The sequence below is a fragment of the Halopseudomonas xiamenensis genome (assembly GCF_014219065.1).
GTDB classification, from domain to species: Bacteria; Pseudomonadota; Gammaproteobacteria; order Pseudomonadales; family Pseudomonadaceae; genus Halopseudomonas; species Halopseudomonas xiamenensis.
Window position 1 is genome coordinate 1 of record NZ_JACLGO010000028.1, and the last position, 57,671, is coordinate 57,671.

The 57,671-nt window shown below is 62.3% G+C and carries 47 protein-coding genes and 1 tRNA gene (1 of these 48 running past the window's edge); 20 read left to right on the forward strand and 28 right to left on the reverse strand.

From position 1 onward, the window contains the following. Positions 1-230: 230 nt before the first annotated feature. Complete coding sequence (gene dacB / locus H6X51_RS16150; protein ID WP_185268500.1) at positions 231-1,700, forward strand: D-alanyl-D-alanine carboxypeptidase/D-alanyl-D-alanine endopeptidase; 1,470 nt, start codon at positions 231-233, stop codon at positions 1,698-1,700. A gap of 165 nt (positions 1,701-1,865) precedes the next feature. Here dacB and rlmKL read toward each other — a convergent pair whose 3' ends face one another. Next, a complete protein-coding gene (gene rlmKL, locus H6X51_RS16155; RefSeq protein WP_185268501.1) occupies positions 1,866-4,061 on the reverse strand; it encodes a bifunctional 23S rRNA (guanine(2069)-N(7))-methyltransferase RlmK/23S rRNA (guanine(2445)-N(2))-methyltransferase RlmL in 2,196 nt (731 codons plus the stop codon). Between the two features lie 243 nt (positions 4,062-4,304). Here rlmKL and rmf point away from each other — a divergent pair, with 243 nt between their 5' ends. Next, complete coding sequence (gene rmf, locus H6X51_RS16160; RefSeq protein ID WP_105645496.1) at positions 4,305-4,520, forward strand: ribosome modulation factor; 216 nt, start codon at positions 4,305-4,307, stop codon at positions 4,518-4,520. An 89-nt stretch (positions 4,521-4,609) separates the two neighbouring features. Here the strand turns inward: rmf and H6X51_RS16165 are convergent, their stop codons facing one another. From H6X51_RS16165 to H6X51_RS16190, 6 genes are all read right to left on the reverse strand, one after another. Further along, on the reverse strand, positions 4,610-5,641 hold the full coding sequence (locus H6X51_RS16165; RefSeq protein ID WP_185268502.1) for a quinone-dependent dihydroorotate dehydrogenase: 1,032 nt from the start codon (positions 5,639-5,641) through the stop codon (positions 4,610-4,612). Positions 5,642-5,745: 104 nt separating this feature from the next. After that, entirely contained in the window at positions 5,746-6,084 is a 339-nt protein-coding gene (locus H6X51_RS16170) for a two pore domain potassium channel family protein (protein ID WP_185268503.1), read from the reverse strand. Positions 6,085-6,099: 15 nt separating this feature from the next. Beyond that, a complete protein-coding gene (locus H6X51_RS16175; protein ID WP_185268504.1) occupies positions 6,100-8,292 on the reverse strand; it encodes an OsmC domain/YcaO domain-containing protein in 2,193 nt (730 codons plus the stop codon). Between the two features lie 141 nt (positions 8,293-8,433). Further along, a complete protein-coding gene (locus H6X51_RS16180; protein WP_185268505.1) occupies positions 8,434-8,835 on the reverse strand; it encodes a GFA family protein in 402 nt (133 codons plus the stop codon). Positions 8,836-9,085: 250 nt separating this feature from the next. Next, positions 9,086-9,307: a DUF2835 domain-containing protein gene (locus H6X51_RS16185; protein WP_185268506.1), complete on the reverse strand. Its 222-nt coding sequence runs from the start codon at positions 9,305-9,307 to the stop codon at positions 9,086-9,088. Next, entirely contained in the window at positions 9,295-14,157 is a 4,863-nt protein-coding gene (locus H6X51_RS16190; protein ID WP_185268507.1) for an NAD-glutamate dehydrogenase, read from the reverse strand. Before H6X51_RS16190 ends, H6X51_RS16185 begins: the two co-directional genes overlap by 13 nt. A gap of 158 nt (positions 14,158-14,315) precedes the next feature. On the opposite strand from H6X51_RS16190, the gene H6X51_RS16195 reads away from it, so the two are divergent. From H6X51_RS16195 to H6X51_RS16220, 6 genes are read left to right on the forward strand one after another with little or no spacing between them, the layout of a single operon-like run. Further along, complete coding sequence (locus H6X51_RS16195) at positions 14,316-15,275, forward strand: AAA family ATPase (protein ID WP_185268508.1); 960 nt, start codon at positions 14,316-14,318, stop codon at positions 15,273-15,275. Between the two features lie 2 nt (positions 15,276-15,277). Then, positions 15,278-16,210 carry a DUF58 domain-containing protein gene (locus H6X51_RS16200; protein WP_185268509.1) on the forward strand — a complete coding sequence of 311 codons (933 nt, stop codon included), beginning with the start codon at positions 15,278-15,280 and terminating at the stop codon, positions 16,208-16,210. Beyond that, positions 16,210-16,677 (forward strand): DUF4381 domain-containing protein, encoded by a 468-nt coding sequence (locus tag H6X51_RS16205; protein WP_185268510.1) that lies wholly within the window; start codon positions 16,210-16,212, stop codon positions 16,675-16,677. The genes H6X51_RS16200 and H6X51_RS16205 overlap by 1 nt, the downstream gene beginning before the upstream one ends. Continuing rightward, positions 16,664-17,665, forward strand: a complete 1,002-nt coding sequence (locus H6X51_RS16210) for a vWA domain-containing protein (protein ID WP_235991378.1) — start codon at positions 16,664-16,666, stop codon at positions 17,663-17,665. The genes H6X51_RS16205 and H6X51_RS16210 overlap by 14 nt, the downstream gene beginning before the upstream one ends. Beyond that, positions 17,658-19,424: a VWA domain-containing protein gene (locus H6X51_RS16215; RefSeq protein ID WP_185268511.1), complete on the forward strand. Its 1,767-nt coding sequence runs from the start codon at positions 17,658-17,660 to the stop codon at positions 19,422-19,424. The genes H6X51_RS16210 and H6X51_RS16215 overlap by 8 nt, the downstream gene beginning before the upstream one ends. Continuing rightward, positions 19,421-21,079, forward strand: a complete 1,659-nt coding sequence (locus H6X51_RS16220; RefSeq protein ID WP_185268512.1) for a BatD family protein — start codon at positions 19,421-19,423, stop codon at positions 21,077-21,079. Before H6X51_RS16215 ends, H6X51_RS16220 begins: the two co-directional genes overlap by 4 nt. Before the next feature lie 111 nt (positions 21,080-21,190). On the opposite strand, the gene H6X51_RS16225 is transcribed toward H6X51_RS16220, so the two are convergent. The 3 genes from H6X51_RS16225 to H6X51_RS16235 form a co-directional block, all read right to left on the reverse strand. After that, positions 21,191-23,542: an efflux RND transporter permease subunit gene (locus H6X51_RS16225; protein ID WP_185268513.1), complete on the reverse strand. Its 2,352-nt coding sequence runs from the start codon at positions 23,540-23,542 to the stop codon at positions 21,191-21,193. 54 nt (positions 23,543-23,596) lie between these two features. Then, positions 23,597-24,763 carry a YCF48-related protein gene (locus tag H6X51_RS16230; RefSeq protein WP_185268514.1) on the reverse strand — a complete coding sequence of 389 codons (1,167 nt, stop codon included), beginning with the start codon at positions 24,761-24,763 and terminating at the stop codon, positions 23,597-23,599. A 183-nt stretch (positions 24,764-24,946) separates the two neighbouring features. Then, positions 24,947-27,325, reverse strand: coding sequence for an efflux RND transporter permease subunit (locus H6X51_RS16235; RefSeq protein WP_185268515.1), 2,379 nt, complete (start codon positions 27,323-27,325; stop codon positions 24,947-24,949). Positions 27,326-27,476: 151 nt separating this feature from the next. Between H6X51_RS16235 and H6X51_RS16240 the strand changes: the two genes are divergently transcribed. Beyond that, a complete protein-coding gene (locus tag H6X51_RS16240; protein ID WP_185268516.1) occupies positions 27,477-27,662 on the forward strand; it encodes a hypothetical protein in 186 nt (61 codons plus the stop codon). Positions 27,663-27,967: 305 nt separating this feature from the next. Here H6X51_RS16240 and pepN read toward each other — a convergent pair whose 3' ends face one another. The 8 genes from pepN to H6X51_RS16280 all read right to left on the reverse strand — a co-directional run bounded on the left by pepN (position 27,968) and on the right by H6X51_RS16280 (position 37,655). Further along, positions 27,968-30,622, reverse strand: coding sequence for an aminopeptidase N (pepN, locus tag H6X51_RS16245; protein WP_185268517.1), 2,655 nt, complete (start codon positions 30,620-30,622; stop codon positions 27,968-27,970). A 10-nt stretch (positions 30,623-30,632) separates the two neighbouring features. Beyond that, complete coding sequence (locus H6X51_RS16250; protein ID WP_185268518.1) at positions 30,633-31,466, reverse strand: DUF2797 domain-containing protein; 834 nt, start codon at positions 31,464-31,466, stop codon at positions 30,633-30,635. Then, positions 31,466-31,738, reverse strand: coding sequence for a YeaC family protein (locus H6X51_RS16255; protein WP_185268519.1), 273 nt, complete (start codon positions 31,736-31,738; stop codon positions 31,466-31,468). The genes H6X51_RS16250 and H6X51_RS16255 overlap by 1 nt, the downstream gene beginning before the upstream one ends. A gap of 47 nt (positions 31,739-31,785) precedes the next feature. Beyond that, a complete protein-coding gene (locus tag H6X51_RS16260) occupies positions 31,786-32,625 on the reverse strand; it encodes a rhomboid family intramembrane serine protease (protein WP_185268520.1) in 840 nt (279 codons plus the stop codon). Next, positions 32,622-33,578, reverse strand: a complete 957-nt coding sequence (locus tag H6X51_RS16265) for a metallophosphoesterase (protein WP_185268521.1) — start codon at positions 33,576-33,578, stop codon at positions 32,622-32,624. Before H6X51_RS16265 ends, H6X51_RS16260 begins: the two co-directional genes overlap by 4 nt. A gap of 5 nt (positions 33,579-33,583) precedes the next feature. Next, positions 33,584-34,465: an NAD(+) kinase gene (locus tag H6X51_RS16270; RefSeq protein ID WP_185268522.1), complete on the reverse strand. Its 882-nt coding sequence runs from the start codon at positions 34,463-34,465 to the stop codon at positions 33,584-33,586. 185 nt (positions 34,466-34,650) lie between these two features. Further along, a complete protein-coding gene (locus H6X51_RS16275) occupies positions 34,651-35,451 on the reverse strand; it encodes a hypothetical protein (RefSeq protein ID WP_185268523.1) in 801 nt (266 codons plus the stop codon). 173 nt (positions 35,452-35,624) lie between these two features. Further along, positions 35,625-37,655, reverse strand: coding sequence for an NADPH-dependent 2,4-dienoyl-CoA reductase (locus tag H6X51_RS16280; RefSeq protein ID WP_185268524.1), 2,031 nt, complete (start codon positions 37,653-37,655; stop codon positions 35,625-35,627). A 151-nt stretch (positions 37,656-37,806) separates the two neighbouring features. Between H6X51_RS16280 and H6X51_RS16285 the strand changes: the two genes are divergently transcribed. After that, positions 37,807-38,907: an AraC family transcriptional regulator gene (locus tag H6X51_RS16285; protein WP_185268525.1), complete on the forward strand. Its 1,101-nt coding sequence runs from the start codon at positions 37,807-37,809 to the stop codon at positions 38,905-38,907. Positions 38,908-39,324: 417 nt separating this feature from the next. Here H6X51_RS16285 and H6X51_RS16290 read toward each other — a convergent pair whose 3' ends face one another. The 5 genes from H6X51_RS16290 to H6X51_RS16310 form a co-directional block, all read right to left on the reverse strand. Then, positions 39,325-40,050, reverse strand: a complete 726-nt coding sequence (locus H6X51_RS16290; RefSeq protein WP_185268526.1) for an adenosylcobinamide-GDP ribazoletransferase — start codon at positions 40,048-40,050, stop codon at positions 39,325-39,327. Next, on the reverse strand, positions 40,038-40,610 hold the full coding sequence (locus H6X51_RS16295) for a histidine phosphatase family protein (protein WP_185268527.1): 573 nt from the start codon (positions 40,608-40,610) through the stop codon (positions 40,038-40,040). The genes H6X51_RS16290 and H6X51_RS16295 overlap by 13 nt, the downstream gene beginning before the upstream one ends. Further along, positions 40,604-41,665, reverse strand: coding sequence for a nicotinate-nucleotide--dimethylbenzimidazole phosphoribosyltransferase (gene cobT, locus H6X51_RS16300; protein ID WP_185268528.1), 1,062 nt, complete (start codon positions 41,663-41,665; stop codon positions 40,604-40,606). Before cobT ends, H6X51_RS16295 begins: the two co-directional genes overlap by 7 nt. Before the next feature lie 17 nt (positions 41,666-41,682). Next, positions 41,683-42,201, reverse strand: a complete 519-nt coding sequence (gene cobU, locus H6X51_RS16305; RefSeq protein WP_185268529.1) for a bifunctional adenosylcobinamide kinase/adenosylcobinamide-phosphate guanylyltransferase — start codon at positions 42,199-42,201, stop codon at positions 41,683-41,685. Between the two features lie 389 nt (positions 42,202-42,590). Further along, positions 42,591-44,969 (reverse strand): membrane-bound PQQ-dependent dehydrogenase, glucose/quinate/shikimate family, encoded by a 2,379-nt coding sequence (locus tag H6X51_RS16310; protein WP_185268543.1) that lies wholly within the window; start codon positions 44,967-44,969, stop codon positions 42,591-42,593. A 134-nt stretch (positions 44,970-45,103) separates the two neighbouring features. On the opposite strand from H6X51_RS16310, the gene H6X51_RS16315 reads away from it, so the two are divergent. From H6X51_RS16315 to hemH, 5 genes are all read left to right on the forward strand, one after another. Continuing rightward, positions 45,104-45,352: a heavy-metal-associated domain-containing protein gene (locus H6X51_RS16315; protein ID WP_185268530.1), complete on the forward strand. Its 249-nt coding sequence runs from the start codon at positions 45,104-45,106 to the stop codon at positions 45,350-45,352. A gap of 19 nt (positions 45,353-45,371) precedes the next feature. Then, a complete protein-coding gene (locus H6X51_RS16320; protein WP_185268531.1) occupies positions 45,372-45,818 on the forward strand; it encodes a DUF411 domain-containing protein in 447 nt (148 codons plus the stop codon). A gap of 192 nt (positions 45,819-46,010) precedes the next feature. Continuing rightward, positions 46,011-46,967, forward strand: coding sequence for a YbgA family protein (locus tag H6X51_RS16325; RefSeq protein WP_185268532.1), 957 nt, complete (start codon positions 46,011-46,013; stop codon positions 46,965-46,967). A 253-nt stretch (positions 46,968-47,220) separates the two neighbouring features. Beyond that, positions 47,221-48,660 (forward strand): deoxyribodipyrimidine photo-lyase, encoded by a 1,440-nt coding sequence (gene phrB / locus H6X51_RS16330; RefSeq protein ID WP_185268533.1) that lies wholly within the window; start codon positions 47,221-47,223, stop codon positions 48,658-48,660. 311 nt (positions 48,661-48,971) lie between these two features. Beyond that, positions 48,972-50,030: a ferrochelatase gene (gene hemH / locus H6X51_RS16335; RefSeq protein ID WP_185268534.1), complete on the forward strand. Its 1,059-nt coding sequence runs from the start codon at positions 48,972-48,974 to the stop codon at positions 50,028-50,030. Here the strand turns inward: hemH and H6X51_RS16340 are convergent. Next, positions 50,007-50,972: a MerR family transcriptional regulator gene (locus H6X51_RS16340; protein ID WP_185268544.1), complete on the reverse strand. Its 966-nt coding sequence runs from the start codon at positions 50,970-50,972 to the stop codon at positions 50,007-50,009. The genes hemH and H6X51_RS16340 overlap by 24 nt on opposite strands. 137 nt (positions 50,973-51,109) lie before the next feature. Between H6X51_RS16340 and H6X51_RS16345 the strand changes: the two genes are divergently transcribed. Continuing rightward, entirely contained in the window at positions 51,110-51,562 is a 453-nt protein-coding gene (locus H6X51_RS16345) for a PAS domain-containing protein (RefSeq protein WP_185268535.1), read from the forward strand. Positions 51,563-51,787: 225 nt separating this feature from the next. Here the strand turns inward: H6X51_RS16345 and H6X51_RS16350 are convergent. The 3 genes from H6X51_RS16350 to H6X51_RS16360 all read right to left on the reverse strand — a co-directional run bounded on the left by H6X51_RS16350 (position 51,788) and on the right by H6X51_RS16360 (position 53,584). Then, positions 51,788-51,864 (reverse strand) — tRNA-Asp (locus H6X51_RS16350). Positions 51,865-51,929: 65 nt separating this feature from the next. After that, positions 51,930-53,231 (reverse strand): type II toxin-antitoxin system HipA family toxin, encoded by a 1,302-nt coding sequence (locus H6X51_RS16355; RefSeq protein WP_185268536.1) that lies wholly within the window; start codon positions 53,229-53,231, stop codon positions 51,930-51,932. Continuing rightward, entirely contained in the window at positions 53,228-53,584 is a 357-nt protein-coding gene (locus H6X51_RS16360) for a helix-turn-helix domain-containing protein (RefSeq protein WP_185268537.1), read from the reverse strand. The genes H6X51_RS16355 and H6X51_RS16360 overlap by 4 nt, the downstream gene beginning before the upstream one ends. A 238-nt stretch (positions 53,585-53,822) precedes the next feature. On the opposite strand from H6X51_RS16360, the gene H6X51_RS16365 reads away from it, so the two are divergent. The 3 genes from H6X51_RS16365 (at position 53,823) to chrA (ending at position 55,875) form a co-directional block, all read left to right on the forward strand. Continuing rightward, positions 53,823-53,996, forward strand: coding sequence for a DUF2897 family protein (locus H6X51_RS16365; protein WP_185268538.1), 174 nt, complete (start codon positions 53,823-53,825; stop codon positions 53,994-53,996). Positions 53,997-54,102: 106 nt separating this feature from the next. Beyond that, a complete protein-coding gene (locus H6X51_RS16370; protein WP_185268539.1) occupies positions 54,103-54,633 on the forward strand; it encodes a DUF2058 domain-containing protein in 531 nt (176 codons plus the stop codon). Between the two features lie 27 nt (positions 54,634-54,660). After that, positions 54,661-55,875, forward strand: coding sequence for a chromate efflux transporter (chrA, locus tag H6X51_RS16375; RefSeq protein WP_185268540.1), 1,215 nt, complete (start codon positions 54,661-54,663; stop codon positions 55,873-55,875). Positions 55,876-55,884: 9 nt separating this feature from the next. Here the strand turns inward: chrA and rloA3 are convergent, their stop codons facing one another. Then, positions 55,885-56,577 carry a retropepsin-like aspartic peptidase RloA3 gene (rloA3, locus tag H6X51_RS16380; protein WP_235991381.1) on the reverse strand — a complete coding sequence of 231 codons (693 nt, stop codon included), beginning with the start codon at positions 56,575-56,577 and terminating at the stop codon, positions 55,885-55,887. A gap of 276 nt (positions 56,578-56,853) precedes the next feature. On the opposite strand from rloA3, the gene H6X51_RS16385 reads away from it, so the two are divergent. Further along, positions 56,854-57,671, forward strand: partial view of a methyl-accepting chemotaxis protein gene (locus H6X51_RS16385; RefSeq protein WP_185268541.1) — the 5' portion only. 829 nt of this gene lie beyond the right edge of the window; 818 of the gene's 1,647 nt are visible here — the first part of the coding sequence; it begins with the start codon at positions 56,854-56,856; the stop codon falls past the right edge of the window.

Sequence of the window (57,671 nt, forward strand, 5' to 3'; positions counted from 1 at the left end):
CACTGCTTCGCCCGCTTGAGCGCCCTGAGCTCTGCGAAGGGCCGGGGCGCGGAGCGGGGGCCGGGGGAGAGGGGGCAGCGAACTCTCCCCACTCCAAAAAACACCCCAACCACCACCCCACCGGTAGTTTTCCAGCCCGCGCTTGCGCTATCCTGTCCAACAACCGGCTGTCACTCTGGGAACGGACTCTCTACACAGCCCCACCCGTTTTTCCCTGGGAGTCGCACTCGATGCTGCGTCTGAAAAAACTGTCCCTGTGCTGCTTCCTTTCCCTTGGCCTGCTCGCCAGTGGCGCGACCTTCGCTGAGAGCGATCGTGGCACCCTGCCCGCCAAGGTCAGTTCCGCCCTGGCAGCCGCCAAGATACCCGCCGACGCCATGGCCCTGGCGGTCATTCCCCTGGAGGGCCAGGGGCTGGCGCAGTATGTGAATGCCGATCAGCCGGTCAACCCGGCCTCGACCATGAAGCTGGTGACCACCTACGCCGCCCTGGAGCTACTCGGCCCGAACTACCAATGGCGCACCGACCTGTATGGCACCGGCCCGATCAGCGGCGGTGAGCTGCAGGGTGACCTGGTGTTTCGCAGCAGTGGTGATCCCAAGCTGACCATGGAACGCGTCTGGCTGCTGCTGCGCGACCTGCGCGCCGCCGGGGTGCGGGAAGTGCGTGGTGATCTGGTGTTGCAACCGGCGGATATCCGCCTGCCGCAGGACCTGGTGCCCTTCCAGGATGACGGCAACGATCCGAGCAAACCCTTCCTGGTCGAACCCGACCCGCTGCTGACCAACCTCAAGCTGCTGTCCCTCAAGAGCTACGGCGAGGCCGGCGGCGTGCGCACGCACCTGGAGCCGGCTTTGCCGGAGGTCAGCATCGACAACCAGTTGACCCTGCTGCCGGCGGCCAACAGCTGCCCTTGGCCGAACGTGGCCTATGGCATCAAGGATGACGGCAAGCGCGCCACCATCACCCTGACAGGCTCCCTGCACCAGGGCTGCAGCGCCGAGCGCTATCTGTCCCTGCTCGACGCGCCGGTATACACCGCCAGCCTGATCCGTACCCTGTGGCACGAGATGGGTGGCCGTATCCATGGCGGTAACCGCATAGGCCCGTCGCCGACCAATGCCCGGCTGCTGGCACGCAGTACCTCGCCGGACCTGGTCGATGTGGTGCGCGACATCAACAAGTACAGCAACAACACCATGGCTCGGCAGCTGTTCCTGACCATCGGCCGCGAACAGCGCAGCGCAGCGGATACCGATGATCACAAGGCCGCCACCCGCATCATCAACCAGTGGCTGGCGGACAAGGAGATCCAGCCCAACGGGCTGGTACTGGACAATGGTTCGGGATTGTCACGCCTGGAGCGCATGACCGCCCGTGACATGGCGCAGCTGCTGAGCCATGCCTGGCACAGCCCCTACGCCGCCGAGTTCATCGCCTCCATGCCGCTGGCGGCAATGGACGGCACCATGCGCCGGCGCCTGCGCAACACTCCGGTCGCCGGCCAGGCGCATATCAAGACCGGCTCGCTGCGCAATGTCCGGGCCATTGCCGGCATCACCCGGGACAACAACGGCCAGAGCTGGGCGGTAACCGCCATCGTCAACCACCCCTCCGCCGGCGCCAGCCGTGAGGCGCTGGATCAGTTGCTCGGTGATGTGTACCGCCGTGGTCCGACGGATATAGCTGACCGTCGCTGACAGGCTTTCGCGGTGTAGCGCCTGCGGTCTCCGAGCAACCCCGTCGTCGAGCAGGGGCCCAAACCTGGGGGTGTAGCGCCCCCGCGCTACGCCTGCGGCCTCCAAGCAACCCCGTCGTCGAGCAGGGGCTCGACAACCCCAGGCACGCTCGTCTCTGAGCTCCCCTCAGCGCATCAACCGCCAGGTCCGATGAATCCGCGCATTGCGCTGAAAATCCCGATCCAGCGTCTGCGCCGAGATATCCTGCACCTGGTACTTTTCCTCCAGCGCCGGGTCCAGGCGGAAGCGGCGGAAGTTGTTGGAGAAATACAGCACCCCGCCCGGCGCCAGGCGTGCCATGGCCATGTCCAGCAATTGCACGTGATCACGCTGCACATCGAACACGTCGTCCATGCGCTTGGAGTTGGAGAAGGTCGGTGGGTCGATGAAGATCAGCTCGTACTCGCCCCTGTCCTGCTCCAGCCACTTCATCACATCGTCCTGCACCAGTTGATGCAGATCGGACAGGCCGTTCAGCGACAGGTTGCGCCGCGCCCAGTCCAGATAGGTCTTCGACAGGTCGACACTGGTGGTCTTGCGCGCCCCACCCACCGCCGCATGCACGGTGGCGCTGGCGGTATAGCAGAACAGGTTGAGGAAGCGCTTGCCGCGTGCCTCCTCGGCGATGCGCAGGCGGATCGGGCGATGATCGAGGAACAGCCCGGTATCCAGGTAGTCGGTCAGGTTGATCAGCAGTTTCACCTGCCCTTCCTGTACGGTAAGAAACTCGCCACGACGGTCCATGCGCTGGTACTGCTGCTTGCCTGCCTGGCGCTGGCGCTGCTTGAGCACCACCCGCTGCGCCGGTATGCCGAGCACCTGCGGCAAGGCCACCAGCACGTCCTGCAGTCGGGCCTGGGCCTTGTCCTCGCTGATACTGGCTGGCGCGGCGTATTCCTGCACATGCGCCCAACCATCGTACAGGTCGACCGCTACGGCAAACTCCGGCATATCCGCATCGTACAGCCGGTAGCAACTGATATTCTGCTGCCGCGCCCACTTGCCCAGGGTCTTGAGATTCTTCTTCAGGCGGTTGGCGAACATCTGCGCCGACTCACTCAGCCGGGCACTGGTCTCCACCGGGCGCGCGGTCTTGTCGACAGCGGCCTCCCCGGCTCGCTCGGCCGGGCCCGGGCTGCTGCCGGTGATGTAGCGCTCCGGCTGCAGATCCATCAGCAGCAGTTTGCACGGCAAGGCGCCATTGAACAGTGAATACTGCTTGTGACTGCGAATGCCCATGCGCCGGCCCAGTTCCGGGTTGCCGGTAAAGATCGCGGCCTGCCAGCCGGTGCATTCACTGCGCAACACTTCGCCGAGCTTCTGGTACAGATAGACCAGGCTCGCGGTATCACCCAGGCGCTCGCCATAGGGCGGATTGCACACGATCAGGCCGCCCTGGCCCCGATCCGGATTGGGCGCGAAGGTCGCCAGTTCGCCCTGGTAGACCTTGATCCATTCGCCCAGCCCGGCACGCTGGATATTGTTGCGCAGCGGCTGCAACAGCCGTGGGTCGGCCTCATAACCACGAATCCACAGCGGTGGCCGGGCCAGACCGGCCTCGGCGCGCAGCCGGGCCTCGTCATGCAAGCGCTGCCAGAGTGCCGGCACATGCTGCAGCCAATGGCTGAAGCCCCAGTGCTGGCGATGCAGGTTCGGTGCGATATCCGCCGCCATCAGCCCCGCTTCCACCAGAAAGGTCCCGGAACCGCACATGGGGTCGGCCAAGGCCGCACCCTGGGCAGCCAGCGCTGGCCAGCCAGCGCGAATCAGTACCGCCGCGGCCAGGTTCTCCTTGAACGGCGCCGCACCCTGCTGCAACCGGTAGCCACGCTGATGCAGACTGTTACCGGACAGGTCCAGCGCCAGTTGCACCTCGCCACTGCGACAATGCACATTGATGCGTAGCTGCGGGTTCGCCTTGTCCACCGAGGGGCGCACGCCCTCCGCTGTGCGCAGCCGATCGACGATCGCGTCCTTGACTCTGAGCGCGCCGAAATGGGTATTGTCGACACCCGGCAGTTGGCCGCTGAAATCCACCGCCAGGCTGCCGTCAGGCGCCATGTGGTCAGCCCAGTCGATCCGCGCCACGCCGTCATACAGGCCCTGCGCATCACTGGCGGCAAAACGCCCCAGGACCATAAGCACCCGGTTGGCCAGGCGCGACCACAGGCAGATGCGGTAGCCCAGTTGCAGGTCGCCCTGCACATGCACCCCGGCTACGGTTTCCCTGGCCGATTCGGCGCCGAGTTCCCGCAGCTCGTCGAGAAGCAAGCCCTCGATGCCCTTTGGACAGGTGATAAAAAATTCAAGGGTCTCGCGCATCTCATTGATTTCCACAGGTGTATTACATTCATGTTGCATTCAGGCTCTAAGGATGGCGCCTGACATGCCGATTTGATCTTTCTCATCCACACGCAATAGGGTACAACAGGTCCAAGACTTTGCGTTGGTAAACCGAACAAGGAGTCCGCGATCCACGCGGGCTCCGGGGTGCTGAGGGCAATCCCTGCACCAAACCCCGCTCCGGATGGAGCGGGTTGTCATACCACACGAGGGCTGTACTTTATGAGAAGACTAAAGCGTGATCCGATGGAACGAGCATTTTTGCGCGGGTATCAGAACGGCGTTCAAGGCAAGTCTCAAGACTCCTGTCCCTTCAACAGTAGCGCCACCAGACAGAACTGGATCAACGGCTGGCGTGAAGGCAGAGCCGACCACTGGGCAGGTTATACCGGAATTTCTGGCGTGCATCGCCTTAACGAGATGCGTGCCGTAGGGTAATCCCCCCTCTAGCGATTTCTCCCAGGGCGCTTACTCCAAGCGTCGGGCCTGCGAGGCCCAAGGCCCCCGTACACCGGGGGCCATTTTATTCAGCCCTTATCCTGTCTCATTGCCGCAATCGCATCCACACACTCACGAATCAACTCCGGCCCACGGTAGATGAAGCCGCTGTACAACTGCACCAGACTGGCCCCGGCGGCGATCTTGGCCGCCGCATCAGCACCGGTCAGAATACCGCCCACACCAATGATCGGCAGCTGCCCATCCAGCTCCCCGGCCAGCACCCGGATCACCTCGGTCGATACCTCGGTCAACGGGCCACCGGACAGGCCGCCAGCCTCATCGGCATGCTCCAGCCCCTCGACCCGCTGGCGATCGAGCGTGGTATTGGTCGCGATCACCGCATCCATTCCCTGCTCGCGCAGCGTGCGGGCCACCAGGACCAGCTCCTCGGGTGTCATGTCCGGTGCGATCTTGATCGCAATGGGCACATAGCGACCATGCTGGCTGGCCAGTTGCTGCTGGCACTGCTTGATCTGCCCGAGCAGCACCTTGAGCGTGTCACCGTACTGCAGCGTGCGCAGGCCGGGGGTATTGGGGGATGACAGATTGACCGTCACATAGCCGGCATACGGGTAGACCTTGCGCAGACAGTGCAGGTAATCGTCCACCGCATTCTCGACCGGCGTCAGCGCGTTCTTGCCGATATTGATTCCCAGCACGCCCTTGTAGCGCACCCGGGCAATGCGCTCGACCATGGCATCCACGCCCAGGTTGTTGAAACCCATGCGGTTGATGATCGCATCGGCCTCCGGCAGGCGGAACAGGCGCGGCTTGGGATTGCCCGGCTGCGGTCTGGGCGTGACCGTACCCACTTCCACGAAGCCGAAGCCCAGCCCGGCAAAACCGTCCACCGCCACCGCATTCTTGTCCAGACCCGCCGCCAGACCCACCGGATTATCGAAGGTCATGCCCAGCAGACGCACCGGCTGCGGCTGCACCGGCCGCGCCAGACGCGAGGCCAGGCCCAGGCGGCCGGCGGCACCGATCAGGTCCAGCGCCAGATCATGGGAGGTCTCCGCCGGCAGGCGGAACATCAGGGAACGCAAGGTGGAGTACATGGAAATGCCCCGGTAGTGAATGGCTGCGCGGAGTATACCGTATCGAGCCGCCCGCCACTCAACCGCTTCGGTGATTGCAGATCGTGGCGTGCGGCCCGCGGGCATCACTCATCCAGATGAAACTTGTGCAGGATACGGTGCAGCAGCGGTGCGATGACGATGGTACTGGTGGCGATGTAGACATAGCCGGCAAAAAAACCATAGAGGCTGGCAAACACCTGCCCCGGAGCACTTTCGGGAAAGATCGACAGCCCCAGCCCGCTGCTCAGCGTAACCGACGCCATCAGCGCCCTGCCCGGCTCCATGTTGTCGAAGTACATATGCCCGACCACACCCGCCAGCAGGGTTACCAGCACCAATGCCAGTGCCGCGAGCACATGCCAGAACATGCGCTTGCGAAAATCCCGCCTGGCAACCAACGGCTCGCTCTTGTTTTCGTACATATCCTTGCCCCGTATCTAGAGCTGAATGCCCGCCCTGGCAGCACGATGCGCATGCAGCTTCCGGTAACTCTCGATCAGACGCAGATGCCTGTCCAGACCTTCAAGCCGCATGCTGGTCGGTGTCAGGCCGTGGAAGCGCACCTCCCCCAGCACCGAGCCCACCACCGCCTCCATGCTCGCCTCGCCGAACATGCGCCGGAAGTTGTGCAGGTAGTCCTCCAGCTCCAGCTCGTCATCGAGTACCAGCTCCAGTACCACCTGCATGGCCTGGTAGAACAACCCACGCTCAACGGTATTGTCGTTGTACTGCAGGAACATCTCGACCCGCTCCAGCGCCTCCTCGTGCTGCCCCAGCGCCAGGTTGATCAGCAGTTTCAGTTCGAGGATGGTGAGCTGGCCCCAGACAGTGTTCTCGTCGAACTCGATGCCGATCAGGGTAGTGATATCCATATGCTCATCAAGCTGGCTCTCGTCCAACCGTTCCAGCAACGCAGCCAGTTGATCGTCCTCCAGGATATGCAGATTGAGGATATCCTCCCGGTAATCCAGCGCCTTGTTGGTGTTGTCCCAGACCAGGTCCTCCACCGGATACACCTCGGAGTAACCCGGCACCAGGATACGGCATACCGGCGCGCCAAGATCCTCATGCACCGCCATGTACGCCTCCAGCCCCATCTCCTCAAGGATGCCGAACAGCGTCGCCGCCTCCTCCTCGTTGCTCCCGGAGAAATCCCACTCGACGAACTCGACATCCGCCCGGGCGCTGAAGAAGCGCCAGGAAACCAGCCCCGAGGAGTCGATGAAGTGCTCGACATAGTTGTTGGGCTCGGTGATCGCCTGGGAGTTGAAGGTCGGCGGCTGGAAATCGTTCAGTCCTTCGAAGCTGCGCCCCTGCAACAGCTCGGTAAGGCTGCGCTCCAGCGCCACCTCGAAGCTCGGATGCGCGCCGAACGAAGCGAACACCCCACCCGTCCTCGGGTTCATCAGCGTCACGCACATCACCGGGAACTGCCCACCCAGCGAAGCATCCTTGACCAAGACCGGAAAGCCCTGAGCCTCCAGCGCCTGGATACCTTCGAGGATGGCGGGATACTTTTCCAGTACCGCCATCGGCACGTCCGGCAGCGCGATCTCCTCGACGATGATCTGCTTCTTCACCGCCCGCTCGAATATTTCCGACAGGCACTGCACCTGGGCTTCAAACAGGGTATTGCCGGCACTCATGCCGTTGCTGAGGTAGAGGTTCTCGATCAGGTTCGAGGGGAAGTAGACCACCTCGCCATCCGATTGACGCACAAACGGCAACGAGACGATGCCACGCGCCATGTTGCCCGAATTGGTATCGATCAGGTGCGAGCCACGCAGTTCACCTTCCGGATCGTAGATTTCCCGACAATGCTCATCCAGGATCTCCAGCGGCAGCTCATCGTCTGGCCCCGGCTGGAACCACTTCTCGTCGGGATAGTGCACAAAGGCAGCGTCAGCGATATCCGGGCCGAAGAACTGATCGTTATAGAAGAAATTACAGCTCAGCCGCTCGATGAACTCGCCCAGCGCCGAGCACAGCGCACTCTCCTTGGTCGAGCCCTTGCCGTTGGTGAAACACATGTTCGACGCCGCATCCCGGATATGCAGCGACCACACATGCGGCACTATGTTGCGCCAGGAAGCGATCTCGATCTTCATGCCCAGTTGCGCCAGCATGCCGGTCATGTTGGCGATGGTCTGCTCCAGCGGCAGATCCTTGCCTGCAATCCAGGTACTGCCCTCCCCGGCAGGCCTGGCCATCAGCAGCGCCTGGGCATCCTCATCGATATTGCCCACCGTCTCGATCTGGAACTCCGGCCCGGTCTGCACCACCTTCTTCACCGTGCAGCGATCGATCGAACGCAGGATACCCTGGCGATCCTTGTCGGAAATATCCTCCGGCAGCTCGACCTGGATTTTGAAGATCTGCTTGTAGCGATCCTCCGGGTCAACGATGTTGTTCTGCGACAACCGGATGTTCTCGGTAGGAATATTGCGCGCGTTGCAGTACACCTTGACGAAATACGCCGCGCACATCGCCGAGGACGCCAGGAAGTAATCGAACGGCCCAGGCGCCGAGCCATCGCCCTTGTAACGGATCGGCTGATCGCTGATGACGGTGAAATCATCGAACTTGGCTTCAAGTCTGAGATTGTCGAGAAAGTTGACCTTGATTTCCATGGGGCGGGTACCGGATTTGTAGCTTGAGGCAGGGAGGAGGCAAAGGTGCCGTATGGGGCGGCATGGTATCACCTGATGCCGACTCCGTTACAGCTCACACCCTGGACGCTACATTTCCCGGCACATCATCACATCACCTGGTCACTCATGACCCGGCTCCCATTCCTCATACGCAACGACAGCAGGACCATGACCCAGCCAGGGAACCGCATGCGAAGCCCATATCTGCAACGCCGGCACCTGCCCCGGATCATCATCCAGCGTCGCCACACGCAGCGTGAAGGTTTCCCGCCCATCCGTCTTCTTGAGCAGGTGTGTTCCGCAATTGCCACAAAAATAACGGTGCTTGCCAGGCGATGACTCGAACGATTTCAACAGGTGCTCACCGCTGAGCCATTTGAAATGCTCCGGCTTCACTGCTGCAGCCGTGTTGAAAGCGGCTGCGTGGGCCTTGCGACAGCTTCGACAGGAGCAGTGCTGAATGGCGGAGGCCAAGGCCTGTACTTCATACTGGATCTGACCACATAGGCAGCTGCCTTTCATGCTTGTCTCCTTGTTACCCAATGGCTCACCTGTGTGCACCACTTGCGGTATCACCACAGGTTGCCGTGCAGTCGATTGTTAAACAGGGCCATTGTCCTCCGCCAGTTTTCTGGTGTCCCTGTCGATCAACGGGTGGTTGGCTGGTAATGCCTGTCGGCGAGCAGGCGCTCGCCAACCCTGGAGGAACAGCCCGCTGTAGATCCCTGTGGTTGCAGCGCGACGCAGTTGGAGACCCCCGCCTGTCAGCGGCTTAACTCAACCGCTCCAACGACACCATCTTGCCCTCGCTGGTAAAACGCATGACAAAACTCCCATACACCCCTTCATGCGTCAGGAAGGGCCGCAGGTGATGCGCTGGCAGGCTGATGCTGCGGCCGTCGCGGCTGCGCATCAGGACCCGCTTGGCGTCGCCGCGATACCAGGCCAGGTAGCGTTCGGCGGGCAGTGCCACGTCGATGATCAGTTCCTGCATGTTTCTCCCTGGATGGCCTGGCGGGCGTTGCTCGCCAGGTCGGTCAGTTCGCGCATGGCGACGGCGATCATCGGGTAGTCGCTCTGTCCGCCGCTGCGCAGTTCGTTCAACAGTTCCTGCCAGCGCTGCACCAGCGTCTGGTTGTGTTCCAGCCAGGCGCTGACCAGTTCTGCCACCGGGGTGTCGGGCTCGCTCATCTGCAGCGCGGCCACGGTCATGCTGCCCAGTTGGTTCTCCAGCTCGTCACGGTAGGCTTCGCGCGCCAGCGCCTGCCAGTGCGAGGCAACCGGCAGCTCGCTGATCTGGTGGCCGAACCAGGTCAGTTGCAGTTCGCTGCCCAGGGTGAAGAATACCTGGGCCACGCGTTCGGCAGGCTGGTCGGTGGCGTCGGCGGCGGTGATCATGCCGAGCATGGTATAGAAGTGTGCCGACCCGGCGACCAGGCGGGCGATCGGGGCGGGTACGCCGGCGGCAGTATACTGCTCGAAGCGGCTTTGCCACAGCTCGTGCACGGAGCCTTCCAGCATCTCATCGAAGCGTTCAGCCAATGCCTGGATTCGCGGGGCGAAGTGGGCGACTTCCTCCGCCGGTTGCAGTTCCTTGCCCCGGCGGCGGATGAACCAGCGGGTGGCGCGGCGGGCCAGGCGCATCAGTTCGTCCATCAGCTCCAGCTGGATCGCCGCCGGCAGTTGGTAATCCAGTTGCTCGATGCTGTGGAACTGCTCCATCAGCCGGAATACATCCCGCGCCACCACATAGGCAGCGACTATCTGTCCGGCGCTGGCGCCGGTCGATTGTTCCAGCCGGCGCAGGAAGGTGATGCCCATATGGTTGACCAGGTTGTTGGCCAGTTGCGTAGCGATGATTTCCCGCCGCAGCCGGTGATGGGCCAGCGCGGCGGTGTGTTCGCGCACCAGCCGGGGCGGGAAGGCGCTGGCCATTTCCCGTGCCAGCCAGTGGTCTTCGGGCACCTCTGACTCCACCAGGCGTTCCTTCAGGTCGGCCTTGGAGTAGGAGATCAGCACCGACAGTTCCGGCCGGGTCAGGCCCAGGCCCTTGCCGGCGCGGTCGGCCAGCTGTTCGTCGTCGGGCAGGAACTCCAGGCTGCGGCTGAGCTTGCCGCTGGCTTCCATGGCACTGATGAAGCGCTGGTACTCGACCATCGCCCGCGCCGCCTGGCCCTGGGCCAGGCTGATGGCCTGGCTCTGCTTGTAGTTGCTGGCCAGCACCAGCGCGGCCACCGCCTCGGTCATTTCCGCCAGCAGCTCGTTGCGCTGTTTGATGGTCATATCCCCCGCCGCCACCACCTGGTTGAGCAGGATCTTGATGTTGACCTCGTGGTCGGAACAGTTGACCCCGCCGGCGTTGTCGATGAAGTCGGTATTGGCCGCGCCGCCATTGAGGCAGTACTCGATGCGCCCCAGCTGGGTCATACCGAGGTTGCCACCCTCGCCCACCACCTTGCAGCGCAGCTCCCTGCCATCCACCCGCAGCGCATCGTTGGCCTTGTCGCCGACATCGGCATGGCTCTCGGTCGAGGCCTTGACATAGGTGCCGATACCGCCGTTCCACAGCAGGTCCACCGGGGCCTTGAGCAGGCGGTTGATCAGTTCCGCCGGGGTCAGTTGTTGCTCGTCGATGGCGAACACCTCGCGCATCTGCGGCGTCAGCTTGATCTGCTTGAGGCTGCGGGCGAACACCCCGCCACCGGCCGAGATCAGCTGCGGGTTGTAATCGGCCCAGCTGGAACGCGGCAGATCGTACAGGCGCTGGCGCTCGTCGAAGCTGAGTGCCGCATCCGGGTCCGGATCGATGAAGATGTGCTGATGATTGAAGGCCGCCAGCAGGCGTACCGAGCGCGAGCGCAGCAGGCCGTTGCCGAACACGTCACCGTTCATGTCACCGATGCCGATGACGCTGACCGGATCTTCCTGCACGTTGATATCCAGTTCACGGAAGTGCCGCTGTACCGAGATCCAGGCGCCACGGGCGGTGATGCCCATGGCCTTGTGGTCATAGCCGACCGAGCCACCAGAGGCGAAGGCATCACCCAGCCAGAAGCCGTAGTCGGCGGCGATGCCATTGGCGATATCGGAGAAGCTGGCCGTGCCCTTGTCGGCCGCCACCACCAGGTAGGAGTCATCGCCATCATGGCGGATCACCTGGGGCGGTGGCACCACCTGCCCTTCGACCAGGTTGTCGGTCAGGTCGAGCAGGCCCTGGATGAAGATCCGGTAGCAAGCAATCGCTTCCTGCTGGATGGCATCACGCCCGGCAGCCTGCGGCAGCCGTCGCGGCACGAAGCCGCCCTTGGCGCCGACCGGTACGATCACCGCGTTCTTGACCTGCTGCGCCTTGACCAGCCCGAGCACTTCGGTACGGTAGTCCTCCTCGCGGTCGGACCAGCGCAGCCCACCGCGGGCTACCTTGCCACCGCGCAGGTGCACACCCTCGACCCGTGGCGAATAGACGAAGATCTCATGCATCGGCCGGGGCAACGGTAGCTCGGGAATGCCACTGGGGTCGAACTTCAGGCTGATATAGTCCTTGGGCCGGCCATCCGCGTCATTCTGGTAGAAGTTGGTCCGCACGCAGGCCTTGATCAGGTCCAGGTAGCGCCGCAGGATGCGATCCTCGTTGAGCACCGCGACCTGCTCCAGGGTCGCCAGGATCGCCTGTTCGAGCTTTTCCTCCAACTCCCCGGCCGAGGCCTTGCGTGCAAGGAAGAAGCGCGTCTTGAACAGCCTGACCAACTCCCGGGCAACCGGCGCGTGGCTGGCCAGGGTGGAGGCCAGATACGGCAGCTCGAAGCCCATGCGGATCTGCTTGATATAGCGCGCCAATGCCCGCAGCAGAGCGGCCTCGCGCCAATGGATGCCGGCCAGCAGGATCAGCCGATTGAAGCTGTCGTTCTCCGCCTGCCCGTTCCAGATGGCGGTGAAGGCGTCGCCGAACAGCTCGTTGATGTCGGCCATATCCATGGCCGGGTCCAGCGCATTGACGAACACGAAGTCATGCACCCAGTAGCTCTGCCCGTCCTGGCGGCAGATCTGGAACGGAAACTCGCCGAGCGCGCGCAGACCGAGGTTGTCCAGGATCGGCATCATGTCCGACAGCGGCAGCGAGCCACCGAAATGGTACAGCTTGCAGTGCAGCTCCTCCGGCTTGCCGTTGAGCGGCTGGTAGAAGCTCATCGCCAGCGGATTGTCGGCATCGAGCTGCAGCAGGTGCTGCAGGTCCACCACCCCGGTGGCCGGGTTGAAGCGGTCGCTATAGCCCACCGGGAAGCCGTTGCCGAACTGGATCAGCACCTCGGTGGCGTGAGCCTCGCCCAGGGCATCCTGCAACTGCTCGCTGAAGTCGTCATGCCAGCTGCGGCATGCTTGTATCACATCCCTTTCCAGTTTCACGTGATCGATTTCCAGATTGCGCCGGGGGTCCACGCGCAGGATGAACTGCACGCGGGTCAGCTGGGATTCGGAGAAGAAGGTCCAGAACTCGCTGTCGCTGGCTTCCAGCCGCGCCATCAGCACCTGCTGCATGCGCCGGCGGATGGCGGTCGAATAGATATCCCGCGGCACGTAGGCCAGGCAATAGTAGAAGCGTCCGTAATTGCCCCGGCGCAGGAACAGCCGGATCAGGTTGCGCTCCTGGATCTGCACTATGCTCAGGGCCGTTTCGCCCAACTGCTGCGAGGACATCTGGAACAGGTCATCGCGCGGCAGCTCCTGCAGCACCTGGTTCAGCTCCTTGCCCAGGTGGCTTTGCGGGGCGAATCCCGACTCCAGGCGTACCGCCTCGACCTTGTGCCGCAACCAGGGAATATTGTAGACATCGGCGCTGTATACCCGGGAGGTGTACAGGCCACAGAAACGGTGCTCCAGCAGCACCTCGCCAGCGGCATCGACCTCGCGGATCGATACGTAGTCGGGATAGGCCGGCCGGTGCACGCGACTGTTGCGCGACGATTTGGCGAAGGCCAACAGCGCCGGTGTGCGCAGGTAGTCGAGCACTTCCTGCGGCAGCCCTTCGATATCCTCGTCCGGCGGATCGAGCACGGCGATACCCAGGCTGTGCTGCAGCTGAATGCCAAGCCGCCCGTGCGGCATGCCCTCGCCGATGGCGAACCGCTCGTAGCCGAGGAAGGTGAAGTTGTCGTCCAGCAGCCAGTCGAGGAAGGTCGTCGCCTCCCCGCGCTGGGCCGCGTCGAACCAGGCGAAGTCATCACCGGCCAGGCGTTCGACCAGCTCCTGCACGCGCTGGCGCATGGCGGCGAAATCCGCCACCACCGCCTCGACATAACCCAGCGCCTGCTGCAGCCCCGCCTGCAGCTCATGCAGCGCCGCCGGCATCTGGCAACGGTCGATCTCGACGTGCATCACCGACTCGCCCTGCAGCTGCGGGTCGTCATCGCTGGCCGGGCGAATCTGCTGCAGCTGGCCATCGGCATTGCGCGCGACCTTGAATACGCTGTTCTGCAGGATGTGAATGGCATAACCCTGGCGTTGCAGCTCGATGCGCACCGAGTCGACCAGAAACGGCGCATCGGCATGCAGCAGTTGCACCACCGTATGCGAGGACTGCCAGCCATGGCCCTGCACATCCGGGTTGAACACGTGCACCTTGCTGCCCTGGTCGCCGAACTGCTGCAACATGCGCCAGGCTGACAACAGGCTGCCCAGCAGGTCGCTATCCTGGCGCGACAGCAGTTCCGGCAGCGTGGTAATACTGAAAAAGTCCCGGGCGAACAGCGTGAGGGCCTCCTGCTCCCGAGGTTCGACCAGCTCCTGCAGGCGTTGCTGGATGACCTGCAGGAACTCCTGCTTGCTGCTGGCAACGATAAAAGCCATGAATACACTCCCAGGCCAATCGGACTACCGGGTCTCAGTATGCCCCGGAAAATCACGAAAATGTGTCTCTGATTTGATTTCAGATTAGTCCAGACTGAGCGCTTTTCGGTAAAGTAAGCCCCTATCGGAAGACACCAGATATCGAAGGAACAGGCACCATGCCCCATCGCGCATCGCTGATGCAACTCAAGAGCTTCATGGCCCAGCAGATATTCGGTCAGGAACAGTTGATCGACCGCACGCTGATCTGCCTGCTCGCCGGTGGCCATCTGCTGGTGGAAGGTGCGCCGGGGCTGGCCAAGACCAAGGCGATCAAGACCCTGTCCGAGGCCATCGATGCGGACTTCCACCGTATCCAATTCACCCCCGACCTGTTGCCGGCGGATATCACCGGCACCGAGATCTATCGTCCGGAAACCGCCAGTTTCAGCTTCCAGCAGGGACCGATCTTCCACCACCTGGTGCTGGCCGATGAAATCAACCGGGCCCCGGCCAAGGTGCAGTCGGCACTGCTCGAAGCCATGGCCGAGCGCCAGGTGAGCATCGGCCGCGAAACCTGGCCACTGCCCGAGCTGTTCATGGTCATGGCCACGCAGAACCCGATCGAGCAGGAAGGCACCTATCCCCTGCCCGAGGCGCAACTGGACCGCTTCCTGATGCACGTGCGCATCGGTTTTCCCGATGCCGCGCTGGAGCGTCAGATCCTGCACCTGGCCCGGGGCGAGGCCAAGGGCTTCGAGCCGCGCATCGCCGAGCGCATCAGCCAGGCAACCATTCTCGCCGCGCGTCAGGAGGTGCTGTCGCTGTTCATGGCCGATGCCGTGGAGGAGTATCTGATCCAGCTGATCATGGCCACCCGCCGTCCGGAGCTGTACAACCCGCAACTGGCCGAGTGGATCGAGATGGGCTCCAGCCCGCGCGGCACCATTGCCCTGGACCGCTGTGCCCGCGCCCACGCCTGGCTGGCCGGCCGCGACTTCGTCAGCCCCGAGGATGTGCAGGCGATCGTCCATGATGTGCTGCGCCATCGCCTGATCCTCAGCTTCGAGGCCGAGGCCGCGGGTATCGATGCCGACCGGGCGATCACCCTGCTGGTTGAATCCGTCGCCGTGGTCTGAACATGAGCAGCGCCGCGGTCTACGCCACCCTGGAATCCCTGCTGGAGATGCGCCGCCACAGCCATGAGCTGCCGCTGTCCGCCCGGCCGGCCCATGCCGGGCAGCAGACCGGGCGCCAGCTGTCACGCCTGCGCGGGCGCGGCATCGACTTCGACCAGGTGCGTCTGTACCAACCCGGCGATGATATCCGCAATATCGACTGGCGGGTCACCGCGCGCACCCGCAAGGCACATACCAAGATCTTCAACGAGGAGCGCGAGCGCCCGGTCTTCATCATCTGCGAGCAGAGCGAACGCCTGTTCTTCGGTACCCAGCTGTGTTTCAAGTCGGTACTGAGTGCCGAGGCCGGCGCGCTGATCGCCTGGATGGCCCTGGCGCACAATGACCGGGTCGGCGGCATGGTGTTCGGCGCCCGGGAATGCCACGAGATCCGCCCTCGCCGCAGTCGCCGGGCGATCCTGCAACTGCTGGGCCGCGTGCTCGATGGCAACCGCGCCCTCGGCTCGGAGGCAACCGAACCCAGCGCTAGTGAACCGCTCAACCTGGCACTGCGGCGCAGCCGCGAGGTGATCCGCCCCGGCAGCATCCTATACCTGCTGTGCGACCATGCCGCCATCGACGCCCTGAGCCAGCCGCTGCTGGTGGCGCTCGGTGCGCACAACGACCTGGTACTGCTGCCGATCTTCGACCCACTGGAGGCCAGCCTGCCAAACAGTCCGGCCCTGGAATTCGCCCAGGGCCAGCAGCGCCTGACGCTGAACACCACCGCCAACAGCCTGCGCGAAGCCTGGGCCGGCCAGTTCCTGAGCCGCCAGCAGGCCTGGCAACGGCTGGCCAAACGGCTGCGCTGCGGCCTGCAGCCGCTGGATACCGGCCGCAGTGTGGTCGACCAACTGCGCCCGCTGCTCAGCGCCCATGCGCGGAGGCAGCGTTGATGGACGCCAGCAGCTTGCAGGCCCAGCTGATACCTGCGCAGCAGCCGGCACCAATAACCTGGTGGCCACCGGCACCCGGCTGGTGGGTGCTGGTCATCGGCCTCCTGCTGCTGGCGCTGCTGCTGCCCTGGCTGCTGCGCCAGGCCCGCCGACACAAGCGACGCCGGCATCGGCACAGCTGGCAGGTATTGGCCGATATCCCCGCGCAACTACCCGATGCCCAGTGGCTGGCGGCCATCAATATCCGGCTCAAGCAACTGCTCAAGCAGCGTGGCGATGAGGCCGCCACCCGGCTGTTCGGCGAGGCCTGGCTGGACTACCTGTGCAGTCGTAATCCGCAGGCCCGGCGCGATGCCCTGCAGCCGCTGGCCGCCGACCTGTATCGACCACAGCTGCAGCTCAGTGCCGAGCAACGCCAGGCCCTGCTCAAGGAACTGCGCCGCTGGATACGCCATGATGATGTTTGAATTCCACTGGCCGCTGTGCTTCCTGCTGCTGCCGCTGCCCTGGCTGTACCGCAGGTGGCTGCCGGCTGCCGAGACCCGCTCGGCGGCACTGCGGATCAGCTTCATGGCGCGGCTGCAGGCCATCCGCGAACTGGCGCCGGAGCACAGCGCACCAGGCCGCAAGTGGCCCTACCTGCTGATCTGGGTACTGCTGGTATGCGCCGCCGCCCGGCCGCAATGGCTGGGCGATGCGCTGCCGACGGCAACCAGTGGCCGTGACATGATGCTGGCGTTGGACCTGTCCGGCAGCATGGAGTTTCGCGACATGCAACTCGACGCCGAGGAGGTCGATCGCCTGACACTGGTCAAGCACCTGCTCGGCGAGTTCATCGAGCGCCGCCACGGTGATCGGCTGGGACTGATCCTGTTCGGCAGCCAGGCCTATGTGCAGGCGCCGCTGACCCATGACCGCAGTGCCATTGCCCAGTGGCTGGAGGAAAGCTTCATCGGTCTGGCCGGCCGGGAAACCGCCATCGGCGACGCCATCGGGCTGGCGATCAAGCGCCTGGTCGACGAGCCTGCCGCCAGCCGGGTGGTGGTGCTGGTGACCGATGGCGCCAATACCGCCGGCCACGTCAGCCCACTGCGGGCCGCGCAACTGGCCGCCGAACACCAGATACGCATTTTCACCATCGGCGTCGGGGCCGACAGCGGTGCACGGGACAGCAGCGCCAGCTTCTGGGAGTTGCAGTTCGACCCATCCATCGAACTGGACGAAGACAGCCTCCGGGAAATCGCCCAGCTCACCGGCGGCGAATACTTTCGCGCGCGCAACGAGACGGATATGGAAAATATCTACCAGCGCCTCGATCAACTGGAGCCGGCCCTGCGCGCTGGCCTGCCCGACCGCCGGGCCACCCCGTTGTACCCCTGGCCACTGGGGCTGGCACTGTTGTTGAGCCTGGCGCTGTCGACCGGCACGGTACTGCGGAGCCAGCGACATGCCTGATCTGTTCGGCCTGTCCTTCGCCCGTCCGCTGTGGCTGCTCGGTCTGCTTCCAGCCGCTGTGCTGCTGGTATCCTTGTACCGCCGGGGCTGGCGGCGCTCAGGCTGGGAGCAATTGCTGCCAGCCCATCTGCACCCATGGCTGCTGCAACAGCATGCCGGCGGTCACCACCAACTGCGTTTCGCCGCGCTCGGCCTGACCTGGGCTCTCGCCCTGCTGGCACTGGCCGGCCCGCAGCTGGAAACCACCAGTGAACCGCGCCGGCTGCAGGACAGCTCGCTGGTGATAGTGCTCGACGTCTCGCGCAACATGCTGTCCAATGATCTGTCGCCGAGCCGGCTGCAACGGGCCAGGTACAAGATCCGCGATGTGCTCCAGGAACATGCCGATAGCGAGGTAGCGCTGGTGGCCTTCGCCGGCAGTGCGCACCGGGTCGCGCCATTGAGCAGCGACCATGACACCCTGGCCAGCCTGCTGGCGGCACTGGAGCCGAACATCATGCCGGCCGAAGGCCAGGATGTCGGCCAGGCGCTGCTGCTGGCCCGGCAGATGCTCGAACAGCGGCCGCGCAGCAGCAGCCAGATACTGCTGGTCACCAGCGGACTCGACAGCGCCGGGCGCGCTGCCCTGGCCGAACATGCCCAGGCGCTCGGCAGCCAGTTGGCGATCCTCGGCGTCGGTACCAGTTCCGGGGCGCCAGTGCCGCTGGCCGAGGGCGGCTTCATGCGCGACGACCAGGGCCGCATCCTGCTGCCCAGGCTCAATGGGCAACAACTGGCTGCCGTGGCGCGCCAGCACGGTGCACGCTACCACGGCATCAGCACCAGCGATCGGGATATCGACTACCTGCTGCAACATGGCCGCGCCACCGCCAGCGCCGAGCCCGGCGCGCAGCGCTTGCTGGTCGACCAGGGGCATTGGCTGGTATTGCTGCTGTTACCCATTGCCGCCCTGGGTGCCCGGCGCGGCTGGCTCGGCCTGCTGCTCTGCGCGGCGCTGTTGCCTGCCCCGCCGGCCCAGGCCTTCAGCTGGCAGGACCTGTGGCTGCGCCCGGACCAGCAGGCCATGCAACTGCTGGATCAGCAGCAACCCGCCGCCGCTGCCGAGCGATTCCTCGATCCCGCCTGGCGCGCCTGGGCGCTGTACCAGGCTGGTCAGTACCCACAGGCAGCAGCAGCCTGGGCCGAGCTGGCCGAACGGGAACCCGACAACCCGCAACATCATTTCAACCAGGGCACCGCCGAGGCCATGGCCGGCGAGTACCAGGCCGCGCTGGAGGCCTACGAGCAGACGCTGACCCGGGCCCCGGAGCACCATGCCGCCCGGCACAACCGCGATGCCATCGAGGCGCTGCTGGAACAGCTGCGCCAGCAAGCCGAGCAGTCGCCGGCCCAGGGCACCGAAGCCACCGAAGATAGCGCTGCCGAGCCGTCGAGCGATGCTGATGCCCGCGCGGACGTCCCTGGCGCTGCGAGCACATCCGCCGCCCAGGAGCAGGCCCAGGAATCCACCGAGGATACTGGCCCACCCGCCGCATCCGGCAGCGCCACGCCGGGGCCGGATGGAGACAATGGCAATGGCAGCCCGCCAACCCAGCCTGGCAATGGCCACGACAGCGCCGGCGACCACCGGCAAGGCGCCAGCCAGGAGCAACAACAGGCCCTGGAGCAATGGCTGCAGGACATCCCCGACGACCCGGCGGAACTGTTGCGGCGCAAATTCCTCCATCAGTATCTGCAGCGACAGGAAACCTCGCCATGATTCGAGTCCTAGCCATGTGCCTGCTGGCGCTGATCAGCCAACTGGCCCAGGCCGCCCTGGAAGCCAGCGTCGACCGCACCCGCCTGGTCGAGGGCGAAGCGCTGGAACTGACCCTGGAAACCCCGGCAACCGGGCGCCTCAGCGAGCTGGATCTCGCTCCGCTGCAGGAGCACTTCGAGGTGCAACGCACGCGGCAGCTCAGCCTGGTGAGCCAGATCGACGGCAAGACCACCCCGGTTACCCGCTGGGTGGTCACCCTGACGCCACTGCGCACCGGTTTCCTGATCATCCCGCCGGTCAGCCTGGGCGCCCAGCACAGCCAGCCGATCAGCCTGCACGTGCTGTCCGCCGCCCAGGCCGCCAACGACAGCAGCGCCCAGCTGGCGCCGATCTTCATCGACAGCGAAGTGGATATCGAACGCCCCTACGTACAGGCGCAGGTGCTGCTGACGCTGCGCATCTACCATTCGGTATCGCTGTTCGACGACTCCACCCTGAGTGGCCTGGATATACCCAATGCGCGGGTCGAAAGCCTGGGGCCGGCGCGGCATTTCGAACGCCTGCTCAACGGCGTGCGCCACGGGGTGATCGAAGTGCGCTATGCCATCTTCGCCCAGCAGAGCGGTGAGCTGGAGATCCCCTCGCAGCTGTTCAGCGCCACGGCGCTGCAGCCCGGCAATGGCAACGGTCGCTCGGCGCGCAGCGGCAAGCTGATCCAGGTGCGCTCGCCGAGCATCACCCTGCAGGTTCGCCCGGTGCCGGACACTTACCCCAGTGGCGCTCCCTGGATACCGGCGGCGGCGCTGAGCCTGAGCCAGACCTGGCAGCCCGACCCCGGCATCGACCTGCTCAGCGGCGAGCCATTGACCCGTACGCTGATCCTCGCCGCCGATGGCCTCAATGCCAGCCAGTTGCCCGCGCTGCAGAGCCTGCCCGGCGACGCTGACCACGAGTTGCGCCAGTACGCCGACCAACCCCAGCTGCAAAGCCGGACCAGCGACGAGGGGCTGCATGGTGTGCGGCATGACAGTGCCGCCCTGGTCGCCCTGCAGGAAGGCTCCTATACCCTGCCCCCGGTGGTGGTGCACTGGTGGAATACCGCGGAAGATCGTCTGGAAACCGCGACCCTGGATGCGGTCATGCTGAACGTCAGTCGCAGCAATGAATTCGCCGGCAGCGCTGGCCCGCTTCCGCTGCCGGCGGCTGATCCGGTATTGCTCTGGCCCTGGCAGCTGGCCTGTGCGCTGCTGGGCCTGGCGCTGCTGGGCTGCCTGTACTGGCTGCGCCGGGCGCACCTGGCGCTGAGCGAATACCGCCTGCCGGAGGTCGAGGAGCAGTTCGACGAGACGGACCAGGGCAATCCGCTGGCGGACCTGCAGGCGGCCTGCCGCACCAACCAGCCCGCGGAGGCCCGCAAGGCCCTGGAGAGTTGGGCCAGGCAGCAGGACAGCGAAGGGCTGATCGGGCTGGCGCACAACTATCTGGAACTGGAAGAGGCCCTGGATGACCTCAACGCCTGCCTGTTCGGCCGCGCCCACCATGACTGGCGCGGAAAACCGCTATGGCGCGCGGTGCGCATGGTCATCCAGAGCCGGCGGCGTGAGGCCGAGCAGCAGCAGGAGAGCAAACTGGAAAGCCTCTACCCAGATGTATGAGCCTCCACTGTTTGTGGAAATGCACGCCAGCCAGCTCACCTCATGCTGGTTCAATATCAAAAAGAAGGCCGCGCGGTTCCCCGCGCGGCCTTCTTTCTTGCCATGTTGCGATCAGCTACGCAGCTTCTCGGGACGCAGCAGGAAGCGCGCCAGAGCCGGCAACAGCCACAGCGCTCCGAACATGTTCCACAGGAACATGAAGGTCAACAGAATACCCATGTCAGCCTGGAACTTGATGTCCGAGAAGATCCAGGTAGCCACACCTACCGCCAACGTGAAACCGGTGAAGGTCACCGCCTTACCCGTGGTCTTCAGTGTTTCGTAATAGGCATCCTGCAGTGCCATACCCTGGCGCAGGTAGGTCTCCAGTCGACTGTAGATATAGATCCCGTAGTCGACCCCGATACCTACCCCCAGCGCGATTACCGGCAAGGTTGCCACCTTCACACCAATGCCCAGGAACGCCATCAGCGCGTTGGCCAGCACCGAGGTCAGCGCCAACGGAATGATGATGCAGAGCACCGCACGAATCGAGCGGAAAGTCGCCAGACACATCAGGATCACCACCGTATAGACGGTGAGCAGCATCTTGATCTGCGACTTCTCGATCACAACGTTGGTCGCCGCCTCGATACCCGCGTTGCCGGCGGCCAGTTTGAAGGTGATATTCTCGTTGTCGTGCTCCGCAGCGAACTCTTCGACCGCCGCGGTCGCACGGGTGAGAGTATCGGCCTTGTGGTCATTGAGGAAGATCATCACCGGTGCCAGCGAACAACTGGCGTTGAACATGCCTTCCGGTGCACGGCTGATGGCGGTGTTCAGGTTATCCTGGTTACGCGACAGCGCCTGCCACTTCAAGCTCCCCTCGTTGTTGCCCATGATCACCTGTTTGGCCACGGTAACCAGCGACACGGTCGATTGTACCCCAGGCAGGTTGTTCATGCGCCATTCCAACTGGTCGATGGCTTCCATGGTGTCGTAGGCCGAACACATCTCCGGCGGCGTACTGACCATGACCACCAACACATCGGAACTGGTCGAGTAGTTGCTGATGATGAAATCGTTATCCAGGTTATAGCGCGAATCGGCACGCAATTCCGGCGCGCCCGGGTCCAGGTCACCGATCTCGACAAACTGGCCGTAATAGATACCGAAGGCAAAGGCCAGCACCGCTGCCACGACGGAAATCGGCGCTACCGCAGGATGGGCGAAACCGGAGATGAAGCGCCACAGTTTCTGCGGGCGCGAGGACAGCTGCCGGTTGCGCTCGACCGCGCGCTTGCTGATACCGATGTAGGACATGAGAATCGGCAGCAGTATGAGGTTGGTCAGGATGATGACGCCCACACCAACGGAAGCAGCGATACCCAGCTCACGAATGACCTCGATCTCGATCAGCAGCAGGGTCACGAAACCCACGCCATCCGAGACCAGGGCCACGATCCCCGGAATGTACAGCAAGCGGAAGGCACGACGGGCCGCCGTATGGGCGTCACCGGCGTCGACAGATTCGATTGCCATGGCGTTGATGATCTGCACCCCATGGGAGATGCCGATGGCAAATACCAGGAAGGGTACCAGGATCGAATAGGGGTCCAGACCGAAGCCCATGGTATGCAGCAGCCCCAACTGCCAGACAACCGCAATCACCGAGCAAACCAGGGTAGTCACCGAACTGCGCAGGCAGCGGGTGAATATCATCAACAGAACGAAGGTGATCACCAGAGCAGCGGCAAAGAACATGACCACCTTGATGATGCCTTCGATCAGGTCCCCTACCTTCTTGGCGAACCCGACAATGTGAACACTGATATTGGGGTTTTCACCCTGGAACTCGCTACGGATCTTCTCTTCCAGTTGCTTGGAGAAATCACCGTAGTCCAACTGGATCAGTTCCGACTGGTTTTCCGGGTTGGGATAGGATTCCTGCAGCGGCACCTCGATGATGCTCGACTTGAAGTTATTGGCCACCAGGCGGCCAATCTCGCCGGACTTGAGGATATTGACCCTCAGCTCGTCGAGATCCTCCTCGGTCATGTATGCCGGCCGGTTGGCCACCGGACCACCATCAAAACCGTATTCGGTCACCTCGGTCCAGCGCACGTTGGGCGTCCACAGGGAACGCAGGTTGGACCGATCTACCCCGGGAAGAAAGAACACCTCGTCATTGATGCGCTTGAGGGTTTCCATATATTCGGTGGAAAAGATATCCCCATCCTTGATCGCCACAGCAATACGAATGGAGTTACCCAGGTTGCTCATATCATCCTGGTGTTCCAGCATATTGACGATATAGGGATGTTCGAGAGGAATCATTTTCTCGAAACTGGTGACTGGGCGAACCTGGGTTGCCTGATAGCCTAAAAGAGCGGTGATTACTGCAAACAGCAGCAATACGATCAATCGGTTATTGAAAATCATGCGCTCCATGAGCGGAGCGCTTTCCCAATTTTTATTGGACATCCAGACTCTCCTGGCCTTTTCTTCTGCAAAGCAAACTTCTACGAATGCTGGCTGTTATTCTTCTGTGGCGGCGGGCTCCGGCAAAGTCAGCGCCGCGCTGCTGGATTTCGATACACCCTGTGCATCGGTTTTCATCGCTCCCCGCTGGCCTACCAGCACCAGGTTGCCGTCCGGCAATCCGGCGACGCCGGCAAGGGCAACCCGGTCGGAACGCACGGTCACCTTGAAGCCACGCCCGTGGTCATCACTGGTGGCGACCACACCACCCACCCCAACCACAACCACACGCCCATCGGCAGTCAGCTGTCCACCGGAGAGAGTGGATTCCAACGGACCATTATTAGGAGTGAGCAGTTCGACCTGTTCCCAACTGTCGCCGAAATCGGTCGAGCGGAACATGTTGCCACGCAGCCCCCAGGCCAGAACGCCGCCTGCCTCACCGGTACCGGCAACACCGAACCAGGAACCATCGTAGGGAGCCTCTTCCAGCGTTTCCCAGCTGTAGCCGTAATCAGTTGAACGGTACATGGTGCCCATCTCACCCACCAGGAACAGTCCGCTATCCTCGACTTCGGTCAGGGCGTTGTAATGGAAGCCATCCGGGTTATCCACATCGAAGGAGGCGTCCTCCCAGTTCTGGCCGCCATCTTCCGTACGCAGCAGCAGACCATAGGCACCCACCGCCAGGCCATTGCGCGCATCGCGGAACCAGACATCCATCAGGGGTTTTTCCAGAAACCCGAAGTTTTCCTCGTCAGGCTGATCAATTTCCGGATCGCGGTACTGTACCGACCAGCTCTCGCCACCATCGGAGGTGTGCAGAATCAGCGAGTCATGCCCCACCGCCCAACCATGGCGGTCGTCGACAAAATCCACTGAGGTCAGCAGTTGACGGGTAGGCGCCGGGGCCTGCAGCCAGCTTTCGCCTTGATCATCGGAATATACGATGTGCCCCCGGGAACCCACGGCCACCAGGCGCTCGCCCACCAGCTCCACGTCGAGCAACAGTGTCTTACTGGCCTTGAGTGAGAGAATCGCCGGCTTGAGAGCCTCAGTGTTCGCATCCTGGGCCACGGCCAGCGATGCTCCCCCTATCAGCGCGCCGGTCAAACCCAGCGCCATGACGATTTTGCGAGACCGCCCTGCTGTGCTCCTTGGTACAGGCTGCTGTACATCAGCCTGCTCAAAGGATGAAATGCGCCAGAAATGTGGCTGCTGCATAGTCCTTCCCCTTTGTTCTTATAGATATGCTGCCTGTTGGCATACCTGCCGAATACTAACGAGCTTTGACAGGCTCCGCCAACCGCGCTTGGTTATCTTTTGTTAATCACATCAATAATAATGCCTCTTGCGCCAGATCGATGCCGATCGACGCAAGAGCCGTCATTTTCTCAAACTTTCCTCTCAATGTTGCAGAAAGGAGTCCTTCTTGTTGCGCACTTTCTCCGGGTTGATGAGAAAGCGAGCCAGGGCCGGCAACAACAGCATGGCACCAAACATGTTGACGATGAACATGAAGGTCAGCATCAGACCCATGTCCGCCTGGAACTTGATGGCGGAGAAAATCCAGGTCGCCACACCAATAGCCAGGCACAGACCGGTAAAGAGCACCGCCTTACCCGTAGAACTCAGCGTCTGGTAGTAGGCTTCCTGCAGCGGCATACCCTGGCGCAGGAAACTCTCCAGGCGGCTGTAGATATAGATCCCGTAGTCCACCCCGATACCCACACCCAGGGCGATCACCGGCAGCGTCGCGACCTTCATGCCGATGCCGAGGAAGGCCATCAGCGCGTTCCCCAGGATCGATGTCAGGATCAGCGGCAGCACGATGCAGATGGTCGCCGGCAGCGAGCGGAAGGTGAACAGGCACATCGCGCCGACCCAGAGGTATACCAGCACCAGGATGGTCAGCTCGGAGCTGGCGATGATCTCGTTGGTCGCCGCTTCGATACCAGCATTACCCGCCGCCAGCTTGAACTTCAGCGTATCGGTATCGTATTCCTCGGCGAAGGCCTTGACCTCGTCGGTGGCGCGGGTGAGCGTTTCTGCCTTGTGGTCGTTGAGGTAGATCAGCACCGGCGCCAATGAACAGGAACTGTTGAACATGCCCTCCGGCGCACGGCTGATGGCATTGTTCAGGTTATCCTGGTTGCGCGACAGCGCCTGCCACTTCAGGTTGCCCTCGTTGTTGCCCATGATCACCTGCTTGCCCACGGTAACCAGTGACACAGTCGATTGCACGCCCGGGACATTGTTCATGCGCCACTCGAGCTGGTCGATGGCTTCCATGGTGTCGTAGGCCGAGCACATCTCCGGCGGCGTTTCCACCATGACCACCAGAATGTCGGAACTGGTGGAGTAGTTGCTGATGATGAACTCGTTATCCAGGTTGTAACGCGAGTCGGCGTGCAGCTCCGGAGCACCGGGGTCCAGGTCGCCGATCTCCAGGTTGGCCTTCTGGTACAGGAAGCTGCCGACACCCGCCACCAGGCCAAGGATGACCATGATCGGTGCCACACGCGGATGGGCGACGTTGGACAGGAACCGCCAGAACGGATGTTCGCTCGCCGCATAGCGCTTGCTGCGCGCGACCGCACCCTTGCTGATACCCAGATAGGAAATGGTTACCGGCAACATGATGAGGTTGGTGAACACGATGACGGCCACACCCACCGAGGCGCCGATAGCCAGCTCGTGGATTACGCCGATATCCAGCACCAGCAGCGCGATGAAGCCCACGGCGTCCGCCAGAATGGCGATCATGCCCGGCAGGAACAGCTGCCGGAAGGTGCGCCGGGCAGCCAGCAACGCCGTATCCGCACCGCTGGAATGCAGCGCGATGCCGTTGATCTTCTGCACCCCATGGGAAATACCGATGGCGAAGATCAGGAAGGGAACCAGCATGGAGTAAGGGTCCAGCCCGAAGCCGATCAGATGGATCAGGCCCAGTTGCCAGATTACCGCGATCAAGGTAGTGACCAGCACCGCCATGGTGCTGCGGATACACCAGGTGAACCAGTACAGCAGACAGAAGGTGATCGCCACCGCCACTGCGAAGAACAGCATCACAGCCATCAGGCCATCGATCAGGTCACCCACCTTCTTGGCGAAACCGACGATGTGGATACTGATGTTCGGGTTCTCGTTCTGGAATTCGTTACGGATCTTCTCTTCCAGCATGGTCGAGAACTCGCCGTAGTCCAGACGGATCAGCTCGGACTGATTCTCCGGATTCGGATAGGACTCCTGCAACGGAACCTCGATGATGCTCGACTTGAAGTTGTTCGCCACCAGGCGACCGATCTCCCCCGACTTGAGCACGTTGACCCGCAGCTCGTTGAGATCATCCTCGGTCATGTACGCCGGCCGGCTGGCCACCGGACCACCGTCGAAGCCATATTCGGTCACTTCGGTCCAGCGCACGTTGGGCGTCCACAATGAGCGCAGCCCCGCCCGGTTCACACCCGGCAGGAAGAACACCTCATCGTTGATACGCTTGAGCGTTTCCATGTATTCGCTGGAGAAGATATCGCCATCCTCGATGGCCACCGCGATACGGATGGAGTTACCCAGGCTGGCCAGATCGTCCTGATGCTCGATCATGTTGACGATGTAGGGATGTTCGAGGGGAATCATCTTCTCGAAACTGGTATCCGGCCTGATCTTCGTTGCCTGATAACCGAGGAAGATTGTCACCAACGTAAATAGCACTACAACCATCAATCGATGGTTGAACACCAGCCGCTCCATGAAGGTGGCTTCTTCTTGATCACTCATGGACATCCAGACTCTCCTGGTTGTTATTGTTTCAAACCGCTGGAATGGCACACTCCTGGAAGCCTGTCCGCCGGTTACTCGGTTCGGAAGCCGGCATGCAGGAGACCAACAGGGCGGGGCATGCACTCAACCCAAGACGACAGAATGAACAAGGACAATGAAGAAGATCAGCTCCACCGGAGCGATGCAGGATGCTGTTATAAAGCAGCGTAGCGCAAACCTGTTCCATCAGGACATTACGCATGAAGACCCCTTATTGTTATTGGTCACCCTGGATGATCGGGCGATTCATCTTAGAGCGAATGAGGCTGCCTACCAATGGCTGATCCGTAATCTTTTGTAATTGGCGCACCATTATCACAAAACGCGAGTATGCATCATAAGCGAAACGCAGTGTTCCTCCGCTATCCTTCACTCCCACCACCTCGTCATCGTTCGCTCCCCCACCTCGTCATCCTTCGCTTCTCCCCGTCATCCTTCGCGAAGGCGAAGGATCCATCGGCCACTCCGAGTCAACCGGCACCATGGATCCTCGGCCTTCGCCGAGGATGACGAGGGGGCACTGACGACGAGGGGGAGCGAAGGATGACGAGAGGGGAGCCACTGATGACGAGGCATCTTCCATTTGCCTCAAGTCAGCGACTCACCTCAAGCCAGCGACTTGCTGACCACCTCATAGACATCGGTGGACAGTTCCTCACTGGCCAGGATGCGCGTCAACTCCGCCTTCATCAGCTCCTGGCGGGCCGGATCGAACTTGCGCCAGCGGGTCAGCGGCGTGAGCATGCGCGAGGCGATCTGCGGGTTCAGCCGGTCCAGTTCGATGATGCGCTCGGCGACAAAACGGTAGCCTTCCCCATCGGCACGGTGGAAGTTGGCCAGGTTCTGGTTGGCGAAGGCGCCGATCAGCGCCCGGACCTTGTTCGGGTTGCGGATATTGAAGGCCGGATGCTTCATCAGCCCCTGCACCCGCTCCAGGCCACCGGGCAGCGGACTGCTGGCCTGAATGCTGAACCACAGGTCCATCACCAGCGGGTAGTCGCTCCAGCGCTGGGCGAATTCCTGCAGGGCGGCATGCTTCTGCTGCTCGTGGGGCGAGTTGACCAGCGCCACCAGCGCCGCCTGGCGGTCGGTCATGTTGCCGGCCTCGACGAACTGCCGCACACAGGCCGACAAGGCCGCCGGCGCATCGGTCAGCATCAGATAACCGAGCACCGTGTTGCGCAGGCTGCGCCGGGCCATGGCGGCAGCATCGGCGCTGTAGCCGCCCTGCCCCGCGTCCAGCCGCTGGAATACCTGCCATAGCGGCTCGGCCAGGGCATTGGCCAGTTCACGGCGCACCCACTCACGCACATGATGGATGGCGTCGACATCGGCGATCTCGGCCAGCTCGATCAGGTAGGCCTCGGATGGCAGGCGCAGGATTTCCGCCACCATCGCCGGGTCCAGCTCGGTGTCGAGCAGCACACTGCGATACATCTCCAGCAGGCGCTGGTCCAGCAGCAGCGGCCGTCCAGCCTGGTGAATCTCGATCAGGCCCTGCAGCACATCCACCGCCAGCGACTGCGCCGCTTCCCAGCGGTTGAAGCCATCCGGATCATGCATGGCCAGGAATACCCGATCATCGCGCGAATAGGGATACGCCAGCTTCACCGGCGCCGAAAAGCCGCGCAGCAGTGACGGCAGCGGCTGCTCGTTGACGTTCTCGAACACGAACACCTGCTCCGCCTCGGTTATCGCCAGCACCGTTTCCGTACCACGGCCCTGCCCTTCGCCAGCCAGCTTCAGCGGCATTTCCCGGCCCTGACCATCCAGCAGCGCCATGCGCAGCGGAATCACGAAGGGCTGTTTGTCCGGCTGGCCGGGTGTCGCCGGGCAGCTCTGCCGGCAGCGCAGGTGGAAGGTCGCGCTGGCCGCATCGTAGTGGCTGTCGATCTCCAGCAGCGGCGTACCGGCCTGGCTGTACCAGCGCTTGAACTGGCTGAAGTCCACCCCATTGGCATCCTCCAGCGCGGCGATGAAGTCATCGCAGGTCACCGCCTGGCCATCATGACGCTCGAAGTACAGGTCACTGCCCTTGCGGAACCCCTCGGCACCGAGCAGCGTGTGCAGCATGCGCACCACTTCGGCACCCTTCTCGTAGATGGTCAGGGTGTAGAAGTTGGAAATCTCGATAAAGGAAGCCGGCTGCACCGGATGGGCCATGGGGCCGGCATCCTCCGCGAACTGGTTGGAGCGCAGGAAGGTCACATCCTCGATGCGCTTGACCGTGCGCGAGTTCATGTCGGCGCTGAACTCGGCATCACGGAACACCGTGAAGCCCTCCTTCAGCGACAGCTGGAACCAGTCCCGGCAGGTGACCCGGTTACCGGACCAGTTGTGGAAATACTCATGGGCGACCACCGCCTCCACCCGCTGGAACGCCATGTCACTGGCAGTATCGGGGTGGGCCAGCACACAGCTGGAGTTGAAGATGTTCAGGCCCTTGTTTTCCATCGCGCCCATGTTGAAGTCGTTGACCGCGACGATCATGAAGATGTCCAGGTCGTACTCGCGGCCATAAACCTCCTCGTCCCAGCGCATGGCACGCTTGAGGCTGTCCATGGCATGGGCGCATTGCCCGCGGTTTTCCGGCTCGACATAGATGCGCAGCTCGACTTCACGGCCACTCATGGTGGTGAAGCTGTCATCGATACGGTACAGATCCCCGGCGACCAGGGCGAACAGGTAGGCCGGCTTGGGGAAGGGGTCCTCCCAAGTAGCCCAGTGCCGCCCGCCTTCATGATCGCCACTGGCGATCAGGTTGCCGTTGGACAGCAGCACCGGATAGGCGCCACGCTCGGCCATCACCGTGGTGGTGAAGCGGCTCATGACGTCTGGACGGTCCAGATAATAGGTGATCTTGCGAAAGCCCTCGGCCTCGCACTGGGTACAGAACATGCCCCCGGACTTGTACAACCCTTCCAGCGCGGTATTGTTCTGCGGCTCGATACGGGTGGTGATCGCCAGCTCGAACTGCTCGGCCTGTGGCTGCAGTGTCAGGCTGTCGTCATCCAGCTGGTAGTCGGCGGCCGACAGTTCCCGCTCATCCAGCACCACACTGCGCAGCTCCAACTGCTGGCCATGCAGTACCAGCGGCGGCAGTGCCGCCCCCTGCCCCGCGGCATTACGATGCATGAACAGGCGGCTGTGCACCAGCGCATGATCCTCGAACAGCTCGAAGGTCAGATGCGTCTCGTCGATCAGGTAGTCGGGCTGCTGATAGTCCTTGAGGTAAATGGTCTGGGGTTGTTCTGTACGCATGATGGACTCCTCAGGACACACTGAAAGCCATAGTGTAGGCAGTGTATTTGCGAATATTGATGACGGCCGTATCCAGTAACAGGTATTGACCCTTGATTCCCAGCAGGGTGCCCTCCAGCAGTGGCTCCTTGTCCAGGTTGGCCGACTGCGGCTTGGCGCTGTACTCCAGCACCGGATAGCGGATGTGCTGCACCTGGGCGTCCGCCAACGGCTGGATGGCCTGCAGGCCGAAGCGCGCCTGCAATGCCTGCAGACCCTGCTGCGCACCGTCCAGCAGACGCTCACGCTCGGCCAACAGGTCGATCGGCTCCGGCTCGCCACGCAGCAGCGCACGCCAGTTGGTCTTGTCGGCCACCTGCTGGCGCAGCAGGTCTTCCACCAGCCCGGACTGCTGACGGGTGGCCACCCGCAGGATCGGCAGCGCCTGGCTGGCGCCCTGGTCGATCCAGCGGGTCGGGATCTGGCTGGCACGGGTAATACCGACCTTCAACCCCGAGGAATTGGCCAGATAGACGATATGGTCGGTCATGCAGAACTGCTCGCCCCAGGCCGGCTCGCGGCAGGTACCCTGGTCGTAGTGACAGCGCTCGGGGCTGACGATGCAGATATCGCACTGGGCCAGCTTCTTCATGCAGGGGAAGCAGAACCCCTGGCTGTAACTCTTCTTGGTGAGCCGCTTGCAATGGCTGCAATGGATAGGTCCCAGTGCCTCCAGCCGGATAGACCGGCCCAGCAGCTCATTCAGGGGTACTTGCTGATCACCAAGGGGTAAAGCGTACTGGACGGGTTCGCCCAGAGTTCCGAGCATCTTGCGGATACTGCCCTCGCCGCTGACCAGCGCCATCAGTGCAGGGTGCCCTTGGCCGGGGCGAACAGCGATTCATCCAGGTTGGTCGGCGCCTTCGCCTGGTTCTTGCAGGTCTGGCCGATATAACCGGTACGCTGCTCCTCCGGCAGGTTGTCCATTTCCCAGGCGATGATCGCCTGCAGACACAACTCCTTCTGCTCCTGGGTCAGCTTGCGGCCGTCCGACCACTTGCCCAGCTCGATGGCCTGCTTGAGGCTCTCGTACACCTCGGGAGAGATATTGCGCAGCATGTCGATAAAGGTATTCATGGGTTCTCCGGAGCATGATTGAGGGTGAGCCGGCTATTGTACCTTGATCAGCGCATGCGCTGCAGACCACCGGCCACCGCGCCGCAGGCACAACCGATCAACAGCCCGCCGACATGGGCAGCATTGGCGATCGCACCGAAGCCGAGCATGGTCACCACACCCGAGAGGCACAGCACCAGCCAGCCGAGCATCATCACCACCACGCCCTTGGGCAGGTCGAAATGCACGTTGGGCGACAGCAACTGGTACAGCCAGCAATAGCCCAGCAGCCCATACAGTACCCCGGACAAGCCACCGAACAGCACCGGACCACTGAACAGCCACTGCGCCAGGTTGGATACCAGCGCGAACAACAGGGTCAGCCCGAGCAGCCACAAGCTGCCGGAGCGCAACTCGATACGCCGACCCAGCTCCCAGTACCACAGCGCATTGAACGCCAGGTGCAACCAGCCGAAATGCAGGAACATCGGTGTGAACAGCCGCCACCACTGCTGCAGATCCAGCTCGCCGGCCAGGTAGCCGCTGGCGGTGACCGGAGTGAAGGTGAACAGCACTATGGCCTGCAGGTTGCCGCCGATACCGGTCATCAGCGCCACCACGGCGGTGATTGCCAGCACCGCCAGGGTCACCGGCAGATGCCGCAGCAACTGCTGCCAGCTCAGCCGCCTGGCCGGCCGGACAGGCGCGGCCGGCCCGGCATCCTGCTGCGGCACGCCCTCGGCATAGAGCAGCCGCACCAGTTCGGCATCGGCCTCGTCGCGAGTCCAGATCACCTGCTGGCCGCGCTCCTCGGTGATGCGGTGCGGAACGCCCTGGCGGCGCAGGAAGCCGGTCAACTGGCTCAGGTCCTCATCCAGCCGGCAATGCATGGCGCGGCATCTGCTCATATCACATCCACCCAGACGAAATTTTCCTGCAGCAGCCGTTGCTCGCCACTCCAGCGATAGGCTACCAGCCGGCCATACTTCACCGCGCTGTAGTCGAGGCAGGCCAGGTTCCCACGGATCGGCCGCGGCACGCCATGCTGCCAGTAATGACCGACGAACAGCGGCGGCTGATCGCGGCCGTAGATCAGCAGCTCACGCTTCTGCCGGTCGGTCAGCGGACGGATGGCGATATGCTCGGGCAATCCATCGGGCTGGAACACCAGGTCACCGTAGGTCTGTGGTGCCTCCTCCCAGAACTTGGTGCGGAACATGGCCCGGGTGAAGCCATCGCGGCCGGTCATGGTCAGCCCGTGCGGCAACGGCATGCCGATGCCGCGCAGCAGGCGGTCGAACACCTGGTCGGCAAAGCCATCGCGCTCCACCGAGGCCTGGAGGAACTCGATGTCGGGACAGCCATCGGGATATTGCGCGGTGAACGACTCGATGAGTTGATCGTCCCAACAGGCATGCACCAGGCGGAACGCCTCCATGTCCAGGTACAGCGGCAGGGTCCAGAACCAGTCGATGAACTCATCCCACTCGGCGGCACGCCCGGAAAACTGTTCGAGCGTTGCCTGAATCTGCCGCTGGTTGCGCTCGGTGTGTTCACGTACATAGCGCCGGCCACTGCCAGCCGGCGCCGGGGTCATCCAGCCCAGCGCATTGAACTCGTGGTTGCCCATGATGCAGCGGGCAGTACCGGCCTCGACCATGTCACGCACCAGCAGCAGCGCCTCGCGAATACGCGGGCCGCGGTCGATGATGTCGCCGAGAAACAGCGCCTGGCGCTGCGGGTGGCGCCACACACCGCCGATGCGCGCATAGCCCATGCGTTCGAGCAGCACCTCCAGGGTGCGTGCGCAACCGTGCACATCACCGATGATGTCGTAGCCCCGCCATTGTTCCTGCGCCATGGTCATCATTCCGTCAGGCGACTGCTCCAGCCCAACTTGCTGCGGCAGATCGCGTAGAAATTATGGTCCAGTGGGTGGATCAGCCGCAGTTTCTGCGGCTTCTTGCGAATGATCAGGGTGTCACCCGGGGCACAGGCAATATGTTCCTGGCCATCACAGCTGACCTGGGGATAGATCTCGTTCTTCCTGCTGATGACCACGCGGATCTCGCTGTTGCCCTCGACCACGATCGGACGGCTGGACAGGGTATGCGGGAACATCGGCACCAGCACCACCGCATCCAGCTTGGGGTGCATGATCGGCCCGCCGGCCGACAGCGAATAGGCGGTGGAACCGGTCGGGGTGGCCACTATCATGCCGTCGGACTTCTGGCTGTAGACGAACTGGCCATCGACGAACAGCTCGAACTCGATCATTCGCGCCGACTTGCCGGGGTGCAGCACCACGTCATTCAGCGCCTCGCTGCTGCCCAGCTGCTCCTCGTCACGACAGACGAAGGCATCCAGCAGGAAACGCGACTCGGCCATGTACTCGCCGGCCAGCACCGCACCGACCCGCTGCTCCAGCTCATCCGGGGAGATATCGGTGAGAAAGCCCAGGCCGCCGCGGTTCACCCCCAGCACCGGCACATTGTAGCGACACAGTACGCGGGCCGCGCCGAGCAGGCTGCCATCACCGCCGACCACGATCACCAGATCGCAGATCTCGCCCATCATGGCGCGCGAACAGACCTGCAGCTGATGCCCAGGCAACAGGTCAGCCACGGCATCCTCGAGTATCACGGTATGCCCCTTGTCCAGCAGGAAGCGCTTGAGGCGACGCAGGGTGTCCACCACCCGCCCACTACCCAGGCGACCGATCAACCCGATATTGCGGAAATGCTCCATACACCACTCTCTGTAGTCGGCTTGAGAAATTCCGCACAACGCTCTGACGCACGGACAAACGCTAATTATCCGCAGCAGCTTGGCTTCTGGCAAATAACGAGAGCTGACTGGCCCTCTATCGTAGGAGCGGCGCCTCGCCGCGATTGGGCTCCGCCGCTATTACCGCGAGCGATGCGGCGATCCCGCTATTCGCTATCCATGGGCGTGCGGCTTTGCAGTTTACCCAGTTCACGGCGCAGCAACGCATTGAGCTTCTGCTGCTCGGCAAGCTCGCGCTTGATATCCAGCAGTTCACCCTGGGCCACCGTCAGCTGGTCGGCATGCTGGCCACGCAGGTTCTCCAATTGCTGGCGATGCACCTGCTCCTGCAGCCGCAGGCGATTCTGCAGCTCGGCTATCTGGCGCAGGTAGTCGGCACTCTCGCTGGCATGGACCTTTCTCAGCGCCTCCATCTGCGCAGCGAGATCCTCCTCCACCGCCTGGGGGGCGGTTTCCAGAGCCGAGGCGTTGCCATACCAGGCCTCCTCGGCAACCATCTGCAGGTTATCGGTGGCCAGCACCGCCTGGGCCTCCTCATCCTCGCCGAGAATACCCAGGGTATTGCGGGTGACTGCCTGCTTGATCAGGCTCAGGTCCGCCTTGCCGGCGCGCTGACGCGGCTTCCACAGGCTGGCACGGTATTCGCTGCTGTTGCAGAAGCCGAGGCATACCAGGCGAATCGGCCCGCCGCCCATGTCGGGCCCGCGCCCGGCCTTCTCCGCCAGTTGGCGCAGCGGCAGGTTCCATAGACGGTTGACGCAGCCGTCCATGTCGAAGTCGATGGTGAAGAACACCGCCGCGCGTACGTGCAGGCGGTGATTGATCTGCAGGAACACTGCCTCGATGGTCTCGTCGGCGCACTCGGGCGCGGCCACCAGACCATCGAGCAGTGCTTCGAACTCGGGGAACAGCATTTCCCGCGAGATGCCATGTTCAGAGAAGAACATTACCGCTTCAGTCAGCAATGGCCTCTGTATTCTGCCCAGGTCTCTCGCACTCATCCCGCTGCCCATCCGTTCTTGTGATTCCGCCACTGTGCACCTTTTTCGGGGCGATTGCATCCGCCCCCGCGCAGTTTAAGAAAAACATCACACCCGGGATGTGACGGACTTGGCAGAGATTACAGAGTAGCCGCCAGTCGTGATCCCTGATCGATGGCGCGCTTGGCATCCAGCTCGGCTGCGACATCCGCCCCGCCGATCAGGTGCACCGGCTTGCCACTGGCCTGCAGCCCTTCCTGCAGCTCGCGCAGCGGCTCCTGGCCGGCGCAGAGGATGATGGTATCCACCGGCAGCACGCTGACTTCATCACCGCGACGGATATGCAGCCCCTGGTCGTCGATCTGCAGATACTCGACCCCATTGAGCATCTTCACCCGCTTGCTGGCCAGACCGGCGCGGTGGATCCAGCCGGTGGTCTTGCCCAGCCCGGCGCCGACCTTGCTGGCCTTGCGCTGCAGCAGATAGACCTCACGCGCCGGCGCATGCGGCTGCGGCTGTACGCCGGCGATACCACCACGGGCCTGCAGCTCGGGGTCGATGCCCCACTCCTTCCAGAACAGCCCGGTATCGGTGCTGGTGCTCTCGCCAGCATGGCAGATGAACTCGCTCACATCGAAACCGATACCGCCGGCGCCGATCACCGCTACCTTCTGCCCCACCGGCTTGCGCTGCAGGATGGCATCCAGGTAACCGATCACCCTGGGATGCTCGACACCGGGGATGGCCGGCGTGCGCGGGACGATACCGGTGGCCAGGATGACCTCATCGAACTCCGCCAGATCCGCAGCCGCCACGCGGGTATCGAGCTTGAGCTGCACGCCGGTCGCCTCGATGCGCCTGGTGAAATAGCGCAGCGTCTCGTAGAACTCCTCCTTGCCCGGAATCAGCTTGGCCACATTGAACTGGCCGCCGATCTGGCTCGCCGCATCGAACAGCGTCACCGCATAGCCCCGCTCGGCCGCCACGGTGGCCGCCGCCAGGCCTGCCGGGCCAGCACCGACCACGGCAATCTTCTTCACCGCGGTGGTTGGAATGTAATTGAGTTCGGTCTCGTAGCAGGCCCGCGGGTTGACCAGGCAGCTGGTCAGGCGCCCGCTGAAGGTGTGGTCCAGGCACGCCTGGTTGCAGCCGATGCAGGTATTGATCTCGTCCGCCCGGCCGGCGGCGGCCTTGTTGATGAATTCGGGGTCGGCGAGGAACGGGCGGGCCATGGACACCATATCGGCATCGCCCTCGGCCAGCACCTGCTCGGCCACTTCCGGGGTATTGATCCGGTTGGTGGTGATCAGCGGAATGGACACCTCGCCCTTGAGCCGCGCGGTAACCTTGGTGAAGGCCGCGCGCGGCACCTTGGTGGCAATGGTCGGAATACGCGCCTCGTGCCAGCCGATACCGGTATTGATGATGGTCGCCCCGGCCTTCTCGATCTCCCTGGCCAACAGCACCACCTCGTCCCAGCTGCTGCCGTCCTCGACCAGGTCGAGCATCGACAGCCGATAGATGATGATGAACTCGGGACCGACTGCCTCACGCACCCGGCGGACGATTTCCAGCGGCAGGCGCATGCGGTTCTCGTAGCTGCCACCCCAGCGATCGGTACGCTGGTTGACCCGCTCGACCAGGAACTGGTTGATGAAGTAGCCTTCCGAGCCCATGATCTCGACACCGTCATAGCCGGCGCGCTGGGCCAGCGCTGCGCAGTTGACGAAATCGCTGATCTGCTTCTCGATCCCCGCCTCGTCCAGCTCCTTCGGTGTGAACGGGTTGATCGGCGATTGCACGGCGCTGGCGGAAACCTGCTCCGGCGTGAAGGCATAGCGTCCGGCATGCAGGATCTGCAGACAGATCTTGCCGCCCGCCTCATGCACCGCCTGGGTTACCACCTTGTGCTGCTCGGCCTCCTCCGGGGTACTCAGCTTGGCCGCGCCCTTGCCCACGCTGCCTTCGGTGTTGGGGCCGAAGCCGCCGGTGACGATCAGGCCGACACCGCCACGGGCACGCTCGGCAAAGAACGCCGCCATACGCTCGAAACCCTGCGGGCGCTCTTCCAGGCCGGTATGCATGGAACCCATCAACACGCGATTGCGCAGGGTGGTGAAGCCCAGGTCCAGCGGGGCCAACATATGGGGATAGAGAGTCTGTGTGGTCATGCTCGTGCTCCAACGTTCGTCATCAGGCTGCCGGCTCATCGGCCGGCTTTGGTATGCCGCTGACAATAGGCTGCCAGCCCCGACCGCTCAATCACCCCAAATGACATTTTCATAACCCTGGGTTACATTCTGCTTCCCACTGGAAAGGACAATGAGCATGAAACTGGGTGACCTCTCGGTCGGCTACCTGTACAGCCTGCAGGCGGCACTGCGCAGCCTGGAGCACGATCCCGAGCCGCTGCTGCGCCGCTACCGGATCAGCCCGGCGCTGCTCGGTCAGGCCCAGGCACGTATCAGCATTCCACGCTTCATGCGCCTGGGGCATGCCGCGATCCAGCTCAGCGGGCATGCCGACCTCGGCCTGCTGATGGGCCTGCACAGCCAGCCAAGCCACTTCGGTCTGCCTGGGGCGGCTGCGCAGTGCGCGCCGACGCTGGCCGATGCCTTCGAGACGCTGGTGCGCTTCGAGCGCCTGATCAGCCAGAACTACCGCGGGCACTCCAGCTTCCAGGCACCCGCCACGCGCTTCTACTCGATCAGCCCGTACAATGCCTTCAACCTGTTCGTGGTGGACTCGGCGCTGGCCTCGCGCTGGCAACTGGCGCGCCAGCTGACCGATGGCGCGGCGCGGTTGCGCGAGGTACATATCGAGTTTCCCGCCCCGGATTACAGCGCGCGCTACGAGGCGCTGTTCGGCTGCCCGGTACTGTTCGAGCAGGAGCACAACCAGCTGCTGTGGGAAGCCACCAGCCTGGAACTGCAACCGGTACAGAGCGCAGCCACCACGCATGCACAGTTGCTGGAACTGTGCCGGCAACAGCTGCAGCAACTGACCCGGCACCGCCGCCTGCGTGAAAGGGTGGAAGAGATCGTCTCCCCGCAGTTGCACAGCCGCCTGCCGACACTCGATGAGGTGGCTGGCCAACTGGGACTGCCCGGCTGGACCTTGCGCCGACGGCTGAGGATCGAGGACGGCACGCGGTTCCAGGACATCATCGACGAAATCAGGCGCGGACTGGCGCTCAGCTATATCCGCGATACGGAAATTGCCCTGGGGGAAGTGTCGTTTCTCTTGGGGTTTTCATCACCCGCGGCATTTCAGCGGGCGTTCAAGCGCTGGGCGGGGGTGGCGCCGGGGCAGTTTCGGCGGCAGGGGCGTGGAGCTGCTGGCGCGTCGAGTAGCAATTCGATGGATGGGGCTGACCGCCTCCCCCTCTCCCCCGGCCCCTCTCCCGCAAGGGGCGAGGGGTGACTCGCGCCGGGTATGCCGTGTATCTCCTGTTCGAATCAATCGTGAGAGATACTTCGCGAGTATTGATTTATGGCCTCTATTTCGACTCGACTATCCCGGCAGCGATTCGCAGAATTCGCTTGCTCGTCAATACCTCGTTATTTGCAGGGCAAACACGCAGGCTCAGGCGCGAGTCACCCCTCGCCCCTTGCGGGAGAGGGGTCGGGGGAGAGGGGGGAAAGTCGCCAAGCAAAAGAATACCCTACATCTCCTGCGCATCTTCCACATCGTGATCCCAATCCTGCGCACGCTGTTCCAGCAACTCTTCTTCGTATTCGTTCATCTTGTTCTCCTCCGTTTCCCTGTTGCAGGGGTGAAGTTCACACAATCACCTTATGAGCCCTGCATTACAGTCAGATGAACGCTGCCAGAAAAAGTTCAGATCACGGCGCAGGCCACCAGCACGGCGGTTTCCACCAGTTCGACCAGCGCGCCGGCGGTATCGCCGGTGGTGCCGCCGAGGCGCTGGCACAGGTAGTGTCGCAGCACCAGCAACACCACCAATGCCACCGCCAACGCCAGCAACCCCACCCAGCCGAACAGCAGCATCGCCAGGGCATGCACGCCCAGCAACAGTGGCAGACTGTGGCGCGGCATATGCTCGACCAGCACCTGGCCCAGCCCACCGGGGCGCACATAGGGCGTGCTGTACAGCAGCAGGGGCAATACCCAGCGTCCCAGCCAGGGGGCCAGCAGCAGCGCTCCCCACTGCCCGGCCTGCAGCAGGGCCACCAGCGCGGTCAGCTTCAGCAGTAACAGCAGCACCAGGCTGATCACTCCGATCGGCCCGCAGGCCGGGTCCTTCATGATCGCCAGGGTGCGCTCGCGGTCGCCATAGCCGCCGACCCAGGCATCGGCGGTATCGGCCAGGCCATCCAGATGCAGGCCGCCACTGAGCCAGACCCAGATCGTCAGCAGCAATGCCGCCTGCAGCCATACCGACACGCCGCCCAGCAACCCGTGCCCGAGCAACAGCGCGGCCCCGAGCAGCAGCCCGACCAGCGGATACCAGAGCAGTGACCGACCGTTCTCCTCGGCGCTGGGCAGGCGCCACAGGCGCACCGGCAGCCGGGTCAGGAACTGCAGGGCAATCAGCAATGGCATTCGCTCAACCTCCCCTCATCGATGCGTATGCGCAAGCGCTGCCCGTGCGCCACTTCCACCTGCAGCAGCGCCTCGCGCGCCAGCCCACGGGCCCTGGCCAGCAACAGGCGCATCACCCCGCCATGGGTGACCAGCAGCAGGTGCTCGCCGGCGCGGCGTCGGTACAACTCGTCCACGGCGCCCAGCACCCGCCGCTCGAATACTTCCAGCTGCTCGCCTCCCGGGGGCGTGAAGCCATAGGGGTCGGACCAGAAACGGCCAAGATCGTCGGCATGTTCGATCATCAACTCACTGGCGTGGCGGCCTTCCCAGTCGCCGAAGTGCAGTTCACGCACATCCTCCAGCAATACCAGCGGCGCATGGCAGCGCTGCGACAGTTCGAAGGCAAAGTCGGCGCAACGGCGCAACGGCGAACTGATGATCGCATCCCAGGGCTCCGGCTGCTCTGTCGCCAGGCGCATCTGCCGCCAGCCTTCCGGCGTCAGCAGATCATCCAGGCTGCCACGAAAGCCGCCACCGCGCTCGGTCTCGCCATGCCGCAGCAGGTCCAGGGTCAGCATGCTGCCGGCCCTGCCGCCACCGCCGCCTCGGCGAAGGTGGCCATGTCGTTGTGCAGGGCGCAGGCCATGCGCAGCAGCGGTACCGCGGCGGCGGCGCCGGTGCCTTCGCCCAGGCGCATGTCCAGCTCCAGCAGCGGCTCGGCCTGCAGCGCCGCCAGTACCGCCGCGTGCCCCGGCTCAGCGCTGCGGTGGCCGAACAGCATCCAGTCGCGGCAGGCCGGGTTCAGGCGAGTCGCGCACAGTGCCGCAGTGGAGCAGATATAGCCATCCACCAACATCGGAATGCCCTGCTGGGCCGCGGCCAGACAGGCGCCGGCGATGGCGGCGATCTCCAGTCCGCCAAGGCGCTGCAGCACATCCAGCGCGCCATGGCAGTGCGGCCGGTGCAAGCGCAGCGCCGCCTCGATGACCGCCGTCTTGTGTCGCAACCCGGCAGCATCCAGCCCGGTACCGGGGCCGACCAGTGCGGCGACCGGCTGTTCCAGCAGCAGGCTGGCCATGGCGCAGGCCGGGGTGGTGTTGCCGATGCCCATTTCCCCGGCGATGAACAATTGCGCTCCCTGCCCGGCGGCATCCAGTACCGCCTGACGCCCGGCCAGCAGCGCCTGTCGGCACAGCTCGGCAGTCAACGCCGGCTCATGCAGCAGATTGGCGCTGCCCGGCGCCAGATTCAGGTGATGCACACCCGGCAGCGGCTCGATGGGCACGGCCAGGCCAAGATCGCGCAGATCCAGGGTCGCGCCCAATTGCCGGGCCATGACGCTGATCGCCGCACCGCCGTTGGCGAAATTGCGCAGCATCTGCCCGGTCACCGCCTGCGGTGCCGTGGACACGCCTTCCAGCGCAACCCCGTGATCCCCGGCAAACACGCTGATCCACACCCGCTCCAGCTGTGGTCGGGCGTTGCCCTGCCAGCCCGCCAGCCGGATCGCCAACTGCTCCAGCCGGCCCAACGCGCCCTGCGGTTTGGTCAGTTGCGCCTGGCGCTGCTGCGCCTGCTCCCGCGCCTGGCGATCCACCTGCGCCACTTCCTCCAGCCACCACTCTGTCGCCATGTATTCCTCGGTCAATGTCAATCGGTTCCCTTGAGCAGCATCGGCAACCCCGCCACGCAGAACTGCACCCGGTCGCTGCGCCTGGCCAGCGCCTGGTGCAGCCAGCCGGCCTCGTCCACGTAGCGGCGGCTCAGCTCGCCCATGGGCACCACGCCCAGGCCGGTTTCATTGCTGACCAGGATCAGCCTCCCCGGCAGCTCGCCCAGCACCTCCAGCAGTGCCTGGCGCTCCTGTTCCAGGCGTTGCTCATCTTCCTGCAGCAGCAGGTTGGTCAGCCACAGCGTCAGGCAATCCACCAGCAGGCAACGCTCCGCCGCGGCATGCTCGCGCAGCGCCCCGGCCAGTGCCAGGGGCTCCTCGACCAGTTGCCAGTGCGCCGGCCGGCGCTGTCGGTGATGGGCGATGCGCTGGCGCATCTCCTCATCCAGCGGCTGGCTGGTGGCGATATAGGTGACCGCCAGGCCGGAGGCCGTGGCCATCTGTTCCGCGAGGCTGCTCTTGCCGGAGCGCGCCCCACCCAATATCAAATCAATCAATCAGTTATCCCACATAACTCAAGCAATTTATCGGTATCCAGGCACTGCTCGACCAGATCCGCCAGGCATCAGCACCCGGCCCGGCGAAGCACAGATCCACCTGCGGATGCAGCCGCAATAGATTAAAAACAGGTATGGTTGCTGATGCGCGGCAGACAGGGTAGCACGACCCGCCAGCCCACCACCCAAGCCCGCATTGCCCCCCACCATCCTTCGCAAATCCGTCATCCTTCACCAAACCTCGTCATCCTTCGCGAAGGCGAAGGATCCAGGGTGGCGGCTGACCCGGAGTGGCTGGTGGATCCTTCGCCTTCGCGAAGGATGACGAGGTAGAGAGCGATGCCGCATTGTTTCAGGTCAGCTCGGAGGTCCTCCCGCGACAGCCCCTGTCAATCCGGCAGCGCATAGGCGATCACATAGTCACCACGATCAGGCGAGACCCGCGCACCACCGGCACTGATGACAATGTACTGCTTGCCGCTATGTGGTGAGACATAGGTCATCGGGCCGGCCTGGCTGCCCACCGGCAAACGGGACTTCCAGATTTCCCGGCCGGTATAGCTATCGAAGGCCCTCAGGTAGTAATCCTGGGTACCGGCGAAGAACAGCAGGCCGGTTTCGGTAGCCAGCGACGGCCCCAGGGTCGGCATGCCCACCGGGATCGGCAGGCGCATCTTGATACCCATCGGGCCGGTGTCGCGCACCGTGCCCACCGGTACCTGCCAGACCAGCTCACGGGTCTTCAGGTCGATCGCCGACATGGTTCCGAACGGCGGCTTCTGGCAGGGAATGCCCAACGGTGACAGGAAGCGCTCGCGCATGGCACCGTAGGGCGTCCCTTCCATCGGCACAATACCCATCTCGATACCACTGGCGTCAGCGGGGATATCCTCACGCGGCAACATGTAATTGGCCAGCCCCAGGCGCATATCGTTGACGAACATGTAGCTGGTGGTCGGGTCCACCGATACACTGCCCCAGTTCATGCCACCCAGCGAGCCGGGATACTGCAACGCGCGATCCAGGCCCGGCGGGGTATACACGCCTTCATGACGCATGCCGGCAAACTGGATACGGCACACCAACTGATCCAGCAGGGTCGCGCCCCACATGTCCGACTCGACCAGCGTCTCGTTACCGATCGATGGCATGCCCACCGAGAACGGCTGGGTCGGTGCGTAGCGCTCGCCTTCCAGGTTGCCGGCCGGCACCGGGCGCTGCTCCACCTCGGCGATCGGCTCGCCGGTGACCCGGTTGAGCAGGAAGATCTCGCCCTGCTTGGTCACCTGGGCCACCGCCGGCACGCTGCCACCCTGCCCGTCCGGAATGTCGTACAACAGCGGCTGGGCCGGCAGGTCGAAGTCCCAGATATCGTGATGGGTCATCTGGTAGTGCCAGCGCACGCGCCCGGTCTGCGCCTCGACCGCGACCAGCGACGAGCTGTACAGGTCGTCCAGTTCGGTGCGCTGGCCAGCCCAGAAGTCCGGGGTGGTATTGCCGGTAGGCAGGTAGATCAATCCCAGCTCGGCATCATAGGACATGGCCGACCAGACGTTGGGCGTGCCCAGAGTATAGGTCTGGCCTGCCGGTGGGCGACGGGTGGTTTCCGGGTTGCCCGGATCCCAGGCCCAGATCAGATCGCCGCTGCGCACATCGAAGGCGCGCACCACTCCCGGAGGCTCGCCGACGTAGAAGTTGTCCGCCACCCGGCCGCCGACCACCACCAGCTCACCGGCCACCAGTGGCGTGGAGGTCTGCTGGTAGAAACCATCCTTCACCTCTCCCATGTCAACCTTGAGGTCGACCGTACCGTTGTCACCGAAATCGGCGCACAGCTCACCGGTCTCGGCATTGATAGCCAGCAGACGGGCATCCCCGGTCGGCAGGAACAGGCGTCGCTGGCAACTGGCCGCCGGACTGCCAGCGGCGTCACCCGCCACGATGGGGCTGGTGACTTGCTCGGCGAAATAGCCCAGGCCGCGGCAGCGCTGCCAGACCGGCGCATGCCCTTCGGGATCGAACATCCAGCGCTGCTCACCGGAGTCCACATCCAGAGCGAAGATCTTGCCGTAGGCGTTGCAGTAGTACAGGGTATCGCCGACCTGCAACGGGGTATTCTGGTCCTCCGCACCAGCGCCGGTGCTTTCCGGCAACTCACCGGTACGGAAGGTCCAGGCCACCTCCAACTGATCGATGTTCTCCGGAGTGATCTGGTCCAGCGCGGCAAAACGATCACCGTGGGTGGTGTTGCCCCAATGCATCCAGTCGGTCTGCTCGACACCATCGGGCAACGGAGTGCGCACCGGGTCACGCGCAGCCAGTTGACTGTTCATCGGCATGAACATGGCGGCAAAAGTGGCGACCACGCCAACCAGCATGATCACCGGCACCACCACGGCGCCACGGCCAGGCAGCTCGCCGGTGCGACGCAGCATCGCAGGGTAGATGAAGGCAATGACCAGGCCCATCACCGCCAGCATGTACAGGCGCGATACCAGCGGCCAGAACTCCAGGCCCGCATCCCAGATGGCCCATACCACCGATAACAGGAAAACCAGAGCAAACAGCAGAGCACCGGATGGACGCCCTCGCGCAATCAACACCCCGGCAATCACTATCGCCACGCCAGCCGGCAGGTAGTACCAACTACCGCCCAGCGTCACCAGATATCCGCCCCCCAGAGCCAGCACCAACCCCACCAGCGCGCAGGCCAACCCGACAATCACTGTGAACGCTCTCAAGAGTGTCGCTCCTTGCAAACCCGTTATCTGAAAGTGGACCGATCAACCCCATCCACACCGACATCCAGTATAGACACCGGTGAGCCAGGCGATGCGGATTGACTTTGCCACGATGTCAGAGTTGAGAATGCGCTCAGTTCACACATCCAGGGAGTCCCCCAATGAGTTCCATCGAATTGAATGTACGGGAAATGAGCTGCAGCTCCTGCGTCAAGCATGTTACCGAAGCACTGACCGCCGTGGCCGGCGTCAACGCCGTCGATGTCGATCTGGATGGCGGCCGGGTCAAGGTCAGCGGCCAGGCCGACAGCCAGGCACTGATCAGCGCGCTGGACGCCGCCGGCTATCCCGCGGCCATCGCCAGCGCAGCGCATGACGGTCATACTACCTGCTGTGGCGGTTGCCACTGAGACCATCAAGGATCACATCATGCATAGCAGATTACGTTTCGTTGCCCTGACCGCCATGCTGCTCGGCGGCCTGGCCCAGGCCGCCGACAACCTGACCATCGATGTCCATCGCGATGCCAACTGCGGCTGTTGCAAGGACTGGATCAAGCACATGGAAACCAACGGTTTCACGGTGAATGATCACGTCGAGCCGAACATGGCCACGGTCAAACAGGAACTGGGAGTACCGCCGCGCCTGGGCTCCTGCCACACCGCCGTTCTCAACGGGCAGTTCATCGAAGGCCACGTACCGGCCGAGCAGGTGCTGGCACTGCAAACCCGGCCAGACCTGCTGGGCATCGCGGTCCCCGGCATGCCGATGGGTTCGCCAGGCATGGAGTATGGTGACCGTCAGGACCCCTACCAGGTGGTGGGCCTGACCAAGGACGGGCAGCTGGAAGTGGTTGCCGAGTATCCGGACAACTGAAGCAAAAAAGTCTTGAGGGCGGTCGGTTTTATCAGGCCGCCGCCCCCAGGCTGCTGGTCAGTACGAGTTTCCCGTTTCGTGAGGTCTCCGGGCAGCCAGGCACAAAACTGTACAAAACATTGACTTGTACAGAAAATGACATATGATCCCAAAACATGTACAGATTAGATTGCTGTGCAGGTTGAGGATCCCATGACAACTGACAACACCATCAAGATCGGTATCAGTGCCTGTCTGCAAGGCCAGAAAGTGCGTTACAACGGTGGACACAAGGCCTCCCATCTGTGCATCGAGGTGCTGTCACGCCACTTCGATTTTATCGGGCTGTGTCCAGAGCAAGCCATTGGCTTGGGCACGCCGCGTCAACCGATTCGCTTGGTTGGCGACCCATATAACCCACGTGCAGTAGGGACAGTCAATTCAGATCTGGATGTCACTGACGCCCTGAGAGCCTGCGGCCACCGCGCTGCCGAGCAGTTGCGTAACATAAGTGGCTACATTTTGATGCAGAAGTCACCATCGTGTGGAATGGAGCGAGTCAAGGTCTACAGGGACAACGGCTACCCCGCCAATGGCGGTGGACGAGGCCTGTTCGCCACGGCATTGATGCAAGCACGCCCGGACTTGCCAGTCGAAGAGGATGGACGCCTGCACGATCCTGTATTGCGGGAAAACTTTATTACTCGCGTATTTGCTTATGCAGAATGGCAACAACTGCAAGCTCAGGGGTTGACGCGAAAGGCCGTGATGGACTTTCACGCACGCTACAAATACCAGCTGATGGCCAATAACCGGGAGCAGTACAAAGCGCTTGGCCAAGCGGTGGCGCAGAGCGCGGATATACCGCTGCAGGCGTTCGCCGCGAGGTATTTCACTCAGTTCATGGAAGCCCTCAAAAAGCCTGCCAACCGTGGTAGCCACACTAACGTATTGCAACATCTCTCAGGCTATCTCAAACGGGCATTGAGCAAGACTGACAAGCAGGAACTGCAAAGGCTGATTGATCAGTATCGAAAGGGTATTGTGCCCTTAGTAGTACCGATAACCATGATCAAATACCACTTTCGCCGCTATCCGGATGCTTACATCGAGCGCCAGGCCTACCTGCAACCGCATCCTGAAGAACTCGGCCTGCGCAATGCATTATGAATAATTATTGCCAAGAGCAACCCAGTTCATCTCTGCCTGAAAACCTGCCGCCTATTCGTGACATCGCTCAGCAAAATGAAGTTCCGCCTGCAACACTGCGTGCCTGGGAGCGCTGTCTTGGCTCGCTCCAGCCACAGCGTACCGCTCAGGGACATGGTCTTTAGAGTGCCGGACATGCATCTCGCCGACGCCCCCTGGTCGCCATGCAATACCTGCGGACTGGGTCTACTTGATTACCGCTGAGGAAATACTTATGCATCAACTGATCTGGTTTCGCACCGACCTGCGGGTGCGCGATAACACTGCATTGTGCGCCGCCATGCAGGCTGGCCCGGTTCTGGCTGTATTTTTGCTCAGCCCCGGCCAATGGCGCAGCCACGACGATGCGCCATGCAAGATTAATTTCTGGTTGCGTAATCTGGCCAGTTTGCAGAAGGAACTGCAAGCACTGAACGTACCCTTGCTGATTCGTCATGCTGAACACTGGAGCGATGCGCCCGCCGTGCTTGCCGGTCTATGTCAGGAGCAGAAAATCAGCAAGGTGCAGGTCAACCAGGAGTATGGTCTGAATGAAACCCGTCGCGACCGGGCAGTAGCCCAGCGACTGGCAGCGCTGGGCGTGGACTTTACCAGCCACATGGATCACCTGCTGCTGCGCCCCGGCAGCATCCTCACCCGTACCGGTGGTTACTTTCGGGTTTTCAGCCAGTTCCGCAAGGTCTCTTATCAACGCTTGCAGCTTGCGCTGCCGAGCTGCCTTGCACTGCCAGAACCACAGGCACCGCTTGGCATCGAGAGCGATTCGATTCCCACAGCAGTGCCCGGGTTTGCTGCACCAAGCGTCGCTCTGCAAGCCCTCTGGCCAACAGGCGAAGCAGCCGCGCTAGAGCGCCTGGACGGTTTTGTAGACCAGCACCTGGACGCCTATGACCGTCAGCGCGACCTGCCCGCTCAACCCGGCACCAGCCAGCTTTCGGCCTATCTGGTTGCCGGCGTACTGTCGCCCAGGCAATGCCTGCATGCGGCGCTGCGTAACAATCGAGGCGAGTTCGAAACCGGCAGCAAGGGTGCCGTAACCTGGATCAACGAACTGCTCTGGCGTGAGTTCTACAGCCACATCCTGGTTGGTTTCCCGCAGGTGTCCCGGCATCGCGCCTTTCGTGAGCACACCGAGGCTGTGCCCTGGCGTCAGTCACCCGGGGAGCTTGCCGCATGGCAAGAGGGGCGCACCGGCTTTCCGCTGATTGATGCCGCCATGCGTCAATTGCTGGCCACAGGCTGGATGCACAACCGACTGCGCATGGTCGTGGCCATGTTTCTGACCAAGAACCTGCTGATTGACTGGCGCGAAGGTGAGCGTTTTTTCATGCAGCACCTTATTGATGGTGACCTTGCTGCAAACAACGGTGGCTGGCAATGGAGTGCTTCCACGGGTACCGATGCCGTGCCCTGGTTTCGCCTGTTCAATCCCATCACCCAGTCACAACGCTTCGATCCCCAAGGCCACTTTATCCGGCATTGGTTGCCAGAATTGGCTCATCTGGATGATCGCCTGATACATGCCCCCAGTGCGGTCGGCTCCTTGTTTGCCGTGACCGATTACCCAGCGCCCATGGTCGATCTGGCTGCCAGCCGCGAGCGTGCTCTGAGCGCCTTCAAGAATCTCTCCGCGCCGGAGCCTGGCCATGTCTGACTTTCTGCATCGTGTAACCAAGCTCAGGGGCGAACGGAGTACTCAACCAAGCTGCACATCCAGTGCCTGAAGGGATAGCGACTGTAATGCATGACGGCGCACAGGCATCTTGGTCATCGTCTTTCTAACACCACACAAATCTATACAAAAAATACATACCGTACAGAAATATCCGAATGGAAATGTTATTCTCTGCGCGTGTTTTCTTCGGATTGCTTCCTGCAACCCCTTGAAAACAGAACTTGCAGGGGGCTTTGCATAGGTTATGTACAGCTTTGTCATGGTAACGTTGTTGCGCAAGGGAGTTATACATGCAGGATCAAGGCCTGTTGCTGATCAATCTGGGGTCTCCCCGGTCAACCGAGGTAAGCGATGTGCGCCAGTACCTCAACCAGTTCCTGATGGACCCCTATGTTATCGACTTGCCCTGGCCACTGCGTCGCGCTCTGGTCAGCCTGATATTGCTCCGACGCCCGTCCGAGTCGGCAGAAGCCTACCGGCAGATATGGTGGGAGGAGGGATCGCCGCTGATAGTCATCAGTCAGCGTCTGTGCAACGCAGTGCGCCCGCTCTGGAAGCACGGCCCTGTTGAGCTGGGTATGCGGTATGCAGCCCCGTCCATTGAAAACGCGTTATTGGCACTGGCTGAGCAAGGCGCACGTAGTGTCCTGGTTGCCCCTCTGTACCCCCAGTTTGCTGATAGCACTACCACCACTGCCATCGAAGAAGTGCGCCGCGTTATAAATAAGCACAAACTGTCACTGCAGCTACGTACCCTGCCGCCTTTTCATGCTGAACCAGACTACATTCAGGCACTGGTTGCCAGTGCTCGCCCTGCTCTGGAACAGGATTTTCACCATCTGCTATTTAGCTTTCATGGCCTGCCTGAGCGCTATCTGATCAAGCGCGACCCTGGCAAGAACCATTGTCTGCAATCGTCAGACTGTTGCCATAGAGCAACGGGAGAGGTGCTGAAAACCTGCTACAAAGCCCAGTGCATACAAAGTGCTGCTGAATTTGCAGCTAACGCCGGACTGAAGCCGGAGCAATGGTCAGTAGCCTTCCAGTCACGCCTTGGGAGAGCCAAGTGGATTGAGCCCTATACGGAGTCACGATTGGATGAATTGGCGCAACAAGGTGTGAGAAAACTGTTGGTCATGTCGCCGGCCTTCGTTGCGGATTGCATTGAGACATATGAAGAGCTCGGCATCCGTGGACGTGTCCAGTTTATCGCTGCTGGTGGCGAAGACCTGCAGTTGATTCCCTGCCTGAATGACAACCATGACTGGGCGCAAGCGCTGGTACGCCTGTGTGAAGCCCAGCTTGGCGCTACCGCCACACAGATCTCAGGTGTCCAGGTGGCCGGATAGAAACTGTTCCAGTCTGCTTGCCATCACCTGGGGCTCTTTACCCAGATTGGCCAGGGGTGAGCTTCGCAACTGTTCCGCTGCCAGCTCTGCCCCTACGCCTGCCAGAGCCACCGGGCTATCGACCTTCTGCGCCAATTTGGTGATCTTGCTTAGCTGTGTGGGTGACAGCGGCGTCGGGGCAAAGAGCACCAGGGCTGTAGGCAATATGGACTGGCAGACAAGGGGTAGCTCGTCCAGCGGCTGGCCCACTGGTAGCGTGCGTAATATCCCTTTCCCATTATCGAGCAGTAGCCCAGTGACCAGCATTTCCAGCTCTCGGCATGAATCAGGCAGCACAACAAACAGTACTGAGTCACCACCGTTATGTCGTAAGAACTGCAGCCGCTGCAGCGCCCTGGCCCGCAGGAACGCATCATAAAACAACCACTGACTGCGCTGGCCAAAACCAGTAAGGTGCAACCACTCTTGCCACAACGGCATGAGTACTTTCCCGAAGCTCTGCTCTATTGGATAAGTGCTGAATAGTTGACCATACAGCTGATCCAGTCGAGCCTCGTCAAAGACTTCTATCGCTTGACGAATACCTTCCCGCCACTCACCCCAGGGCGATGCAGGTTCCGAGTGGACTGCCGGTGTTTCGTCAGCCACAGGTCCGGCACTGGAAGAGGTTTGCAGTGCCAATAAAGAAGCGACCTTGCTCACCGCAACGCCGCGATCTGTCCAGGACATGATGCGCCGGACAGTATCCACATCCGCCGCCGAATACAGTCGATGCCCGCCTTCTGTTCGTACCGGGCGGATCAATCCGTAGCGACGCTCCCATGCACGTAGAGTTACAGGGTTGATGCCAGTAAGGCGCACAACTTCGCCTATCGGCAGCAGCCCTTCTTCGGGGTGCGCCTGCCGGGTAACAGGCGGTAATAACTCGGCTCGCTTGGTCATTGGCAAAATAGGTAGCTCTGGATAAACCCGAATAGTGTACAGCGGCTGCGTCTTGTATACATCCTCGATGAGCGATTACACATTGCTTGCCCGTCGGGTATCCTATACCGCCCTGCTGTATGCCGAGAGTTGGATAGATGATCAACGCAAAATTACTGCAACTGGTAGTGGATGCTTCCAATGACGGCATCGTGATTGCCGAGCAAGAGGGAGAGGACAACATCCTCATCTATGCCAATCCGGCTTTTGAACGCCTGACTGGCTACACGCTTGACGATATTCTCTATCAAGACTGCCGCTTCCTGCAGGGCGATGACCGTGATCAACCTGGTATCGAAGCCATCCGCGCGGCAGTGAAGAATAATCAGCCCTGTCGCCAGACTCTGCGCAACTATCGGCGCGATGGCAGCCAGTTCTGGAACGAGCTCTCCATCACGCCGGTTTTCAATGAAGCCGACAACCTGACTTATTTCATCGGTATCCAGAAAGACGTCAGCACGGAAGTTCAGGCCAGCAAGCGCGTGCTCGAGCTGGAGGCTGAAGTCGAGCAGCTCAGGCAACAACTGGAAGCCCTGAAGAGTAAAACCTGATATCTCGTCCGACATGGAGCTTGCGCCAGAATATGTACGCAGGTTTCTCACTGGCATGGAGTGAAATACTAACCGGGCGCTCATAGAGAAAATGAACACCGGTTTTTCAGGGGGGGCTGGCACGGTTTGGTCAAGCAGCCAAAATCGCCCTCTGGCCAGAGTCTCGGAACCAAACACAAAAAACGAAAAAACTCTTATCTTTCAACAAGATAAGAGATTTTAATATGGCGCAGCGGACGGGACTCGAACCCGCGACCCCCGGCGTGACAGGCCGGTATTCTAACCAACTGAACTACCGCTGCGCATCTGTCTGACGACAGGCGCGCATTGTAAATGTTTGCTGGATCAAGTCAAGCCATATCGAATCTCATATTGCCAGCCGCAAGTGCGCCGCAACTTGCTCGGTCCATTGCGGCGCCACCCCAGCCTGCGCAGCGAACTCCGGCCAGCGCAGCACACTGGCGCGCACCTCGGCCACAATGGCTTCCGCCCGCCCCCGCTTGAGACCGGCACTTTTCCCGCAACTGTTGAAATCCGCAAGAGTAAATCCATCGCGCTTGCCATTCATCGACATCTGATGCATGGCAGTCCATGCTCCCAGGGGGTTATAGCTGAAGGTGACATCGAAGGCCGGCGACAGCTTCCAGGCGCCACGGCGATCCATCAGGAAAGCGATGTTCTTCACATGGTCATCCTGATTGCGGGCAAGGATATTGAAGACCATGCGCCGGAACTGCTCCTCGAGTGCCTGCATCGGCAAACCCAGGCGACGGATCACCAGCAGCGCCTGCTCGTAGGAATACGCCCCGGCCTGGTTGAAATCATAATGCGCCAGGGCACATAACGACTGCATGTGCAGCTTGCCCCCATCCTCGGTACGGTCGAAACGCCGCGTCATGAAATGACGACGCCCACCTTCCTCCAGCAGGCGGCAATCACTCATGTCGATACCGGCGGCAACGGCCATCAGGTAATAGGCATACTCGATTGCACAATAGCCCTGCGGATCATCCAACTCCCGGTCGCGATTGCCCGTCACACCATCGAACTTGAGCAACCAGTAGGCAAACCCCTCCCCCGCCGCCACTTGACCGGAGCGGACCTCATTGCTGTTCGGATTCCAGGCGATGACCGCCTTCGCCCTCGCGCCGCCGGCCGAAGTGCCGACGCGCAGAATGTCCTTGAGTGCAGCAGCCTTGTAGGCACCGGCGAAGGATGCTGACAGATCGTTGCGATTGGCAAGCACCTCGGATGCCAGACTCACCAGCGCCTCGATATCCACCGCACCCGACTGCTGTAGACGTGGCCCGTTCATGGGAACGAACTCCAGAGCCCCCATCCCCCGGCTACCGGTGTAGCAAAGCCGCTCCACTGCATTGAAACTCTCGGGGGTACGCCCCTGTGCCGCCAGCCAGGCGTTGATCAATGCATTACCGAACTTGTCCGGCAGGCTGTCGGCCAGCAGACCAGGCAAACCATGAAACGTCTGCCTGGCCAGCTCGGGAAAGCGATAGACGCGATTGGATAGAGGCATGACCAAGGGTGACAACTGGATATCGCTATTGACGAACGCGGGATCGTACTGGAAATCCGCCACCTCCTCACCGTCAGCCAAGGATACCGCGCCGATAGTCCGCCCCCATAGTCGCACTTCGGCCAGGGTCGTCATGACTCATCTCCCCAACGCCACGGCGCACCAGGCTCCTGAATAGCTGCCGTTGTCGAGGTCCGCACCCGCTGGGGAACCTTGCCCTTACCTCGCAACAACGCCATGGGACCAGGACCTTGTGCAGGCAGCAGTTGATCCAGCCCCGGCAAGAGCTCCAACACGCGCAGGATGCGAATGAAACTGGTCAACTGGGTAGAGGCTCCCGTTTCCAAACGCTCCAGAGTGCGCTTCGATACGCCGGCCTGCTCAGCCAACATGGCCTGGGTAAGCCCCATATCCAGGCGCCGACGGGCGACACGGCTGCCCAGCTCCGTCAGAACCACCTCATCGGAAAGCATTTCTTGAATATTCATATCGTCACTATAGTCGAATTACCTATTTAATAACCAATATTTCGTCACATATGACGAGATAAAACATAACTTACTTGATGATCTCGTCAGAAATGACGCCAAATACAAGAAATTGCCATTTAATCGCCATAATAGACGAATTATAAAACATCAGAAGCACGCTCTCATATTACCGATTTGCTATCCCGCCGCCTGTTAACCATGCTGTAACCACCACCCTTGTACAAAGGAACCTGCAATGTCCCTGACCGGCTGGATCTTTGTCCTGATCATCGTCGCCACCGTCATCGGAGGCCTCTATCTATTGCGCAAGACGGCTAACAAGATGCCGATCGGCGAGGAACAGATGAAGCGCATCAAGGAACGTCAGGCCGAACTGGAGCGCCAGGAAAGGCAGGGGAAGCACGACTGACCTGCCGCCCCGCGCCAAGGGCTGCCGGCATGGTTGTGATTGCACGGCAACCCACCCTAAAATGCGCCTTTCAAATTCCACGCCCCGTCACAGGTAGCCCCAACGCATGGTCAATTCACTGCAAGCCCAGCTGCTCAAAGCCGGACTGGTCGATGAAAAGAAACTCAAACAGGCCCAGCGCGCCAAGAAAAAGGCTGCAAAGAATACGCCGGAGAAGGTACATGACACCGCCGCCGCGGTAGAGAAGGCACGTGCCGAGAAAGCCGAGCGCGACCGCCAACTGAACCTGCAGCGCCAGGAGGAAGCCGCCCGCCGTGAGCGCGAGGCCCAGGCCAAGCAACTGATCGAACAGGCCAAGCTGGATCGCAGCGGTGGCGAAACCGCCTACCAGTTCGTTGTCAAGAACAAGGTCAAGAAGATCTACGTCACCAATGAACAGTTCGACAAGCTCAGCCGCGGCAAACTGGGCATCGTCCGCCTGTCCGGGCACTTCGAACTCATCCCCCTGGATGTCGCCGAGAAGGTGGCTGAGCGCGCCCCGCACTGGCCAGTAATCATCGCCAAGGTGGCGGCCGAACAACCGGCCGAAGACGACCCCTACGCCGACTTCAAGGTACCTGACGACCTGATGTGGTAAGTCCTTACCTGCCATCGGGAGCAGTCCATGGATCAGGCCCACCCCAGCGCCCCGCACCACGCCCATGACCGGAGTCCCTGGGCTGTCTTCCTGATCTTCCTGCGTCTGGGCCTGACCTCCTTCGGCGGGCCCGTTGCCCATCTCGGCTACTTCCGCGATGAGTTCGTCGTGCGCCGGCGCTGGCTGTCCGAACGCAGTTACGCCGACCTGGTTGCGCTGTGCCAGTTTCTGCCCGGCCCGGCCAGCAGCCAGGTCGGGCTGGCGCTGGGTCTTTCCCGCTCGGGCTACGCCGGGGCCCTGGCAGCCTGGGCCGGCTTCACCCTGCCATCGGCGCTGGCACTTATCCTGTTCGCCGTCACCCTGATACGCCACGGCAACCTTGACCCCGCCGCGTTGCACGGCTTCAAGATAGTCGCCGTGGCGGTGGTCGCTCAGGCTGTATGGGGCATGGCGCGCAGCCTGTGTCCGGATCGCCTGCGCGTCACCATCATGGCCGGTGCTGCAGCGATCGTGCTGCTGGTACCTGTATTCTGGGTTCAATTGCTCGTACTGCTGGCGGCAGGCATTCTGGGGCTGGCACTGATCAGTGCCGACAGCAGCGAGGTAGCCACTACCCAGCCCGGGCGCGTCAGTCGGCGCAGCGGCAGTATCGCGCTGGGGTTGTTCCTCGGTCTGTTGATCGGACTGCCAGTGCTGGTGACCCTGTTCCCCAGCCCGCTGCTGGCAGCCATCGACAGCTTCTATCGGGTCGGGTCATTGGTGTTCGGTGGCGGGCACGTGGTGCTGCCGCTGCTGCAGGCGGAAACGGTGGGCACCGGCTGGGTCAGCGCGGATACCTTCCTGGTCGGCTACGGTGCCGCTCAGGCTGTCCCCGGCCCGCTATTCACCTTCGCCGCCTTTCTCGGCGCGGCCATGGAGACCGGGCTGCCCGCCTGGGTCAACGGCATGGTCTGCCTGCTGGCGGTGTTCGCGCCATCCTTTCTGCTGGTCATCGGCGTGCTGCCGTTCTGGGAGCGGCTGCGTCACAGTGCCCGGACTCGTGCGGCCCTGGCTGGGGTCAACGCGGCGGTGGTCGGCCTGTTGCTGGCGGCGCTGTACCAGCCGGTGTGGACCAGTGCCATCCTCGGTCCCGGGGATGTGGTGCTGGCCCTGCTGGCATTTATCGCGCTGATGTTCTGGAAACTGCCGCCATGGCTGGTGGTCCTGGCCACAGCGGCAGCGGGATGGATGATGAGTGGCTAGTCGGAAAGCTTATTCCGCGCCTTCCTGCTCATCATCTTCCTCTTCGGTTTCCGACGGCTGGTCGATCTGGCTGTCGTCCACCAGGTTGGCATCGTCACGCAGTTGCTGTTGCCTGCTGCGCTCCTCCTCACTCGCCTCCTCCGGGCAATCCAGCGGCAGCATGAAGGTGTCGGACACATCGATCAGGCCGATATGCTCGATGGTGCGCCGGCCGAGCAGCACCGGATAGGTCATGTCGCTGCGATCGCGCAGGGAAAACTGCTCTTCATAGATCCGGTTGCCGATGCACATGCGCATCTTGACCACCGGACGATAATCCTCGCCGCCGGCACCACGCACGGTAATCTGGCGATAGACCGGACGCTCGAAATGCATGGTCACCCGCTTGCCGGTGTCGGCATCCTTCACCTCGACGTCATAGCGTACCCAGCGTTTGCCCTTGCGGGTGAAGCGCTCCAGGTTCACCGCATGCATGGACGAGGTCAACGCCCCGGAGTCCACCTTGACCTTGACTGCGGTCTGCTCAGGCAGGATCAGTCCCTTCTCGATCCAGCCCACCACCACCTTGCCGGTGAGATCCTCCGACATGACCGCATCAGCGGGCGGCTCGATGGCCTCCTGCGTCTGGGCAAAAACGCTGGTGGATACGGCGGCTGTGCTCAACAGTGCCGCGAGGGACAGGTTCTTGATAGATAACTGCATAAAATATCCTTTGGGAAACAAACGGATAGACCGGGGCATCGGGAAAAAGTGCCATCGGCGCGGCATTGCGGCGGCAATTTAACATGCCATTACCCCCCGCTGAAAGGTCATCCGGCTGCCCGATAGAGCCGTGCACTACCCGTCGGCAAAGACCAGCAGATTCACCGGACGAATAATGGCATATCGATATTGTCTAGCCGACAAAAAATGCTGCAGTATCCTTGCAGCTGGCCGATAACTGCCACAGTGACTAATAAAAGATCGCGGAGATCAACAATGGATTTGTTACGCCGGATACGCATCAGCCAGAGAATATGGCTGATCCTTATCGTTGCACTGGCCAGCCTGCTGGTGCTGACCTTCATTTCTCTCAACCACCTGCGCCAAGAGATCCATACCGCCGAGATCACCAAGGCCACTCACCTGGTGGAAACCGCCCATACCCTGCTCGCCTCCTATCACGCCAAGGAACTGAGCGGCGAGCTGAGCCCAGAGCAGGCCCGCCGGCAGGCACTCGATACCCTGCGTGGGCTGCGCTACGGCGGCAACGAATACTTCTGGGTCAATGACATGAACTACGTCATGCTCATGCACCCCTTCGCCCCGGAGACCGAGGGCGTCGACCTCAGCACCCTGGGCTCTGACCGGGGGCCCAACGTGATCAAGGACATGGTCGACCTGGCCCGCGTCCAGGGCACCGGCTACTACGAGTACAACTGGGTCAAGCCCGGCGGCAAGGTAGGCGAGGATGACCCGGTGCGGCGCCTGTCTGCTTTCACTCATTTCAAGCCGTGGGACTACATGATCGGCACCGGCATCTTCCTCACCGACATGCAGACCAAGTTCCGCACCCAGGTGCTCTGGGCGCTGGCGGTGGTCGCGATGATCATGCTGATCATGATCGGCATCCTCTATATCATCGGCCGCAGCATCACCCAGCCGCTGAACCTGGTGGTCCAGGCGATGGGCGATATCGCCGATGGCGAGGGCGACCTGACCCGCACGCTGGACAGTAATGCACGGGACGAACTGTCCCTGCTGGCGCGGCATTTCAATACCTTCACCGACAACCTGCGCAAGATGGTCGGGCAACT

Excerpts from the sequence above, each read along its gene's own strand:
- H6X51_RS16220 (WP_185268512.1), top strand. The coding sequence starts at position 19,421 with ATGATTCGAGTCCTAGCCATGTGCCTGCTGGCGCTGATCAGCCAACTG.
- H6X51_RS16345 (WP_185268535.1), top strand. The coding sequence starts at position 51,110 with ATGATCAACGCAAAATTACTGCAACTGGTAGTGGATGCTTCCAATGAC.
- H6X51_RS16370 (WP_185268539.1), top strand. The coding sequence starts at position 54,103 with ATGGTCAATTCACTGCAAGCCCAGCTGCTCAAAGCCGGACTGGTCGAT.
- H6X51_RS16365 (WP_185268538.1), top strand. The coding sequence starts at position 53,823 with ATGTCCCTGACCGGCTGGATCTTTGTCCTGATCATCGTCGCCACCGTC.
- H6X51_RS16170 (WP_185268503.1), bottom strand. The coding sequence starts at position 6,084 with ATGTACGAAAACAAGAGCGAGCCGTTGGTTGCCAGGCGGGATTTTCGC.
- H6X51_RS16200 (WP_185268509.1), top strand. The coding sequence starts at position 15,278 with ATGAGCAGCGCCGCGGTCTACGCCACCCTGGAATCCCTGCTGGAGATG.
- H6X51_RS16265 (WP_185268521.1), bottom strand. The coding sequence starts at position 33,578 with ATGGCGCAGGAACAATGGCGGGGCTACGACATCATCGGTGATGTGCAC.
- H6X51_RS16235 (WP_185268515.1), bottom strand. The coding sequence starts at position 27,325 with ATGTCCATGAGTGATCAAGAAGAAGCCACCTTCATGGAGCGGCTGGTG.
- H6X51_RS16205 (WP_185268510.1), top strand. The coding sequence starts at position 16,210 with ATGGACGCCAGCAGCTTGCAGGCCCAGCTGATACCTGCGCAGCAGCCG.
- H6X51_RS16225 (WP_185268513.1), bottom strand. The coding sequence starts at position 23,542 with ATGTCCAATAAAAATTGGGAAAGCGCTCCGCTCATGGAGCGCATGATT.
- H6X51_RS16185 (WP_185268506.1), bottom strand. The coding sequence starts at position 9,307 with ATGCAGGAACTGATCATCGACGTGGCACTGCCCGCCGAACGCTACCTG.
- H6X51_RS16315 (WP_185268530.1), top strand. The coding sequence starts at position 45,104 with ATGAGTTCCATCGAATTGAATGTACGGGAAATGAGCTGCAGCTCCTGC.
- H6X51_RS16295 (WP_185268527.1), bottom strand. The coding sequence starts at position 40,610 with ATGCTGACCCTGGACCTGCTGCGGCATGGCGAGACCGAGCGCGGTGGC.
- H6X51_RS16190 (WP_185268507.1), bottom strand. The coding sequence starts at position 14,157 with ATGGCTTTTATCGTTGCCAGCAGCAAGCAGGAGTTCCTGCAGGTCATC.
- H6X51_RS16285 (WP_185268525.1), top strand. The coding sequence starts at position 37,807 with ATGAGCATGAAACTGGGTGACCTCTCGGTCGGCTACCTGTACAGCCTG.
- H6X51_RS16250 (WP_185268518.1), bottom strand. The coding sequence starts at position 31,466 with ATGGCGCTGGTCAGCGGCGAGGGCAGTATCCGCAAGATGCTCGGAACT.
- pepN (WP_185268517.1), bottom strand. The coding sequence starts at position 30,622 with ATGCGTACAGAACAACCCCAGACCATTTACCTCAAGGACTATCAGCAG.
- H6X51_RS16320 (WP_185268531.1), top strand. The coding sequence starts at position 45,372 with ATGCATAGCAGATTACGTTTCGTTGCCCTGACCGCCATGCTGCTCGGC.
- cobT (WP_185268528.1), bottom strand. The coding sequence starts at position 41,665 with ATGGCGACAGAGTGGTGGCTGGAGGAAGTGGCGCAGGTGGATCGCCAG.
- H6X51_RS16355 (WP_185268536.1), bottom strand. The coding sequence starts at position 53,231 with ATGACGACCCTGGCCGAAGTGCGACTATGGGGGCGGACTATCGGCGCG.
- H6X51_RS16325 (WP_185268532.1), top strand. The coding sequence starts at position 46,011 with ATGACAACTGACAACACCATCAAGATCGGTATCAGTGCCTGTCTGCAA.
- H6X51_RS16280 (WP_185268524.1), bottom strand. The coding sequence starts at position 37,655 with ATGACCACACAGACTCTCTATCCCCATATGTTGGCCCCGCTGGACCTG.
- H6X51_RS16290 (WP_185268526.1), bottom strand. The coding sequence starts at position 40,050 with ATGCCATTGCTGATTGCCCTGCAGTTCCTGACCCGGCTGCCGGTGCGC.
- H6X51_RS16165 (WP_185268502.1), bottom strand. The coding sequence starts at position 5,641 with ATGTACTCCACCTTGCGTTCCCTGATGTTCCGCCTGCCGGCGGAGACC.
- rmf (WP_105645496.1), top strand. The coding sequence starts at position 4,305 with ATGAGAAGACTAAAGCGTGATCCGATGGAACGAGCATTTTTGCGCGGG.
- H6X51_RS16240 (WP_185268516.1), top strand. The coding sequence starts at position 27,477 with ATGAAGAAGATCAGCTCCACCGGAGCGATGCAGGATGCTGTTATAAAG.
- H6X51_RS16215 (WP_185268511.1), top strand. The coding sequence starts at position 17,658 with ATGCCTGATCTGTTCGGCCTGTCCTTCGCCCGTCCGCTGTGGCTGCTC.
- chrA (WP_185268540.1), top strand. The coding sequence starts at position 54,661 with ATGGATCAGGCCCACCCCAGCGCCCCGCACCACGCCCATGACCGGAGT.
- H6X51_RS16270 (WP_185268522.1), bottom strand. The coding sequence starts at position 34,465 with ATGGAGCATTTCCGCAATATCGGGTTGATCGGTCGCCTGGGTAGTGGG.
- H6X51_RS16230 (WP_185268514.1), bottom strand. The coding sequence starts at position 24,763 with ATGCAGCAGCCACATTTCTGGCGCATTTCATCCTTTGAGCAGGCTGAT.
- H6X51_RS16195 (WP_185268508.1), top strand. The coding sequence starts at position 14,316 with ATGCCCCATCGCGCATCGCTGATGCAACTCAAGAGCTTCATGGCCCAG.
- dacB (WP_185268500.1), top strand. The coding sequence starts at position 231 with ATGCTGCGTCTGAAAAAACTGTCCCTGTGCTGCTTCCTTTCCCTTGGC.
- H6X51_RS16175 (WP_185268504.1), bottom strand. The coding sequence starts at position 8,292 with ATGGAAATCAAGGTCAACTTTCTCGACAATCTCAGACTTGAAGCCAAG.
- hemH (WP_185268534.1), top strand. The coding sequence starts at position 48,972 with ATGCAGGATCAAGGCCTGTTGCTGATCAATCTGGGGTCTCCCCGGTCA.
- H6X51_RS16340 (WP_185268544.1), bottom strand. The coding sequence starts at position 50,972 with ATGACCAAGCGAGCCGAGTTATTACCGCCTGTTACCCGGCAGGCGCAC.
- phrB (WP_185268533.1), top strand. The coding sequence starts at position 47,221 with ATGCATCAACTGATCTGGTTTCGCACCGACCTGCGGGTGCGCGATAAC.
- H6X51_RS16255 (WP_185268519.1), bottom strand. The coding sequence starts at position 31,738 with ATGAATACCTTTATCGACATGCTGCGCAATATCTCTCCCGAGGTGTAC.
- H6X51_RS16360 (WP_185268537.1), bottom strand. The coding sequence starts at position 53,584 with ATGAATATTCAAGAAATGCTTTCCGATGAGGTGGTTCTGACGGAGCTG.
- rlmKL (WP_185268501.1), bottom strand. The coding sequence starts at position 4,061 with ATGCGCGAGACCCTTGAATTTTTTATCACCTGTCCAAAGGGCATCGAG.
- H6X51_RS16260 (WP_185268520.1), bottom strand. The coding sequence starts at position 32,625 with ATGAGCAGATGCCGCGCCATGCATTGCCGGCTGGATGAGGACCTGAGC.
- H6X51_RS16180 (WP_185268505.1), bottom strand. The coding sequence starts at position 8,835 with ATGAAAGGCAGCTGCCTATGTGGTCAGATCCAGTATGAAGTACAGGCC.
- rloA3 (WP_235991381.1), bottom strand. The coding sequence starts at position 56,577 with ATGCAGTTATCTATCAAGAACCTGTCCCTCGCGGCACTGTTGAGCACA.
- H6X51_RS16210 (WP_235991378.1), top strand. The coding sequence starts at position 16,664 with ATGATGATGTTTGAATTCCACTGGCCGCTGTGCTTCCTGCTGCTGCCG.
- H6X51_RS16275 (WP_185268523.1), bottom strand. The coding sequence starts at position 35,451 with ATGTTCTTCTCTGAACATGGCATCTCGCGGGAAATGCTGTTCCCCGAG.